This window comes from Pseudomonas nitroreducens (assembly GCF_014204515.1).
Lineage (GTDB): Bacteria > Pseudomonadota > Gammaproteobacteria > Pseudomonadales > Pseudomonadaceae > Pseudomonas > Pseudomonas nitritireducens_A.
In genome coordinates this window covers 1-49,081 of sequence record NZ_JACHLI010000043.1, presented here as the reverse complement: position 1 = coordinate 49,081, position 49,081 = coordinate 1, and the positions used below count along the sequence as shown (strand labels likewise).

Here is a 49,081-nt window from a genome sequence, read left to right as displayed (position 1 = left end):
AGGACTATGAAGCCCTGCTGCCCTGGATCCTCAACGCGACTGAGTAACTGCGCCTACTCGCATCGCAAGGACGTCGTCAATCAAGCGCTTACGCTCAATTGCACACTCAGAATGCTGCAGCTCATCGCGGTCTGCCCTTTGGTACCAGCGCTATTGTTCCTGGCCAACATCGCCTTGCTGATGTCCACCTACACCATCGACCTTCTGATGGGCTGGGGGCATCCCTTCGAGTGGGTGTTGGAGCTGCTGCTGAGTTTTGAGAACAACCTGCTGATCAGCTGTGGCATTTACCTAGTCTGGCTTGTTACCAGATTCACCCGGCGCACGGGTTTGTTTGCGCCAAGAGTTTAACGTTTCGAGCCGCGTCTACGTCGCGAATGGCAGCGATCAGCATCCTCAAGGCGAATGCCATGGGGATGAGCCCGATGACCCAGAACGGAACGACTCTGTAGGTGATCAGGGTAGTAGCCGAGCTGAATAGGCCGGCGCCGCCGAACAGCATCACCATCTTCCAGAGACCAAGGCCAATAGCCCCGCCGCCAAAAGCTACACCGATGGCGCCGATCACCAGGAAGATCAGTAGGCCCAGAAGCATTCCCATACCTCCGCCAGCAATCATCCCGCCAAAGCCCATGAACCGGAACTCGATGCGATTTCCCAGTGCTACCGCCAACATGATGCCGGAGAGCAGGAGCGCGCCGGAGAGTACAATTCGAATACCGCGCCACAACCTGGCGAATGCGTCAGCGAAGAACCAATTGAGCGCATAGCAGCTCACGGCGGTGGTAACGAGGAGGAGGATGAAAAGCTGCATGGCGACACGTCCTGGTGGCTATCTGGAATCAGATGGTAGCCGCCCCTGCTGGCGGCTAGCCAATGGACAGAATCTATCGCTGCTGCGATCAGGGCATTTACGAAATCAATCACTCCGCTTTCCTGGCCTGCAGCAGCGATGGTAAGTTGGATTGAGCTCAGATGAGCAACAACGAAGTCTCCCTCCAGGGAAGGAAAATCATGTCAAAGCAACTCGTAAAAGCTTCCAGGTTCCTATCCAACACTCTCCGTCACAACCCCCAAGACATTGGACTCGCCGTCGACGACTACGGCTGGGCGAGCATCGCCGAACTACTGGAAAAGGCGAGAGGTCATTCAGGTGTCGACATCGACGAGGCGCTCCTACACCAAGTCGTCGAGACCAGCGAGAAGAAGCGCTTCGCCATTTCGGATGATGGGCTGCGCATCCGCGCAAACCAGGGCCATAGCATCAAGATCAAGTTCGATGATCTGCCAGAGCAGGAACCGCCGGCCGCACTGCTGCACGGTACCGCAACCCGCTTCCTGGAAGCCATTATGGCCACCGGTCTGTCGAAGATGGATCGGCACCACGTCCATCTGAGCGAAACAGCCAATACAGCTGCCGACGTTGGCCGCAGATACGGAAAGCTCGTCATGCTGCAGATCGACGCCAAGGCTATGCACGAACAGGGGCACAAGTTCTTCCGCACAGAGAACGGCGTCTGGCTCGTAGACGCTGTGCCGGTTGAGTTCCTGAAGGTGATCGAGCCGGCCCCGGCCCACAATGCCGAGACAGACAAACCGGCCCAGCGCAATGTAAAGCCTACGGATGACGGCTTCACCCCCTGAACACCCAGCAATTTCTAAGCAAAGGAGTCACTGCGCCGTGCGGCGGGTATCAATCCCATGCGCGGCGATGCTAATTTGAAGGTTCAGGCAGGGCCTGCACGAATTCTTGAGGAAGTCTCCCGATGTCCAATGCGAACGATCCGAAACTGAAGCCTGTAATTGGCGGCAAAATGGCCGACGCCCAAGGCTTGCTTGCCGTCATCCGTTTCCTGCAAACCACGGATCATCCGGATCGCGATGACATTCTGATGGCAGTCAATGTTGCGCTGACTTCTCAAGCTTGGAGAGGCATCGGAAGCAGCTATGAAAACATGGTCAAAAAGGACGGTGGCTTCGTTAGAGTTCCTTCCGAGCGAGCTTATCTTAGCGAGTGCACTCGCGAGATCCGCACGATGACTGAAGATCAATCCTTCAAGATGGGTAACGACACTCCCGAGGCAATTGCCGATGCAGTGGCACTGTCCAAGAACAGTGATGGGCCCCTGAGCGAATTCGTCTATCTGGCTCACTGGGTGCGACTGAACAACCGCTTCAACGCCAACACCAGCAGGAAAGAACCCGTCAGCCCAGAGCTGGCTGGGTTCGTGAAAGACAGCCGCCGCCCGCGACTGGAGAATCTCGATGTGATCCAGGCTGTCCTGTGCAAGGACAACAAGGTAGACATGGGGCTTTATGGAAAACCTCCAGCTCCGCCGAAACCTGTAGAGCCGGTCACGTACAAGCCAAAGCTCAAACCTGTCATCGATGACAACAAGGCAAATCCGGAAGCACTGCTGGCCATTGTCCGGTCTCTGAAGGACACCCTGCCTGCTGCCAAGGAGCTCATCCTCATGGGGGTTCAGGTCTGCGGTTACTCGTCGAGACTTATGGGTTTGAGTGATCCATTCCTGGTGACGGCAAGGAAGGAGAGTATCGATGAAATTGGCGAGCTTCAGTACGACTCTGCCATCCTCGATAAGTACACGGTAGTTACAGCTCGAATCCTGGAAAAAAGTGAGGGCCCTATCGGTGAGCTGAAATACCTGGCCGCTTGGTGGGCTCTGGGCGTCAGAAGGTTTAATGCTGAAAGCTCCGGGCTAGAGATCCCAGCTGAAATTGGTGAGTTCTTGGACAAAGCACGACGTCCGCTGGTTTCCGGACTCGATGCCGTTCTTGCAAACCTGAAAATCCAGGGGATTGATACCTCCATCCCTGTACCGGCTGGCAGCGAAGGTAAGATCAAAGCTACCGCTGAACTGCCATCAGGCTTCGGCCCAACCCCAACCCAAGCAAACAAGCCCTGGCCAAATCTCAAGTCAAAAGAAGACCAAGCAGTTCGAGCTAAGAACAGTTACGCCAGCCCAGCGGTTGAGCCCTCACTTGCTTCCGCTCAGGCCCTGCTGGCAGCGGCTCGGTTCCTGATCAAAGAAGACGATCCTCAGAAAGCTCTGGGGCTACTGGGTATTCAACTTGCAGCTTGCTCCAGCGCATGGGGAGACACAAACCAGCCGTTGACCACCTCAATCAACAAGGACGGAGCCTGGGTGACTGCCCCCTCGGCAAAGGCTTACCTCGATGCGGCGATAGAGGAGACAACCGCTGTGATTGGGTACATGCGTATCCAGGAACCACCTTTCAGCGAGCTGACACTGGACGAAGTACTCAGGTTGTCCAGATCCTACGAGCCGATAGGAGATCTGATTTACCTCGGCGCATGGTTCGCGAAGAACGCGAGCACAACCTTCTCCGAAAACCCTGGAGATCTGGTTGATTTCCATAACATGCTCAACCGGCCGAAGATCAGGGGACTGGAAGAGCTCTTGCCCTACCTCCAGAAAAAAGGGGTCGATGCCACACTGCAGGTCAAAATCGCCGAACAAGAGAAGCGCGTGATGCCGACCGGGTTCGACGCCGGGCCTTCGATGTAAGGCAGGAACGAAAGAGGGGCCGAAAGGCCCCTTTTCTTTTACGGCGCAACTGCAGCCTCAGGCTGAGTAGCTTTCCTGTGCCGGGGCCTGGCTGGCACCAGGGCCTCGTTGAGCTCAGCAATGGCCACCGGCAGCCAGGCGTTCACACGGCTCATACAGGAAGCCAGGGACTCGCGGTGCTCGTGGTTGGTCACAAACCTGGGGAGGTCAGCGTGAGCGCGCTCGGCGCCGATGGACTCGACGTCGAACTGACCCTCGTTCAGATCGATCACCCGCCGGCCGAGCTTCACGTACACGTGCTGGCTGTTGCCCGCGATCCGACCACCAAATAGCGCTCTGGCGAGCAAGGCTGCGAACTTGCAGCTACCAGACCTATCCTTGGTGACCGGCTGATCTCTTTCGAGCTGGCGCTCGTTCCAGAGGCGCTGCACAACGCCCTGGGCGATGGCAATGTTGGCTGGTGTCGCCTCAAACCTGGCGGGGTGTACCGCCAGGACTTCGTCTTTGGTCATGTTGTTCGCGGCCCCCGTAGAACTGCTCCATCCACAGTACGCATGGAGCCGGGGGCGCTAACAGCATGCATCAGTCCAGTTTCGTTGCGGTCAACACTACGCGCAGCTTCTCAGCTCCACTGCCGTCGGTGGTAGCCAGAACTTGTACCGGCACTCCGGAGGTCAGCGAGATCACGCTACCGCCATCTGTCGTGTTCAGCAGCGGGACGACTCGGCCATCTATGCATTTCCCGCCATTCTCTTCCAGGCGGCTGGACTCGAAGTGGTACTCAAGCCAAATGCGGTCTTTGCCTACGTTGTTGGCTTCGAGACGGATCGCTGTGCCCAGCTGACCCTCGACGCGGAAATCACCGGTCGAGCACAGCTCACCCTTCAGCAAGACCTTGCGCATCGTGTCCTGGCTCTGACGAGAGCCATTGGCCATGACCCAGGCTTGATCAACGTCAAGCTTGCCATCGGTGTAGATCTGCAGGTGGACGTTGTAGCGCAGCTCGGGATCAAGCCAATTCTTCAGACTTTGGCGGGCAACAGCCGAGTGCGAGTCGGAGTCATTGCAGCCAGCAAGCAGAGTAGCGATAAGGGCCATGCCCAGGGCGAGGAAACGACGCATGAAGAAAGCTCCCATCAGAGGCTGTAGGCGAGGGTTTCGCGGTGGAGGATCGTGAGCAGCACGGCCAGGGCCTGCGTCGAGGCCTTGGCGGTACAAACTGAGTGGAATGCGCTTTCGGCGTTTCGACCCACACGAAGAGTGGCCATCCAGAGGTCATCATCCTGCTGGACGTCTACATCCCAGCGCAGGTTCGACTCAATCCCGCCAAGGCGGAACTTGGCCAGGGCCTCGGCTTCGAAACGGTTTACGGAAGGCGAGCCGTCGAAGCGATGACCCAGGACTTTGAAGATCTTTCGATCCAAGATCTGCGAGCCCTCTAGACCGCCCTTTTCGATTTCCGCCATGAGATCTCTGAGCGCCCACATCTCACCGGTATTGGGGATGCGCTTGAACTCGGAAGCCTCACGAATGGCCATCTCACGCCCCTGGCTGTGCATTCCAGTGCTCGACAGCTGAGTCGCAATAGCCGGCGAGCAGACCACGATCTCCCTGTCGTTGACACAGAGGGTCATAGCACGCATGAAACCACCGAGAATGCCCCCGACGGTCACCATCAGAGCAATGCTGCTCTGAACCTCAGCCGCTGGAGTTAGCAGCAGGAAGTCACGCAGGGCCTGGAAGTCAGAAATTCCGCTGCCGATCAGCGCGCCGAGGATGAAGTAGAAGCCGCCATTGATGGCGCCTTCCAGGATGGCAAAGAAAGTGGACAGAGTCGTTCGGACGAAGGGCATCGCGACACCTCAAGGACTGAGTGCCTGCCGCTACTCCGTGACTGACAGCAGAAGGGGGTTAGAGACTCCAATCCTACCAGGGTTGTGACGAAGCGCAAATTACCAATAAAAGTTGCGATGTATCTACAATGTATATACAGTTAGCTCAACGCCTTTAAACGGAAATTGTCATGAGCGTTTCGATCAGCCCTACGGGTGTACTCACCGGCCGGCAGCAGACCCTCCTGTACCTGCAGGCAGCCCTGATGTCCTTCGGCATGGTCACTCCCCTGGCGGTGCTCCTGGTGCTGGCGCCGGGCCAACTGGGTGCGTACCAAGTATTCATCATCTCCGGAGCCCTGGTTGGCTCGGCGTTGCTCATGCAGTGGCAGATCCAGGCGCGCGGCGCCGGCCCGCTGCCCTCGATGAGGCCCGACTACCCCTTCGGCATCTTCCTGGTCTTCCTGATCGCCTTCCTGGTGCTGAACTACACGCTGAGCTGGGCAACAGGCGCCTTTAACATGACGACAGGCGAGCCGGCGTCCAAGATTGCCTCGGAGAAGCTCGGCGCCTCGATGACCGAACAGGTGCTTTATTGCATAGGGGTGATCGTGCTGGCGCCGGTCAGCGAAGAGATCATTTTCCGACACTTCCTCTTCCAGGCATTTCTGCCTGAGCGCAGTCGCCTGCGGCTGGCATTAGCTGTCCTTCTGACGACTGCAGCCTTCGTGGCCATGCACGCGCAGTATGTCCATCCGATGACCTTCATCTCCATCGGGGCCCTCGCCCTGCTCTACATGCTGGCCAGACTGAAGACCAACGGGTTGTTGCTTCCGATCACCCTGCATGCCATGAATAACCTATTGGCCACCACCTCACAGTATCAAGCCCATGCCGCACTATGACGATCCTCGGGAGAAAGACAAGCGACAGCGCAGCGACGCCTACTTCAAGGCGTTGAGTGGCCCGTTCAATGTCTTGCTTCCAGACGGTGGCCATCTGTTGGGCGCGTTCTCCTACGAGAAGCGTTTCGAGGGCCACAACACGCGTGCGGTCATCTTCGAAGCCACCTCGGGTGATGGAAATACCCAGTACCGCTGGGTCTTCAACCCCGAATTCTTCACACCGGCAGTACGAGAGCAGTTCGAGCTGGGGATGAAGCACGACCCGAACTATCTCAAGCAGTTCGAGGTACCCAAGGAGCTTCCCCCGGTCGTCTCCATCGATGAACTGGAAGTGCTCTTCGTGAATGCCTGCCCGGACTTCACCATCCTGCAGACCGGAAACCTTGAGCCTGCACTGGCCAGCCTTGAGCTACCAATCAAGATCCAGCTGCATGCCAAGTTGATTGCCAGGATGAATACCGCTCTGGGCAAGCTCCCTCACCTCTCGTTGAGTAGCACTGGAATCCTTTCCACCAAAGCGAACTTCGGGAACATCCACCTGGCAAACCAGGCACTGATGGAGATGCTGCGTGACCTGGCGGCAGGGAAGAACCTGATCTCCGACCACTACGTGTTCCACGACCCAGAGAACCGCTCAATCCCGAAGAAGCCCACTCTGCCGGCGGCTATCAGCGAGGATGTCCTGAGCAGTAAAATCTCTGAGTTCAGGAGCGCTGCATCCGAGAGCACGGCCAAGGTTCTACTCAGCAAGATGGCCCCCGGCCGCGACAGCTACTCGTCAATGAAGCTGGAGCAGCTCAAGGCTCACGCAAATCCGGAGACGGTGATGCGCATGGAGGCCGAAAAGACCTTCACGGACGAGGAGCAGGCGGTATTCCTGCGCTGGTGTGCACGGGGCCTGACCTTTGATGAGGCTGCCTGGAAACTGGAACTGCTGGCTGAGAACAAAAACTACTTCAGCCCCAATCACGAACCTCGTTGATCGGCTGTCCGGAAGCTGGCAAACCAACGTCTGGTACAATCCTCTGGCCCGCAGGAGTAGGCCCAAACATGAGCGAACTGATCCCCACAAAACAGGTGTACGAGCCAGCCCACTCGCCGGCTAAAGAGCTGATCCTGGCCCAAGGTCAGGTGAACCTGGAGCGGATCAGGAACATCCCTGACGGGGAAGAGCCCTTCAAGGACTTCCTGCGCGCGGTTCAAGCCGACCTGCAGCCCCGTGCCAAGCTGCGCTACATGTGGGATGCCGCCGACCGGATCAACGAGATTGTCACGCCCCACTCCGCCTGCCGCAACGGCTGCAGCCACTGCTGCCATATCGCGGTGATCATCAGCCACACCGAGGCTGATGCCATCTCCCGCCACACCGGCCTCAAAGCGAAGAAGGTCAAGGGCCGCCCGGAAGAGAACAGCACCTCGATCCAGAAGTACTTCGGCAAGGCCTGCCCCTTCCTGAAGAAGGGCAAGTGCAGCATCTACGAGGTGCGTCCATTCGCCTGCCGGATGATGTTCAACCTCTCCGAGACTCCTTCGCTCTGCGACACCGCCGTCAAACCAGAGGACAGCGCCGTGGCAATCATGGATCTCTCGCAGCTTGAGCAAGCCCGTGTCTTCGCGTTCTACAACGACAGTTGGGGCGACATTCGTGAATTCTTCCCCGGTAAGTGACACACCCGCCCAGGGTTCTGCCGACGAAAAGGGTGTGAATCGGATTCACATCCTTTCCCTGGACAAGCCAAAGCAGGGAGATCCCTGCAATGGCTGTGGCATGTGCTGCCTGGTGCAGGTGTGCGCCCTGGGTGTGGAGCTCGGTGACTCCCAAGCGTGCAAGGCACTGCTGCACAGTTCTGATGGCAGCTATGCCTGCGGGCTGGTTCTGAACCCCTACCGGTTTGTCGCACCCGATATCGTCGAGGCTTTCCAGAAGATCGACAGCTTCTACCCTGGCGAGAACCGTGGTGAGCAGATGCTCAAGGACATGTACGCGAAAGAGCTTGGCGCTGGGCGCGGCTGTGATTCAGTTGAATTCGAAGAGCTGGATGAAGAAGACCAGTACTTCGTTCGTTTTCTACAGACCACCCCAGTCTGCTGAGCTAGGTCGGCCGGGGCCGTCCCGACTTCCTGAGCTCGGATCGACACTCCGCCCATTTCGGCGATACCACATCCTCCCGTAAGCTGAAGCTCTGGATATCGAGGGTGCGCAATGCTGGACAAGTGGTCAGAAGACATCTGGGCGGCAATCAGGCTGATCAATGGCCAGGAGACGTCTGCCGAAGTCATGGCGCAGCCGGCGCTGGCGCTTACCGCCAATAACGCCCTTTTCTCCCTGATGAAGAGCTACCTCTTCGACCAGGAGTTTGCTGGCGCCACCCTGAGCGTCCTGCAGGATGGTTCGGGTTATAGCTGGGTTACCTTGCCTGAGGCCGTCGACCCCGATATCCCCGACTTCGAGTATCGGGTGCCCACCCGCTTCAACGTCATGGAGCCCTGCTTCCAGGAACCGGAGTATCTGGAGGATGGCGAAGAGTACATCGAGCCCTGGCCCTTTGACCCCAAAGCAAGGTTCTCAGTCCTGCCGGCGCCGATGAAGGATGCAGACACCGCAGCTGTGCTCTCGCACCTGGCAGCAAGCTCTCCCTATTACGCCATGCTCCTGGAGGTTGACCGGGAACGCCAGGGGATGCACCTCTCCCAGCTGGCCAAGGTCGAGTACACGACCCTGGAAGGGGCCACACGCTGGGATGTGGAGCGTCTCAGCCACATGACTGATTCCCAAGGCGGGAACCTACAGGGAGTCCTCGGACATCAATACGTCTCCAGCGACGAACGCCCAGGCACCTACATCCTTGCCATCAACGCCCTGGGCCCGGTGGGCATCCTGTTGTTCTATGACTACGATCAGAAGGCGGCCGCTGACCGAGCAACCGGCAAGCTGGGCATCGACTTCGTTTCGGTTGCCCCGCGCTTCCGGCGCCGGGGTATATCCAGCGAACTAATGCGGCGCGCCTGCCAGCACAGCATCGACCGGCAGAAGTACCTGGTGCTGAGCTCGTCATCCGAGTTTGGGAAGGCCCACACGGAACGACACTTCATCGATACCATCGGCGGCGAGTTCCCGGAGCTGCCGTTCCTGACCTCCTCCGTCGACACCGAGCTCCACGTCGTCACCCTGCAGCCCGAGTACGCCCGGCTCACCACCTCCGGCAAATGGAAGGCCCTCAAGCGCGGCGCCAAGTTCATCGAAGACACCTTCGAGAAGCACCGACAGGCCGGCATGTCCGGCGACTCCCTCTACGGGGACGAGCGCCGGCAGTTGCTGGCAGCCGCCCTCCCTGAAGATTTGAGCCTGTCGCCCTAGGGCGACAGGCGGCCAACTGGTAGAATCGTCTTTTCGCCGAAATTGCACATGGAGCAGTAGTGTATGAGCCAAGACCTGATGCGTGAGCAGCTACGCGCCTACCTGGCGGCCAACCCGGACACCGCGAATGCCCATGTCCTGGTCGAGCTGATCGAGGACGGCGGCGACCTCTACGCCCGTGGCGACTCCAAATGCCACGTGACAGCCTCCGGCTGGATCTTGCGCCCCGACCTCAGCGAAACCCTGCTGATCGAGCATGCCAAGTACAAGGTTTTCACCCCGGCCGGCGGCCACGTAGATCCTGGCGAGACCGCGCTGGAGGCTTGCCTGCGCGAAGTCGCCGAAGAAACTGGTCTGCGCAACCTGATGGTGCTGTCGCAAGAAATCTTCGACATCGACATCCACCGCATTCCGGCAAGCGAGAAAAAACGCGAGCCCGAGCACTTTCATTGTGACGTTCGCATTGCGGCGATTGCTCCGTGGAGTGAACAGGTCGACCTCAACCTGGAGGAATGCCTGTCCTCGAAATGGATGAAGGTTGCCAGCCTGCTCACGTGCGGCGACCAATCCCTCGAACGCATGGCCAGGAAAACCGCCCGCTTCGCGTAATCGCCACAGAACACCACCACGACCAGCAAGGAGCTTTCGTGACCTCAACTACCGCAGCCGTGCGCCCTAACTGGACGTTCGACACCTTCATCATGCTGATCGCCATGGTCGGGCTTTGGGCCGTGGCTTTTTTCTTTGGGCCGGCGGCGCTGAGGGATCGCGGTATTTCGCTTGACGAAGAGCAGCTCAGGCTCCTTTTTCTGGCCTTGGCCATGACATTGGTATTGGCTGCTCATAAGGGAAAACTGATTCGTTTTACCCTCTACGAGCGAGCTCCTGGAGCTTCCTGGGTATGGATCGGCGCGCTGGTGTTCGCTTTCCTGCTGTGGCTGTTCTTCCTGGTGCTGGAGACAACTCTAAAAGTACCTCCAGAGCCCGCTATGCAGGACTACAAGAAGTCCGTTGCAGCAGGCGGAGCGGCATTGGCCATTGCGGTAGTGATGACCTGCCTTGTCACTCCAATCGTTGAAGAGCTGGTGTTCAGACTGCTCATGGTCGATGCCTTTCAGCCAGAAACTGGGCGACGCATGTTTATCCTGGTCGGCACACTGACCAGCCTTGCCTTCTCCGTTGCCCATTGCCAATACGTGAATTTGAGTTCCTACGCCTGGCTCTTCTGTGTCGGCTGGCTCTGCTACGCAGGAAGGTTCCTCTCCGGGGGGATCGCCCTGCCAATCCTTATCCATCTGACCGTGAACGCCATACCGAGCATCTCAATCTACGTGCGGTCGCTGGCCAACTGATGGGTACCGGCGCCCACAGGGGCGCCGAGTTTTTTCCGAATCATTTCCCCCACGACCATCTCGGCGACAGACATCCTAGGCCCATCACCAACCGGTGATGCCCACCAAACAAGGATGAAAGCCATGAGCAAGCACGACAACGACAACCGTTCCCGCCAACTCGATCCTGAACACGACGCCTACTGGCAGTCGCGCGGCTATGACGAACGCCCAGACGACTACCTGGATTATCTGATCTAGCAGCTCGACTCAGAAGCCGGCCAGGTCATCTGGCCGGCGCTATCCTGCTCTGTGCCGCCTGAGGACAGCGACCGGCCGAGAATGCGCCGCGCCAACCGGTACTCCTGCTCGTAGACAGCCACCACGTCGGCGATCATGGCATCAGGCATCCCGTTGTCACTCAACAGCTGACGCAAGTGCCCAGCAGCCCAGGCGAAGCGAAAGCGCTCCGAGTGATAATCCGCCCTGATTACCCCCGCACCAAAATAGACTCCCAATGACGCCAGGAGGCCATTCACAGAAGATTTCGATGGTCGGACTGGCCTCTCCTCCTCCCAGTTGCGCAGGAGCTTCTGGCGCCCCTTGATGCACGCATTGAGGGAGCTCCCCCACACAGAGCCCAGAAAAGAGGTTGCTGAGCGATACGGTGGACAGCCAGCATCTCGGCTTAGCACCTGCAGCTGGCGCTGTAGCGGTCGGCTCCAGGCGCCACTCTCGGCATCGAGCTCGGGGAGCAGCTCCAGGAACAGCACATCCTCCTCTTTCCCGGCGGCAACCATCTCTTCCCACCGAGCCAGGCTACGGTCGACCACCAGCCAGGCAATGAAGCGAACGGCTGTCGAAACACCGTCAGCCATCCTTGCAAAACCGATCTCTGGGCTGTCGCAGATGGCTGGGTCGTCAGAAGCCACCAAGGCATCCATTCGCCTTCTCGCGCCGCAGGCCCCTAGCTCCTCCACCAGAGGGTCTTGGGCTACGAGCTTAAGCCGGCTGAGTTGATCTTTTTTGTCACCAAATACCCGGACAGCAAGCTCATATTCCCGCTCGAGACGGTCAAGCCAGAACTTGCGGGTCGCTTCGTGCCTGAAGGGAAGGCCTAGAAGAAAGCCCCTCCACTCTGAATGCGGCCGCCATAGGATTGGCCGTTCAGCAGTATCTTGAGGGAGGTCGACCAGAGCGGTGTTGAACACATGGAGCGAAGCAAGACTTGTCGGGCGCGTTGGGTAAGTGACCTTACTTCCGAATATCCAGGTCTTGATGCTTTTCCAGGTCGGCATGCGCGGATACTTGTCGCGCATTTCATTGAAGGCCTTTTCCAGGCCTGTCTGTCCTGCGAACATCTCTGCCAGGTTACTCACCGGGATGAAGAAGATCATTCCGTTGTAGTGAGGTACTTCAGCCTGCGCCTGTTGTGCGCTGTCCATACCAGAATCCAATCCATGGGTGTCGGGAACTTGGTCAATGTGCAGCAATTAGGGCCCTTCGGGCAATGGGCGAGCTGGTGCGATCAGCTAGAGGGGTAGGTTGGAATGGCGACTATCGATGCAGTGTGGGTGCGCGAGAACATCAGGCTGGCCACGATGCCGGCGAGACCGGAGTGGCCGTCACCGGAGGAGCTCCTCTTCCCCGTAAACGTTGGATCCATCGGCCACAGGGAGTGGAGAATCAACCCCCTCATATCCAGCATTACGGCCTGGCTGAGAGGGCTTTGATCAATCAGATGGAGCCGCAGGCTACAGAGACGCCCTTAGGGTTATCTCCCGGCGTCCAGGTCACCTTCCCAGAGAGGTTCTCGGGAACCCTGTACGCCAACTTGGAGCGGTACTTAACCAACGGATTCAGCCCTGTCGGTGGCAAGACATAGTCCTGGCTGATCACCATCTCCACGGAGCTGAACTTGTAGGTCTTCCCATTCAACTTCACGTTGAGAGAGCCGGGATAGACCATGCGCGAGGTGGTTGCGACATTCTCGTATGTCGCATCGAGCACTAGGAACTTGGTGCCGTCCTGGTGCTGAGGCTCGGCCACTATCCCGAGAGAGCTAACCATCCGGCAGGAGTTCGCGGTGACCTTGATATCACCGACCTGGGCGCTGCTGCTGGTTGGGTTTTCGCGCTCACGCTTGGCAGCCGCTTCAGCCTGAGCCGCTCTGGCCTGCTGTTCAGCCTGTTTCTTCTCGAGCGACTTCACCTCGGCCTTATAGGCATCAGTGGCTTCGTATTGAGTCCCCTTGGCCACACGATCTTTTGCAGTCGCAATCAGAGCGTCCAGGATTGCCAATGCCTTTGCGCTCTGCTCGGATTGAGAGTCGTTCAGTCCCTTCAGGTAGCAAGCTGAAATGCCGGAAACACGGTCAGGGGTGTAGGAGCTTGAGGAAGCCATCAAGTCCTCGATTCGGTGCTTGAAGGCAGTTTCCGCATCATCTTGTTCCCACAGCACGACGTTGCGGTACTTCTCATCCAACAGCGTGTTGAGCTTGTCGAAGAAAGCTCTCTCTACTGGGTCATTGGTCTGTTTTCTGATCGGTTCCTGTTGGCCGGCTGAAAGACCGATCACGGTGTATTTCAGAGCAGCGTCGCGGAACCGGGAAATGGCCTGATCGCCTTTAGGCAGACCAGACACAATAGCTGCGCATTCGGCCTGACTAGGATCAGCGAAAGCCTGCTGGCTCACGATTCCGACCAGGACGCTTATCCCCAAAAGAAGGTGCTTCATTGGCTCTCCCCTGAGCTCTTGTAGGCCGCCAAGCTTGAATGAGCGGTGGCAGTACTGGCAAGACGCGATCATCCTCTTGCCGTGGTAGATACATTGTATATACTCCACCACCAGTTTCAGCAATATGGCTCAGAAGATGGAAACGAAGATCCAGCCCTGGGGCAACAGCATGGCCGTCCGCCTGCCGTCCTCTGTCGTCAATGACATGAAGCTCAAGCAAGGCGACGCCCTGCAGATCGACGTGCAAGATGGCGCAATCGTTCTCCGCCCGGTCAAGAAGGCCGGCCACCCCACCCTCGCCGAGATGGTAGGACAGAGCCACGAAAACGCCTATGAGGCGAGCGAAATTGTCAGCTGGCGGGGCGAGCAATAATGGACAAAAAGACTTTTCAGCAGGGTGACATCCTTGAGGTAGACCTCGTAGGCACCTCTGGCGCACGCGACCGCTTCCAGTGCATGGTGATCAGCCCGATCCTGTTCAACGACATGGGAATGGTTATCGTCGCCCTGGTCACCCGTGAAGTCCAGATGCAACGTCACGCCGGCTTTGCCGTGAACCTGGAGCCCTATGGCTTCAAGGGCGCTGTACTGACCAACAACCTGCGCACTCTCGATGTGGCCGGCGCCAATGCCGCCCTGTTGAAAGAACGCCACCCCGAAGCCACCGAGATGGTGGTTGCCCGTGTCCAGGCCATTTTTGCCGATCAAGATTCTGGTGTCGCTTGATGAACCCGCATTGTGTTGAAATCAAAACCGAGGGTGGTGCTGACCACATTTCGATGGTCGAAACCCTCATGGCTCTCTGCGCATGCCGTATCAAGGTGCGCCTGGGCGGGATCAAGTCCGACAAGCCGGTGATCATCCAGATGGAGCAGGCAACCGGCCAGATCAACGTCATTTTCTCGCCAGGGGTAATTGAGCGCCTGCAGTTTGCAGGGGATGCGCGCGGCCTGGTTGCAGCAGCGAAGGCCTATTTCATCGACCGCCAAGCCATTTGCGCAGGAGTGCCAGCATGAGACTGCTGCCAAAAGCTCGTAGCCTTGAAGAGCGTATGAATCCGGCCGAACCGAAGAAGGAACTGCTTCTAGGGGTAGTTGGTGCACTACTCGCGGCAGCAATTTGCATACTCGCAGCTGCAACCAAAACCCCAGGTTTTGCACTGTTCAGCATTATCGCCTTCTTCTACGGTACGAACCGCATTTACCCTGCCCTCGCGAAGGTTGAAGTCAATGGACTGGAGCCCACTGATCCGCTCGCTCTGGGGGCAGTTCCGTCTGAGTTTGATCCCAGGAACGAAAGGTTCTTCAAGTACGCCTTCTACACCCTTTTTGTTCTTCTCCTGATCTATTTCGGGCTGATGGGTGTTGCCTACGAGAAGTACGCTCCTTGGTATATCACTATCCCTGGCGGGCTGATTTTTGGTGCCGTTATCACCCACACTTCGTCCCAGATGATTCAGTCCTACCGGACGCTGTACCGGCGTGATTGGATAAGATCGGCTCTCAAGGCGCAGAACGATGAACTGGAAGCCAAGGTTCAGGCCATGATCGCCAATCGTCTGGACGCTGGTGCATGAGTTATCAGAAAGACATGAAAGCATACCGCCAGCGCCACTCGAGCTTTAGGCTGCTGGCCGGACTCGCCCTGATTCTGGCTGTGAATCCTGTGTTGCTGTGGTGGACGGTGAGGTCAGGAAACACGCTTCCTGCATCCCTCACCTTCTTCCTGCTCTCTGTTGGAGCGACGATGGCGCTTCCCGTCATGGCCGGGGCGGAAGCCAAAGGATTCCTGGGCATTCACCCCTTCAGCAACAAATGGGATTCGATTTACAGAGGGGCACACAAAACCCTCATCGTATTCATCTTCTCGTACACAGCCTTGGTCGGTTACCTGTACCACTTGCCCTGGAATTTGGGCGTCATCTACGCGACTGGCTTTGGCTATCTCATCTGTCGCTCCTTCAGGAGAATCCTCGAAGAGGCGCGGTCGCTGCACAGTGGCGATCTGCTGGAACACATGGCCGGATGAAAGGCCGAGTACCAGGCGAAGGAATGGAGCAACCCACCAATGCCAACAAGTGCGATGCTTAAGCAAGGAACCAAGCGCTGCCCAAGTTGCAGTGCTGACCTGCACTTTCTCAACCACGCGGGCATTCTTGTGGTTCAGGATGGAGCCTTGAATGCGCGGTGTCCCAGCTGCTCCAAGACCTACCAGGTAGCCCCCTCCGACCCGGCACTTCGCAGCAAGCCGAAAGAGAATCTCCTGGCCGCTTTGCGGGATGCCTCCTACTTCGCGAACCCGAACACCAGCTCGATCAAGCGCTATCACCTCTTCGGCGAGGACAAGCGACCACTCTGTGGTTCGAAGATGGTGCTCTGCTCCGAGGCCGGAATCGACCCCAGCCAGGTCTGTGAAGAGCTACGCTGCAAGAAACCAGGGTGCAAGTCCGCCTGGCCCGTGCTGTAAACGACATTCCAAGCAAGGACGAAACGAATGTTCCGCAGCTACTACGAGATCCTCGAGGTTGACCGGGACGCTACAGCAGCCGAGATCAATGCATGCTACCGCAGGCTGGCGAGCAGGCACCACCCCGACAAGAACCCCGGCAACGCTTATGCTGCGGCGCACATGCTGGATATCAATGAGGCCTATGAGTGGCTCAGCGATGTGGCAAAGCGCGCGCTCTATGACGCGCAGCTGGATGCGGCAACTCCCAAGGCTACCCCTCAAGAACCCGTACAGCCAACTCCTGCACCAGAGCCAATCTGGGAGAAGGAGTTGCGCAAGCGCGCAAGGGGGGAACGCTGGCGCCCATTCATGAAGGTTGTACCGACTCTCATCATCTTCACGATCATGGTGATGTCGTATTTCAGGGTCGGTGAACCGCAATACTCATCTGCACCTAAAGCAGTAGCTGCCGCACCATCGCCACAAACAAGGCTGGCGCCGGCACCAACACGGTCAATGATCGCCCAGTTGGAGCTCAAGGAGTTCTGCCTCCCGCAGGCAAAGTCACCCAGCGGACGTGCCTGGCCCAGCGTCGCTGGCTATCTGGGCAAGACACCTTCCCGGAGCAAAGGCGGATCGACCTTCACCATCGACAACACCAGCTCGTCGCACGGAATCTATGTGAAGCTGGAGGGCGGAAAGAGCCCAAACTCATACGCCAGGCGCGAGGTCTTTGTGCCGGGCGGGCGCCTGTATGGGGTCAGCGGCCTGGATGCCGGCGTCTACTACGTCCGCCACAAGGACGTAGCCTCCGGCTGTATTTACTCGGCTGGGCCAATACGTGTTGATGGCGTTGGCGGCTACGACGCGACCAAGGCTACGTTCGTCAAAACGACCGTCTTCTGAGAATGGGGTCTCGCGCGGAAGGACGGCTGCTGGCGCCGGCCTCCAGCACTCAAGCAGAACGGCCCATCGCACCAGCTTTCCCTTCATATGCCCTGCGGCTCGCAGCACCACCGACGAATTTTCTGCTGTCGCGCGAGGTGTGTACCGGCCGGTGAAGCGCACGGTACAGGAACATCATACCTCGCACTGCAGTGTCCCGTAAGACGGAGACACCCGCGTCTCCCCACCGGCATATCCAGGTCAGAGAACCGAGGACAAGAGCTGTAACAGAGTCAGCTTCGTCACCATGGCCAGGGCAATCAGAAACATTCCTGTGAACCCTGCCACCCCCATCCAGAACCACCAGGCATATAGCCTCCAGTGGCGCTTGGAAAGTTGACCGGCGCCGGCCACAACAGCCGACAAAACAAGCTGTTTTTGCAACCAAAGCACCGGCAGCCATAGAGTTCCCACCACTGCGAACACGCCAAGCGCATAGGGCAGCCACCCTGAGACGAACGAGTAGCCGGCCATCTTAGCCAGGACGGCCCCGGTGACTACCTGCAGTACTCCTGCTGCAGTGGTAATCCTGGCATCGAACCAGACCACCATCCGCCCTACTGCCTCGATTACAACAGGATTGCGTGTCCTGTGCGCCGAGACGAAGTACAAGTACGAGCCGAAGCCGAACCCGAAAAGGAAGACGGTGGAGATGATGTGGAGGTACTTGACGGTCAGGAACAGCATCTATCGCCCCTGGCGATCCCTGGTGAACACCGGCACTTCGCCGATGGCAGAGATGTACTCCTGCATGGTGATTTCACCCAAGCAAGCTCTTGCACCTGGTGCAGGGCGTTTGCCGGAAATGATCTGTTTGGTCAACGCAACAGAGCCCGACGACGGAATGTGTGGGCCATAGTCAGCCAGAGCGACTATCTCCCAGGTGTGCTGGTAAGGCTGACTGTGCAGATCTTTACCGCCCAGGGTGATGTACATCGCGCTCCTACCGTCGCCGAACCGGGCAAATCGCTTGCCCATGGTATGCAGGAAGTCTGCACACTGGCTGGCGCTTTTGACCAGCTTGAACCTGGCCAAGCAGGCAGCTAGGTAGTTGGCGAAAGTCCCGAGCTTCAAGCCGGCGCCGGCCCGGAAGCGAACTGTCTTCGCACCATATCGCGCCGGGAAGATGTCCATGTCTGGCACATCGACGTTAGCCAGGAGTCGCTGGCCCAGCCCGTCGATCTGATGGAACCTGAGATCCTGCCAGCCAAGAAGGGATTGTTCACGACCATCGATGAATTGCGTGATTTGCTTGCCTGCGTAGGCCAGGACGCCACGGATAGTGGATACGCCAGGCATCAGAGCCGAAGACGAGATACCATAATCGATCTCGTCGACCAGGGAGAATCGCTGGCTGAACTGGTCGATTACTGCGGCCGACAGCGTCGGTACCGAACTACACCCAGAGAGAATGGCCACGCCCGCAGCCTTCGCCTCCTCGTCTAGTACCGAGATTCCTTTGACAAAATGCCGGCAGTCAGAGAGGTCGCAGTAGTCGGAGCCGGCGCTGATAGCCGACCTGGCCACAGAATAGTCCTGGCCCTGGAAAGGCCCGGCCGTGTGGATCACCAGGCTCACATTTAGCTGGCGCAGAATCTTCGCAAACTCATCGGAGTGAACATGAACGTCACCGGCCCAGCAGCTGGCGGTTTCGCCATGGGTAAGCTCGCGCAGTTTGGAGCCGCTACGGCCTACGCACAGAATGTGGACGTCCGGCCCAAGGGCCTTGAGCTTGTTAAAAATGATGCGGCCGAAATTGCCATAGGCACCGACAAGGGCGATGGTGTGCATCTGGATCTACCGTACTGAATTTTCGGTGATTCTGGCACAGAAGCCCACAAGCGCCTATATAGGGAAATTGCAGAGATTTGGGGGCCTAAGCCCCCTTCGCTACCAGTACATCCAGTAGTCCCAGAGTGCGAACTTAAGCAGCGGCTGCAACATCACATCATGATCGACGCTACGCAGCGCCCGGTGAATTTCGGCCTTGTAAGCGCGCGCCTGTCTCTTGCGGTCGACTTCGCGTATGCACCTGGGTACGCCCCAATAGCCAACCTTCCACCGATACCGGTCGTTATGCTTGTCGCTATGGAAAAGGCGCACAGCCTGGTCAACGTGATCCTTGAAGCCTTGTTTGTTTTCAAAGCCCAACTCATCCTGGACAACGCCCATGCGCTGGTAGATGGCCAGGTTGCGGCTTGGCCGGCCGCGACGGTGTGTTCTCGACATGAGGTATCTCCGATGTGGTTACCACATCGGGATGTCCGGTCGTATTTGTCCATGGGATTTCCGGCTACCAGTAGTTGTAGGATTGGCCCTTATCGAGGGCAGTGAGCGCAATGTCGTAGTCACCTAGGGTAAGACCACGGTGGATCAGGGCCTTGTGTTGCCTGGACTGCCGTTTCACGTCCAGTAGGCGGCACCAGCTGGGTACGTTGCCAAGCAGGGCACAATGAAGGCCGTCGCGATGGTGTTGAAGAATGGTTAGGCGTGCGTACTCATCGTAGGAGAGATGGCCTTCATTCCCACGGCAGAGGTACTTCACCTCCGACTCCCATGAGTAATCTCCAAAGTAATACGTCTGGCGCTCTGGATACACCACGCCGATGTGCTGGTAGTAGTGAAGGTTATGGCCTGGCCGGCCCCTTCTGTAGGTTCTGGACATGTGAGTTCTCCGATTGAATGCACAATCGGGAGGCGCGGTCATGTCGGTATTTCGGGGTCATGTTCTCTTTCCTGAAGTCAGCATTCCAGATTGCCAGAACATCAGCATGATTGGAAGAGCCACGTTAAAAGAAGCCCCATTCCTTGGGGCTCGTGCCTGCTTGAGTTCTATCGGCGCGTTAGGAACGCTACAGTCCCTGGGCTCAATGTGAGCCAGCCAGTGCCGACGGTCTTCTCTACCTGGAATCTTTGGCACCGTATGCACTCACGGGCCTTGGCGTTCCAGTCTTTCTTCATCTCCCACCGATGAAGGTTCACCTTGCAAAGCACTTTCATGATCTTCCTGGTCTTGTCGCCTGGCGGCCTGGTGGGCAGGCTTTGCCAGCTGGATGGTTACTCCCCTCCTCTACAGAAGGGGGCGCGATTCGACCACAGGGTGTTAGACCGGGCAACCGGGTATGGGATGACTGGTCGGTTCTACTCAGATATCGAGCATGCCGGCCGCCACGACTGTGATCATCGAGGTCGGAACCTTCGCGGCGTGAGGCTCGAGGTCAGACGGGCTGAAGACATCGACGGCCACCCTCCACTGCGCCTTGGTTCGCAGGAGCGGGATCGCGGCATCAATGCCATGGTTCAGAAGAACTGACTTGAGGACGGCGTAGCGCGCTGGGTTGCTCGTTTTCACCCTGAGCCCTTTGAGGCCTTCCAGGGCCTCCTCAATCGGGATGTCGCAGCTCTCGCCATTGATCGAGAGTGGCCCTTCCGCCATCTCCATTAGTAGGGGGACGACTTCCTCAATCGAATGCCCTCTCCCAGGCTTCAGCTCAACAATGACGTCTGCTGCGGGCGGTAGGCGGCAACCAGCATGGAAGGCGTTGATGATGTCGGACTTATCAGCCCAGACCATTCTGATTCTGTGAGATCGCCTGAGGCGATATCCGACCCAGTTGAGCGCCTCGATTGTGGTTCGCTCACGCTCCAGGAGGCTAATGATCGGGTCGAGAACCTCAGCTGGAAGAAGGTTGCCGAGCTCTTCTGACCCTTCAAAGTCGAACATTGACTGAGCGAAGGTTGACACCGGCCAGGGGGTGTCAGTCAGTTCTGCGCAGAAGCCAGTATCCGCCTCCAACTCTCCAGTATGTGCCCAGGCAGCTTCATGCAAAGGGAATCCATGGTTCAGAGCATCCCTAGCTTGACGCAGAGCACCAGGATCAGCACTCATCATCTGGAAGCCCTTGAGGAACCCCATCGTCGTGCGACACAGCACGCGGCCGTTATGCTGCATACCCATGCGCTGGTTCTCAGGCACCAGCCAGTTGAGCAGCACTCTATCTCGGAGGGTGAGAGCCCTACCCTCCGGTGCGAGCGTAAGCGTGATGGTGGTGAGCAGCATGTCTTGCTTGCTGGCAGGGTCTAGATAGGCCTCGCTAGGCTTGTCACCAGCTGATTCTTCATCAGCTGTGAAAGCCTTCACGAGCACTCTCTTTGCCAGGTCACCACTTAGATTCTGTATCGGCAGGCAGAGCTCCCCACTGGTTGAGGCGCCGGGCCTGATCCTAAGGTTACCCAACACCTGGGGCCGGAGCGCGGTCAGGTCGTTCGGGAAGGCAGCCACCATGTCTGGAGTTGCCCAGCAGAGCGTCTCATCGAACCACTCAATGGGGAGCCCGGCTGAAGCTTCGTCCAAGGCAAGCAAGAGCTCAGGATCATGGATTGCACCGCTGTTCAGGAACGGTAGCCGGCACTCGTAGTAGCGAGCCAGGGTTACAAGCCTTGGGCGCTTGCGATGCTTGGTGCCAAATGCGGATAGAGCGCCAGCAGCACCAGCCCTCATCATGGCCCTGAAGAGGTTCCCTGCCTCCTCGCCAGACTTGAGGAGAGCCAGGAATCCGAGAGCGTCCTCCCCTTTGATCTCAAACTCTCCTGAGCCAAAGGACGAGCGATACAGCAGGACGGCATCTTCGCCTGGCTTGCTGAAGACCTCTACATGCAGGTCTGGGTAAACCACCAAGAGCTGCTCCGCCATGACGGCGCTCCCTCGCAGTATCGACTCGATAAGAGCGAGCGGAATCAGGTCGTCATCAAGCTGAACCAGGCGCTGGAAGATCTGTTGCGCGCCGCTGGCGTTCATGAAAAGGCCCTTACAGGCTGCTTTCCAACGGATTTTTGCTTGCTCCGACATGTGGTCTCCCCCTCTCTTGCTCAAGTTTACCTGGTGAGCAACGCTCGCCGGGCCCTGATTACTGGGCTCACGCCGGGGTTTCAGGGGGCTCCGGGCCCGGCCGCTTAGTGGATACCGATCTAAGGCTATTTGGCTGGTGGTGCCAGCGTTCATAGGCTTCTACCGGTCACGGACGAGGATCAGGTCTCTATATCGGTTGTTTCCGGCTCCGGAAAGTACCGGATACCGATCTAGAAAACACTTGGAGCCTGGTCGGAACACATAGGCTGGCTCTGCAATTGAGCTCGAATTGACGCTCACTCAATCTGGCCGGCGTCAGTCCGCCGGCTTATTGCGCTTGATCGAGAGGACTGGCCTGGTCGGTATGCGCGCCTCTTTTGGAGGCGGTGGATTGCCCTGCTCGTCCCGGCATTCGCACTCGCGGGCTGCAGAGGCGCTCCTGAGGGTTAGGCGCTTCTCTGTGTAGTCCTTGGTGAGGAGCTCTGATAGCTCGGCAAGTGCTTCTGCATCTGCCCATTTCGTTACGAGGTACAGACCATAGCCCCTGCAGTGGTCGCAGATTGCGAGAACTACCTCATCATCCTTGGATACGACCGGCTCCATGCCAGGCCCTTTACGTTCGGTCATCACGTGAGCTCGAAGATCAACACAGCGGCTTTGTACCACACTCCCAAGACCATTTCTCCACCCCCAGCCAACACTCCCCTTCCGGGCTAGATGTAGGCATACAGTTCCAAAGAAGTAAGTCGTGAAAGAAAGTTTGAAAAAAGTTTGAATAAGGTGTTGCATTCGTAAAAGAGCGAAGTTAATCTGAGCCTATCCATAACGCACCACCTGCGAGAAACTGCAATGACTACTTTCGAACGTATCGACTTCTCTGATGACCGGGCTGAACGCTCGGTGGAGTCCATTTAGTCTAGTTTCTCGCATGAGGGCTAGACGCCCTCAGTGAACAAAAACCGAGGGCAACCCCCTCGGTTTTTTATTGCTTACGAATTAGGAACGCCCCAATGAACAATGTAATGGTACAAGTGGAACGGAATGATCGCGACGAACGTCGCGAGGATGACCTCCGCCTGCCTGTCTAGTACCCGAAACACGGGGGCTAGACGCCCCCGAGCACAGAGAAACCGGGGGCTCCGAAAGGGCTCCCGGTTTTTTGTTAGGGGCAGGAAAAGTTAAAGGCCCGTTAGCCAAACGGTAAAGGCACCTGACTGTCTATCAGGCATGCAGGGGTTCGATTCCCCTACGGGCCGCCAAATATAATAGGTTCTCGTATTTATTTATTGCGTGAACTTTAGGGTAATTATTGCCTGGAATTTTTATATATGTAGAAAGTTTGCGCTCCTGTCGTCTAAGCGGACTAGGACAATCCCCTTTCACGGGATTAATGCGGGTTCAATCCCCGTCGGGAGCTCCAGTTATTTGGCCCGTTAGCCCAGTGGTCTAAGGCTCCGGCTTGTCTCGCCGGGAATCGTGGATTCGAATCCCACACGGGTCGCCAGTTTCATTGTTGATGTAGCTCAGCTGGAAAGAGCGCTGGTTTGCGGAACCAGGGGTCGGGGGTTCGAGTCCCTCCATCAACACCAAACACGCCTCCATACGTCAACTGGATAGACGACCGGCCTTCGAAGTCGGTGGTTGATGGGTTCGAATCCCTCTGGGGGCTCCAAACACAACGAAGGGCAGTAGGTTCGCCAGGAAATGTACTGCCGGAGAAAATTTAGGCGGTGAGCGGAAAGCCCAACCCAGAGCTCTCCACGGAAAAATCATGAATCGGAAAGCCGTCCGTGCATGGGTTTTCCGGCTTATTGTCGTCTCCTCCGCGAAGCGCCTAACGTCTTCCCGTATGGGGCAGACGAATCGACACCTCCCTCCTCCTCGACACCACACAACTGGATCTACCGATCCTGGTGAAATGGACTCACCAAAAGGCTAGCCAATATGCCGGCGTATCCTTTAGTTGTATGGACGCAGCGCTATTTTCCAGGAGGCTTACACAAACTTACAGAATCCAGCTTATCGATCCCAGAGTTCAGACCCTGAATGCCTGTCATACCTCACGATTTTGTTGGCAAATTGTCAATTTCACTTGCCCTTATCGTTGGCCGAATGTAGCCTAAATTCACCCTAAAGCTCATCGGAAAGCCAACATGTCCAAATCCCTCATCAGCACATTCCGCACCCTGGAAGAAGAAATTCGCGTCAGACAGGCTCAACTGGATGACCTGCGTGACGATCCAGCTCTCAAGAAGGAAATGGAGTTCGAGGAGAAGCTGCGCGCTCTGATGACTGGCTACAGCAAGTCCCTGAAAGACATCGTCGCGATCCTCGATCCAACGGCGAAAGTCCAGGCTGCAGCCTCCAACGACGGCCGCAAGACCCGCAACCGTAAGGTCAAGCAGTACAAGAACCCGGAAACTGGCGAAATCATCGAAACCAAGGGCGGCAACCACAAAACTCTGAAAGAGTGGAAAGCCAAGTGGGGCGGCGAAGCAGTTGAAAGCTGGGCGACCATCCTCGACTGATTCCACTGCAAATGAATGAGCCCGCCATTGGCGGGCTTTTCATTTTTGGCAGCTAGTCATCTACTCAGTGCCCTGCTTATCGGCACCGTTCAGATATGAACATCCAGGTAGCTAAATTGCTGCCAGGGTCGCTTTGCTGCCATCAGGCTAACCCCAGGATAGACGTGGCTTAACCTTGGGCCGATCTAGCTTTATATCGATCTCAAAACCTGCCGTTTCAGGAAAGTTAACCGCCTGATTATCACACTTAAAACCATACGAAATTGTCCGAGCGACGCCCGTTGGCTCCCCTTTTGAGAGATGCCATGTTGCATTGCAACCCTCGCTCCGATGGTAGAGATCGTGGCTCTATGCGACCCATCCCAGCACTTACCGGTACCCGAGGTCGCTGGCGGTCGGCATTCGTCTTCTGGAGGACGCCGGCACTCTACTCCACCAGGCCAAATCCTGCAATTTGTTGTTAAAAGAGCTTCAGCATCGTGCTAGCATCCTGCCGGTCAAAATCCCAGGCGCCAGCACAGGCGGCGTCACGCTCGGAATACGCACATGCCCCAAAGCTCAACTGCACAAGCGGCTCCTGCAGGTCTGCACTTCCTTGCCGGTAAGACCGACCTTGATCTGCTCCGTGAAATGGCCGGTGCACCTGTACATGTCCGCCTCCGCGACGGCCTGGAGCTCGTACTGCGTGGTGAGAACTTCATGGATCTCGAGGCCTCGGGCCTGCTCAACGGAAGCTTCCCCATTGAGGTTGGCGTATCGTCCGACGGGTATGAATATGAGTCACTGATAGCCCCGCAACCCGACTGGAAACTCTGGGACAAAGCCGCAGAAGCGATCCATGGGCGTGCTAGGCATGAACTGATCCTTCATGGGGTTCCATGCAAAGGCATCGTTCATGACCTCAACGGCATGTACGAAGGCAAGCTCATTTGGGTCAGCAGCTCCCACGACATCGCCTGGCTGCAGATGATATACAGCGCCAGCGAAGCCGAACCTACCTTCGGGGTAGCCAAGGTATACGACTTCATCCCAGTGCCTCTATGGCAGATCCTCAAGAACCGCCTGCCTGAGCCGGATCGCCACACCGCCTTGAGAGACGCTAGGGCGCTTCGCGCGGGGATCGATGGGCTGAGAAGCTATGTCGAAGCTCGGAACCTCAAGACCGAGTGAAAGCTTTCACTCTCATCCTCTTCCTGGCCATGGTACCGGCAACATCATTCGCTGGTATGAAGGAGGCCCTGGTAGCTTGGGATCGGCAAGCTTACGCCCAGGCCGGCGCCGAGCTGATCAACGTGCTTTCTCGAAGAGGGGCCCTGCGCCAGCACAGCATCAAGGAGATCAAAAGCCTCGATGCTGATTTACCAGTGCAGCTTGAAGGCACCGCTGCGGCCGTATTACTTGCGAAGATTTATGGAGAAGGCCTGGGCACCAGGAGAGACCAAGTCATTGCCTACGCGCTCCTGGGCGCCTTGGCTAGGCACTCGCCTCCAGGTGATCGAATTGCACTGTCCGCTCAGGTCGGTATTGCCACACGAATGACGCGCCTGCAGATTGCCCGTGGTGACAACCTGGCCAAGCTAATGGACGACCGCCCTGGGCCGGCGATAGATCTGTACATCAACGAGCAGATGCCTCGAATTTAAGTCTCGTGAACCACTGTGGACGTCACCCTGTACCGTGTTTAGAATCGCTTCCCACTCGTACCTGCCTGTAAGGCGGGCTTCTCCTCGAGAACCCGCACTACCAGCTTGGAATGCAAGGCCTACGCAGTCAGGGAGACACAGTGATGGCGGGACAAAAACATGGCAAGCTCCTCCGGGGTTTTCCGAATCCAGTGCGCGAGAAGTCCGCATGAAGGCGCCACTCACAGAGCAAGAGGCCAATGCTCTCTACGACATCCTGGTGGAGTGCTGCGCCGCACCGGAGTCGAGCCGATTCGCCTTTCTGCTGCATCACTCACATACCCGCCCACGGGGAGAGTGGAGGCTCACATCGCTGAGCTCCTACGTGTACCGGGCGCGCCGAAATGAGATCGAGCTTATTGGGGGCGACGGCTGCGAAGATACTGCGGCACGCATCCAGATGATCAACCAGCGCCTGCGGGTAGCTGCAGAGGTAATACGGGTCGGGCGCGGCAGCTAGCGCCAGCGAATCATGAACCTTTGGGTATAGCCTTTAGGGTGAAAATACCCCACTGGGAACAGGAAACCGAAGCGTGAGAAAACTCTACCTACACACAGACCCGCAGTGGATGCGCGCGAACGTGCACCCCATCGTGAACCTGGACTTCCCGACGTCCGAGCTTACCTCGACCTGGACAATGGGGTGGAACGGTCGCCTCCATCAGGTCGAACACCCGGCCGCAGCCATCAGCACCCTGTTCCATGTTCTCCGGCACCGGATGGAGAAAGGAATCACCACGGCGGTGAACGCTGCTCTCTTCGAAGATGACCCTTCCCTTTTGCTCGATCTGGCCGCTGAGTTCTGCTACTCAGTTGCGTTCGTGGCCACACCTGGCACCTTCCTGCCGGCATTCCTGGCCAACATTCCTTCATTGAAGGCCGAACGCTTCCTGCAGGCTATGTCAGAAGCCCCAGTTGACCTGACCTCCAGTTATCGCCGAATCATGATCATCGGCGACGTGCAGGGATGTGCTGCTCCCCTCGAGACCATCCTCGGCACCAGACTCGACCCGCACACCCTTTACATCTTGGTGGGCGACCTGTTTGATCGAGGCCCGTTGAATGGTCGCGTTCTTCAGATCATCCGCGAGCTACTGAAACTCCCAAACGCGATCCTAATATGCGGTAACCACGAACTCTTGCTGATGAAGTGGGCTGCCGGCAAAGCAACTTACAAGGAATTCGAGGAGCGGACTCTTCCTCAACTTCTGGCTGAAGGGTTTACCAAGGACGAAGCGCGCGAGATCGTGCTGAAGTCGCTCGACCTCTTCCAGTTCAGGTTCCACGGCAACAGCTGGCAAGTGTGTCATGGCGGTTTGCCTGGGTTTGCTGATCCTCAACTCGTAACAGGCGCCGACTGTTGGCGGGGGATCGGAAGTTACGAGGACGATATCGATTCCGTCTTCGAGAGGAACTGTCACGGGAAACAGTATCAGGCCCATGGGCACCGTAACGACATTTGCCGAGATCTGCTTCCCAATCAACGAAGCTTTTCCCTCGAGGAAGGCGTCGAGTATGGAGGCCCGTTGCGATATCTCGTCCTTGATGCTCACGGAATCCATACCGGCCTAGTGACCAACGAGGTGTATGTGCCAATGGCTCACCGGGAGCTCAAATGGCACAAGGTGATTCCCGACTGGATCAAGGGCCGAGCAGACCAGAATCAGGATCACCGCAACCCCATAGTCAACGAGCACCGTCGACCTCCAGTGGAGATTCCGGGATATCCTCCGGCGATTTACACCGTCAGTCAGTGCGGCACATATGGCACTCAGGCGGCCACAGGAGCGGTGGTTTGCATGGTTCACGCTCCTGGCCATGGCCCAGAGAACGTTGAGTCAAGCTTGAGTGCCGGGCTCGCCTACGATCCTTACACGCATGAACTGGTGGTCATGGGCCAGGCTGACCTGCATGCCTTCAAGCAAGGTCGAACAGCGACTGAGTTTCGGCGACTGACCCGGTTCCTGAGGGATAGGGAGCTTTGCGTCATCTACTCTCACCTGGGCGGAGATTCCCTGACCCTGACAGGTCTTCGCCGGCAGTCATTGAAGGTTGAGTACCTGGACGATGTGGCTGCCGAGGAGTTTAAGCAACTCGGCTACGTACCGCTTGAAATTCCCATCAGTTTCTAGACCGCTCGGTCAGACTCTCTGGTCACGAAAAATGCAGACGAACGGTCATACGGTGCCCGTTCGTTTTGTTGCACACGTAAATATTACATGCCATGATCCGCGCCCCCTCGAATATTGCGTAAATTGACTGCCAAACTGTGGACGGCTCTCGTGCAGCCGCCCCAAAGATCACCGAGAGGAAGCAATGGAAAGCCGTGGTTCTGGTCGAGTTAAGTGCTATTTGTCGGGTTTCGACATCTACGCGAGCGATGCTATGGAGCGAGGCTTCAAGCTCAAGCGTTTATGCCTAGCCCACAACATGCTGGCGCTGTATCCGGGCGACAACCGTGCGCCACTGGAGCTCCCTAGGCATGAGGCTGCACAGTGGCTGACGTTCAGGAACCTGAACCTGCTCCGGCAGGCCGATTGTGTACTCGCGAACCTCAACGATTTTCGAGGCGGGGAGCCGGCGCCGAACGTGTGCTTTGAAGTGGGAATGGCTGTCGCTCTTGGTAAACCGGTTTGGGGTTACTGCAGCGACCTGCGCGCAATTACCGACAAACTACCATCGGAGAATGGCCGGTGCGACAAGGGCTTCGAGCTCGAGAGCTTCAACCTTCCCCACAACAAGATGATCGCCTGCACCTGGAGCGGCGTCAGCCTGCGAGTGGATGATGCCGTGGCCAGCCTTGCAACCCACATGGTAAAGCGTGGAAAGCGCCCCGAACCAACGTTCAGAGCGCCTGCCGATCTCGATATGATGCTGCTGACCAGGGTTTCCTAGTAGTCGCGCTCGTCGAGGAATCTCGGATGAGCCTTTGCCAGAGGTAACGCCTTTAGAGTCTCTGCACTCACAACACCACCCGTAGCATTCGCCATGACCTTGGTGAAGACCTCAGGCTGCACGTTGGAGACTACCTCGAGAATGCGCTTGCCATCGTAGTTACCCCCGCCATAGACCGCCTCAGCGTCCTCGGGCAGGCTCTCACATAGGCGCTCCGAGAAGTCCATGAAGTCGAAGCTCTCCGGGACGATTGTCGAGTAGAGGTATTTCATGCTGAACCCTTTGCAAGGTGGTGGAGCCAGGAGTCTAGCTCCACATACCAGGCTGGGATAGATCAGTAGACGGCAGCCATGCGCATCGCAGTACGGAGGCCGTAGGCCGAGTCCTGCAGGCTCATGTGCAGACGGTTGGTGAAGTCCTTCACCACCGGAGCCACCTGCTCTTCACCGCCCAGGAAGCAGTAATGCTTCAGCGCCTCGTTGGCGCGGGCAATGTAGGGCAGCGGGATGTTATTGCGGCCGGAAACGTGCAGGAACGACTGGCGCGCGATACCCCCATCGGCGTAGCCAAGGGTCGCAGACACCATGGAGCCGAGGAGCAGCGCGGTCACAGCGCCACAGTCACCAGGCTTGGCCGGCGAGATGGACGCCGACGGTGCGGTGAAGATGGTGTAGGACATCTCGCGAGCCCGGTCTGGGTCGAAAGGGACGACGAGGCCGTAGTCGTACTGCAGTACGTCCCGAACGTCTTTGCTGTGCTGGATCAGCAGCTCTGTAGCGCTTTCGCGTTCGTCGTTGTAATAGGTAGAGCCCCACTCACGCCAGGCGCTGTCGCTATGGGCGAATTTGCTGAAGAACTCCTCCGAGCGGGTGAAATCTTGGGCAGCGGCCTCACAAGTGACCAGCGCCAGCAGCGCCATGATCGCTTTCATCTGTAACAGTCTCCATTCAACACGATGCGCGGCTTGGGGAGGGGCTCCAGCCACGTTTTAACGGCCGGCGATTCTCCTTCATCGAAGCAGCAATTGAAAGACAATTCCGCTCACCGGCCTGGAAATTTCTTCAATAAAGAGCTTGCGCCATTGCACTCCTTCCAGGTGCATGCCAGGATCGGCGAGTAATTTCACGAGAATTGCGGGCCACTCCGTGACCAAATGGTCATAACCGCCCGTGCGCGAACACAGGATGTCCTCATGAAAAGTCCCCTACCCAAGGTCTATCTGGCCGGTTTCGACGTTTTCCTCCCCAACTCACTGGCCAAAGGCGAGTATCTGAAGGAGCTCTGCACATTCCACGGCTTCCAGGGCCTCTACCCGATGGACAACCAGGTTCCGCCTCGCATGTCGAAGGCAGAGATGGCCGCCTGGATCTGCAAAGCGAACCAGGCAATGATCCACGAAGCTGACTACGTCCTGGCCAACCTCAACCCCTTCCGTGGCCATGAGCCCGATAGCGGCACCGCCTACGAGGTAGGCTACGCAAGCGCGCTCGGCAAACCAATCTGGGGCTACTCTCAGGATCACAGCCCGATGATTGAGCAGGTGCCCAACCGTGATGGCTTCGACGAAGAAGGGTTCGCCGTTGAGGACTTCGACCTCTCCCACAACCTGATGATCGCTACCTCCTGGGCCGGCCTGAGTACCAGCGTAGAAGTGGCGATTCAGGAGCTCCTGCAGTACCACCTGATGCACAAGACGCTGAAGGATCAGGACGCAGCGCCAGCAAAGGTTACCCGCGAGGCCAAGGAGCTGGCTCTTGACCCGCTATGAGTTTGCCTCGATGGCTTGGTTTGTTCTTTCAAGAACCATCTTTGCAGCGAGCATCGTCTGTGTACTGCTGTGGGCAAACTCCCTCGTGGCAGCATTGGCGACCGAGAATCTTTTCTACAAGATCTCGATCACTTTTGGCTTGTTAGCACTTGAGATGTTCACCTGCTTGTTCTTCATGATGCCCAAGTCCAGAAAGTAGTCAGGTCGCCCCTCCCTGCCAGGACTCAGCGCTCAGCGGTGGCCTGGCAGACTACCCTCCGCACCGGGCCATCAGGGCATCGAACTTGGCTGGGTCTTCGATTGAAAGATTCGTTGCGCTCATAGCGTCATCCAGGATCGCGCAGTCTCCGCCGGCAACCTTTGCCTTTGCAGGTGCTGCAGAGGATGTTGCGGGTGGCCTGGTCGACTCTAGGCGCTTCATGGCAGGCTCGCGCATGTCGCCGAAGGTACTGATCGCAGCACCCAGTCCGTTCATTTCCAGGAGCATCTGCTGGTGAATCCCAGCAAGGCCATTGAAGCTCTCGCTCTGGATGGCGTTGATCAGCGGGTTATCGCTAAGTAGCCCACTATCCACAGTTGATCGTTTAAAGCCCCAGTCATACAGCTCATCAGCAGCCTCGTACCCGAAGGGGGTCAGCTTCCCATTCTCGTTGAGAACCGTCTTACGTAGGCCCTGCCTGGAAGCTTCGGTAGCCTTGTCGATCACGTATTTGGCCACAAACGCGTCTGGATCACTGATGAAGTCGTGAATCTTTCTGGCAGTACTCAGCGCTTCGTCCGCAGACTTAGCCGTTTCGAGTGTGTCCCGGAGTCCCTGCTTATCCTTCGCATTCTTTCTGGCCTGTGCCATGCAATCAAACGAGTCATTGAACGCAGCCTTGAGAGCGCAATGTCTCTCTGCATTCTGGCAATGAGGCCAGGCCATGATTCCATGGTGAACACTCATCGTGAGTTCGTTGCATTCAGACCCCTGAGAGATATTTGCCCTGGTCGATGACATGCACTGCTGCTCCCGGTCATATTCGGCATGCAGAGCCGCCCAGGCGTCACTTGAATACTGTCTGCAGGTTGCTTCGGTGATGTTGTTGGGTCGCTCTGGGACAGACTCTTCGGCGAGAGTGAAAGAAGGGGCCAGCCCAAGTGCGCTAATCAACAAAAGCGCATTAGCCGCTCGGTACGATGGGGAACACTTTTCCATGGCTGCAGCCCCTAAATTTGGAGGTCGGTCAGGCTGAGACTTTGCCGGTGCGCTTGTAACACATCAGGTTCGCTGCTGTTGCTCGTGAAGCTATTGATCCGTACTTCATGACCACTGCTGCGCACAGAGCGGGGCCACGAATACCTGAGTCACATGGGTCGAGTCTAAGCTGTCCGGATTTCATGGCAGATTCGAACTGTTCATCACTTGTCCCGTAGGCGTCGACCTCACTTGCCGCTGTAAACGCGTTCTTGGATTCACGATCATTCGCCTGGGCTTGGAGAAGCGACTGCTGTATTGCCGTATCGATGGAAATGCCTTCTCGCTTGATACCGGCAAGTATGTCGCTCATTGTGGTGCCCAGCACGCCCGCACGGTACTGATCAACCTCAGCCTGATTCGTGATCGGCAATTTGTCGGCCAAGTAGGACAAGTCATCCGCGCAGGCACCTCCACTGGCTGAGCCACCTTTCGAGTACCTATCCGGGTTGAATGACGATGCCAGTTGCTCGCCAGATAGGGCTGCAGGCTCAGCCTGGGCGCTGCTGCTTACCGAAGAACCATATCCACTGTCACTCGATGAGCTTGCATAAGCATCCTGAACGTCCGCACCGGTCGACGAGCCGCTGGAAGTCAGCGAGTTGAAGGCGCTCATCGATTGCTGCATGACGCTTTGGCCCTGGGCAGCACTACCAGACGACTCTGCGGCAGCCATGCCCAGCAGGGCGCTGAAGACTGCACCTATGATCTGCATGCTTCCGTCATCTCCGCTACTGCTGCCGGCGGAGGAAGAGCTGTCTCCTGTGGAGGCGCAGGACGCGAGGACAAATGTGAACGAGAGGAGAAACAGATGTGTCCGTTTCATCGTGATCACCTGAATGTGTTGGCTTATTTGAACTGGTGATTTCGGCCAGGCGCCGGGATCTGGGCCGGCGCCTATTCAGGTTAGCTCTGCGTGTTACGGGGTGTTGCGGGATGGAGGCTGAATGATGCCCTAGTGATACACAATCCGTCGATTTATGTGACAGGAATCACATTTTATTGAGAGATTTTTTGAGCCTTATTCCTCCCAATTCCATCGAAATTGCTCTCTTAAATCAAACAATTCCAGGGTTATTCATCCATATGAATGATGACATGATTAGGGGCTGCTCAGTAGGCGTACATCGTGGCAATCAGGAGAATAGATCGATCTGATCCCCCGGCTGCTTTGCCGGGGCCTCATCATCTGGATCAGGCATTCCGCCCAGGTGTCTCTCGCGATACCAGGCCTCGGCAGCTTCAGGGGGCCCGAACTTTCCAGTCTCGCGCCTGCGCTTGCACATCAGCCCGGTTTGTCGCCAGGTGACCTCGATGGCGCCGGCCGCTACTGCCAGCGCACGCTTGGTCAGCGCGATGTCGTAGTGGCTGTCTTTCGCTGGCGGGGCCTGCCACCAGCGCCGGGAGACACCGATCTTGTCCGCCATCTGGTGGAGCTCCTCGTCGGTATCCGCCGTCATGTGGCACATGATCATCCTGCCAAAGGGGGCACGCATTGAGTCAACATAGACGGCCATCAGGATCTCCAGATCGGGGGCACGCATCAATTATCGCCTAAAGGGCTTGATCCCGGCGAGGGTGTTTTAACGTCTGTTGGCTCTGATAGTCTGGTCAAAAGGAGATTCTCATGAGCGAAGATCACGTCCACAACCTGGTATTTCATCTCACAGGAGAGCTGGCCTCCGACGTCTACTCACGGGACGCGGCGAACCACCGAATTCGCGAGATCGCCCGCTGTGGCATCAACATTCAACAGCATCTCATGAATGAGATGCTCTGCCTGAGCGAAAGCGACCAGGAGTTGAACAGGCGATTCACCGCTCGGGTGATCGATCACCTGGTGGAAATGGATCTCACCCTATCCACTCGACTCACCCTCTCCTACCTGCTTATCGGTATGGTTGATGGAGCCACCTACAAGCAACTGTTCGGAGCCGGCGGCCCGATGGCTTTTGACCCCCAGCATCTCGAAGACCTGCCCAACAGCTACGTTCCCTTCTTCGATGGCCCCCTTGTGACCAAAGACCCCTCCTCGGCCAAGGCATACCTGGAGATTTTTGAGGGGTCGACAATGATTGCCAACACAATCCGCCAGCGCTTCGTAGATCTGGAACCTTCGGTGGCCGGCGCCATCCTGGAGGTGCCGTGGATTGCGAGATCACTGAGCTACCAGGTGCTTAATGTCAGCCTGCAGCAGATAAGTAACCCGGTCGTGTACGCATTTGCCGTGGATAACCACCTGATTCAGCTGAACAGCAGCTCAGCAGTACTAGCACGCTATCCCAGTCGTGACGGGGCAATTCTTCGCAAGGTTGCGCGAACTATCGTTGACCTCCTGGATGCCGAGGGCCAGCTTCCGCTCGCGAAAACAGCGAGAGAGATGACTGACGCCGCAGTCTCGCAGATGAAAGCTCTCGGCCGCTCTGATGACGACGTGTCTCTGCTGAAGCTCGTCATGCTAGAGGAGACGGTCAAGGGGCCTAGCCGCTTGCGCGAAGTCTACGACTCCCCCTCTCCTTAACCCTGCGGGCAGTTCTTGCACCAGGGCCCTTCGATGGGCCCTTTTCATGCCCAGCGAAAACTTCATTGCGGACTTCCATTCCACTTGAGGATCAGTCAACCAGCCTGTTCTCTTCAAACTCCAGCTTCCCAGGCAAGGCTTTCTACTGCACAATTTCGAGCAAATTTGTGCACCTCTAAGGACGCCCATGAAGTCCGAGATTGAGCGTAAGTACCGGGTCACCGAAGCGTTCCGGCTTGAGCTGGAAGAGATGGTGAAGAACCCGCTGTGCAACATGAAGCGCATCAGCCAGGTTTACCTGTCCGACGACCCAGCCTTTACTGCGCGTATCCGTCGCAGCGGAAGCGACGGTGTGTTCACCGTGAAAGGGCTGGGCGATGCCGAGGGCGTCGAACGTCCGGAGCTTGAAACGGATCTGCCGCTGGAATTCGTTGAGTCTGTTGTGCAGCTGGCGCAGCAGGCCGGCCGGCAACCGGTCGACAAGATCCGTGTCCTCATCCCGTGGAAGGAGCACACCTTCGAGGTCGATCTGTTCCAGGGCGACAACTACCCTCTGGTCATGGCTGAGATCGAGTTCAGCGACCGCAACAATGCGAACCTGGACGAGAAGCCTACATGGCTGGGGGATGAAGTGACCGGGCAGGCCAAGTACTACAACTCCTACCTGGCCAAGAGGCCCTACTCCACCTGGGGTGTGCAAGGCTGGTTCCGCTGGAAGCTCAGGAAGCTGATAGCCCTGTTGAAGCGCTGATCTCTAGCGCCAGCCGCCCTGATGCATTGAGCATCAGGACGGTATCGGAATCGTGCTTTCAGACTCTGGGGCGGCCAGCTTGTAGCCCTCTGGCAGCTTAAAGCCAAGCTCCAGGAGGTTGGCCAGGACACCCGGCGGGATGACATCAAGCTCCACGGGCTGGACGGTGCAGCCAAAACCGAACCCCTTGCGGACGGTGTTGGCGACTTCCTCGGAGCTATACAGCCCGTAAACTTGACCGGTGCCTGCATCTTCACGGGCGTAGCCCCCGGCAACTCCTACCACGGCATACAACGTCATGCTCGATCTCCTGACTGGGCGCTGACTCGATCCTCGCACCAAACCTCGGCGCCAGCAATGGTTCTACTCCGAGACGTGATCTCGTAACTCATCTAGAATTCCAGACCCAGACACAGGAGGTGCTCATGGTAGTCACTCCCGCCCTGCGATTCCAGGCAGAGCTCAATGCACGGTCTTACGACCCGACTGCAGCATCGCGCCAAGCCATGATGTCCGTCATCAAGTGGCTGCGCATGAAGCAGAAGATGGCCATCCCGGATTGCGCGGTGGACGGCGCCGGCTTCGAGCTGCAGGACGCCTCCGGCAAGGAAGTGCATGTGGACTCGGCTTCGCACTGGGCAATGCGATACGACAACCCGGATGCCGTAGTCTACGGCCGCACCTGGCGCACTGAAGTCGTCCTGGACATGGACTCTGCCGCGCCGCGCATGTGCTTCGAGCTGTCGGTTCTCGACTCCGAGGAGCAACCTCCGCAGTGGTTCCCCTCCATCCCGGCACTAGCCTTTGACCTGATTCGCTCCCCCGGCATGAAGGATTACGGCCAGTTCCTCACCGATTCCGCCCTGGTGGCCTCAACCCGAGAGGACATGGCTGACCTGGTGGATCTGATCAACAATCCGGAGCGCACGCGCCCGGTGCTGGTTATCAGCGAAAGCCATGGAGATCGGGTTGGCCATGTTCTGGCAACCAAGGCTGGCGGGCGCCTGCCAGGCGTCGCACACGTCGCCTTCATCCCTCGAGAGGCCCAGCAGTACGAACGCGGGTTTCTGAAGCACCACATCCCGGAAGGGATGATCCGCAGCTTCTGGCCCGGCTTCGACCAGAACGTCAAGACCAACAACGTCCAATGGATTGACCGTGACTACCTCCGCAAGAAGTACGGCCCCCTGGATGACTTCATCACTGGGCAGAAGGCGATGTACAACCTGCTGTCGACGAAGGTGCCCTCCAGGCTGCCGAGTTACGCGCAGTTGACCGGCAAGGCGTCCTGAGATGGCGCCGCTGACCTCACCCCTGGATGGAGTCAGTGCCGGCGCTTACCGCAGCAGGGGCAGTACTTGCCCTTGCACTTGCATCGTTCGCTATCGTCATCAAAGCCCGCGAGTAGCCCGCAAATCATCACGACCACTATTGCAGGCCCACAGAAGGTCATGAACAGCTTAAGCGGCTCACACATCAGGAACACCACGGTCAGCCCGGCTACCAGAATTCCCAGGAAAACCAATTCTGGATGCACATGCTTAGCCAGGAATGCCCCAAGATCTCGGAACATGTCCTGCAAGAGGTAGGGCTTAGGGAGTCCTCGGTCGCGGGAGCAGCGGCCGGTTCTCCAGAGCTGCAAGAGCTCCTTATCAACTTCCCCCGGCTGGCTCAACGGAAGAACCTCCTCACCATCCTTCGCGTACCCTCAACGATCAGCATTGCCGCCCCGGCGAAGAGCCAGTCATTGACGGTGAGCTTGGGCATGTCCGTATAGGCCTGCGCACCTAACAATCCAACCCACGAGAGGAACAGCGCCGAGGCGCCCAAGCAAAGACGCTTCAGTCGTTGGAGAACCACCTGCAGACGCTCAGGGCTAAGGCCAAGGTCGCTACCGTCAGCGGACACTTTGGCGCGACGGAACCAGGCCCAGATGTCTCTGAATCCAGGCAAGGTGAAGAGAAGGACGCCAACAACAGAGGCCAGCAAGCAGGTCAGACCGTAGCTCTGGGCATACCCTCGGTTATCCGCAATCACCGTGGCCACACCTGTCGAGACAGTCGCGAACAGGAAGGCAGCGCCAACAGACGCGACCGGGTACAGCTTCACGACGTTGTTCAGGTAGGTATCGGCTTCGGCAGCCGAGGTTTTCTCCTCAGTCTTCGCCGGCTCAGCTGTCGGCTGGGTCTGATCCTGTTTGTCTTCAACATTCGGCACAGGGCATTCTCCTTTGCATTTGCTGTCACCCTTCAAGAGTTTATAGCCGTGCCAGGACGCCTGATCCTTCAGCACGTCCACGAAACGTTGCATGTCCACCTCATCCCCGAATGTTGGCCAGCTGCACTCGAGGAAGAAGTGCGCCACCATGAAGGCAAGCTCGTCCTCTGTTGAAGTGCACTCCAACCCCTCGGTGGCAAGAGCGATCCTGGATTTGGGGTAGAGCATCAGCATCTCCCCCACCTCAGCCGCGCTAAGGTCGATCTCGCTGATTTCCCGGATATAGGCAGCCGCCTCTTCCAACTGGCCGGCGGTGGGCTGGGCGTTGCGGTTCGCCATGAGGAAGGAATTCTTGTGGAACGAGATGTAGCGTGGGGCAACACCCAGCTCGCTGGTCGGCTTGGTGATGTACTTCGGGCTCAGAATGAACATCAGGCCTCCAGGGCCGGAACGATGGAGTGGTATGCGAATTATCCACAAATTGCAAAGCGGAACTACTACAATCGCTGCCCTTGCTGGGGCGACCGCGCGCCGCGTAACCTGAAGTCTGATCGATAGCCACCTGGCCCTGGAGCCTTCATGCCCATCACGAACAAACTTGAGCTGGCCAACGAGATCTACGACAGCCTTTGGGGCGTAAAGATCAAGCAACCGGCGCACTCGAATTTCATCAAGCGAGGTGCCATGAACCTGGCCAAGCTGGCCTACCTCTCGATGGCCATCGACCGCACCCCTGTTCGAGCCATGGATGAAGCCCAAAGAGTCATCTACGCCATCGCCAAGCAGTTTCCGAACGAGAATCAGGAGTTCCGCGTAGAGAGCATTGAGGAGCTCGAGGCGGCCCTGCACGACCTCAAGGACAAAACGGACACCATCTCCAGGATAGGCTACCGCTCAGCACATACCTGCCTGATCCAGATGAGTTCCTTCGTCAAAGACCCTGAAGTCCAGGAGAAGATTCTCAAGCTGCTAGCCGAGTACCCTGCCAGGGTCTGCGCCGACAGCGCGCCCTTCTACCAGAACCTGGGCCTCAACTGCACAATCGTGGTTGAGGATGACTTCGACTACCTGGCGATCCTGCGCCCTGTTGCGGCGCCACGCCCGCAGGCTGCGAAGGATGACGGCCACCCGGCTCCCTGAGAACCTACTCGAGACTGAGGCCCCGGCATGATGAATGACCGGGGCCTCTTTCGTTAAGATGACAGTAATTGGAGGGTCGTCTGATGGACAATAACAAGAAGAACACCGTGAGCGATGCTATAAAGGCTTTTTCATCCAGCAACACTCTTGGCACGAACGACAAGAGTGTGATCGAGGAAGCCATGAAGGCAGTAGATAGGCTCTACACACAAACGCCCCTCGCTAAAGCAGCAATCTCGATGCTAAGCCGCGCGAACATATATTTGGCTGATGCAAGTCCTGGCTCGCTGAAAGTTTATATCTTCGGCGGTTGCGCCATTCACCTTCTGACCAACGCCAGGGGTAGTGCTGATATCGATGCTGAGTTTATTGCATCTGCTAACGTAAAAAAGCGCGACATATTCGCTTTGTACGGCCGGGAAGAATCATTCGAGGATAAGGGCCGTGAAATGTCCCTGAGCATCGACGGCCAGTTCAACACTTCGCTTGGCGTTCTTCACGAGGATTACCTGGAGAGGGCGATTCCTATCGCCGGCACTGACTCCAACGCGGCACTGCAGATCTTCGTCGCCGCTCCGGTCGACGTTGCAATCAGCAAGCTTGGGCGATATGGTGACAGGGACATGGAGGATATCCAGACACTGTTCAAGATGAAGCGCATGACGGTCGAGGATTTCCGTCGGTTGGCCACCGAGGCCATCGACTATGCTGTAGGAGACAGAAGCACACTCCTCAGCAAGATGAACCATGCAATTGACACCTTCGAGCACGGCGAGCAGGAATATGAAAGTCCACAGCCCTAACGAACAATTTCGCGAACTTCTTGAAGAGCTTTCATCGAAGCCTTTCAAAGACATGTCGCCTGAGAAGTTCAAGGAGTTCGTTATTCTATTCTGGCACTCGAAGAAAGACTTCAGCCAAGACCTGAAACTTGAAGTTGATACCAAACTCAAGTCCAAGGAACAGAAAGTTCGTGCGCTGTATCTTCTCGACACTCTTCGTCGCAACTGGCTTATTTCTGATGAGCAGGACAAGAACATCAAAGAAGTTCTTGCATCCTACAAAGAACTTCGTCCAGCCAAGAAGTCTGAAAGTGCCGAGTTGAAGGTGAAAAACTATCGGCTGAGCACAATTGCCTTTGAGTGGGGCCTGGAAGAAGACGCCTGCGATCAGATGCAGAACGTGATTCAGTACCAGACCCGCCATTACGCCAACACTGGCATCGCCAATAAGTACGGCGACCCTACCCCCTGATCGCACATCATAAGGGCAGGGCTACCCTGCCCTTATGATCCTCATGTACGTTGAATCGAAGCCTCTTTGCCGGCGCCGGCCGGCCACCCTCTGCTCTGCAGCAAGGTCGTCCGGGTAAAGGGTGCTTCGCCAAAGTCCTCCCATGAGAACGCGATGATGCCCAATCCTCAGCACCTGCCCATGACCGACGACAATGTCATCGCCGTCCTGCGCATCCTTGAGCACCACGGAGACTACATCACCCAGTACGATGACCACGTCTTCAAGGGCGCGGCCACCGTGCTACTGGGTTTCGTCGAGCGCGCTGAGGGTGGCGAACATGGCCCAAGCGCATCCACCTGGCGCCGTGTGCACCAGGCCATGCAAACAATCGCGCAATACGACTTCGGCCGCTATTGCCCGGCGCCGTCGCAACTGGTGCAGCACAAGGAGCTCTACATCAGAAGGCGCACGGCCGACTCCGAATTCGCCCTGGTAGGTGTTCAGATGGAGCTGCAGATGGCCAAAGAGCGCGAGCTGGCCCTCGAACCTGCTGAGATCGTGGTGCTCGACCGCGCGCTCAACACCGGCACCAAGCGCGAAAGCGGCCTGGCTCCAGCGCCGTTCTGAAGATCATTCATCCCCTCTTCACACGCCTGCAATAAGTGTTAAATTGAGCTTCATCCATCAGCCCGACTCTGCCGATCCGGGCTGTTTTTTCGTCTGGCTGGCATAGAGCGCATTCATGTCCGCGAGTAACCCGTGCACCTCCTGCGGTGCCTGCTGTTCGCACTTTCGTGTGTCGTTCTTCTGGGGTGAGACCGCTTCTGCCGGCGGCACTGTTCCAGACGAGCTCGTTACCTCCATCTCCCCTCACCGTGTGGCCATGGCCGGCACAGACCAGAAGCCTGCCCGTTGCGTAGCGCTCAAGGGTGAAGTCGGCTCCTGTGTGGCCTGCACGATCTACGAGCAGCGTTCCGCGCCCTGCAGGGAGTTCGATGCTTCCTGGGAGCACGGTGAGCACAACGCCAGGTGCGATGCCGCCCGTGCGGCCCATGGCCTAGCTCCTATCCCCGCGCCAGCTGGACTTAAACCTCATTCAGGCGCCTGCGGCGAAGACTCGATCATCATCAGAGTGGCGAGCTCAGGCGACAGCAGTGGAGTACACGCATGATTCACGTCAACATGACCCTCCGTTTTCTCCAGTTCCGCCAAGAGATCCACGACAGGCATTTCGACACCAATGTCTACCAGCTGACCAAGGGTGAGCGACTGAACCAGTACGCCCTGCGTCAGATGCACCTCACTGCTCAACTGCACCGCGAGATCTGCTACGACAACAACATCAAGGACATGGTGGTCAGGGGTATCAGCACCTGCTTATCCATGGCCAACCTACTGCAGATCGATCTTGGCCTGAAGTTCCAAGGCAGCTACCCCGATTACGTCACGAAAGAGGCCTACGCCAACACCCTGCTCAGGGCCACAGGCCAACTGGCCCAGACTCTGACCAGAGTGGCCGAGATCAGCGGGACTGACCTTCGCCATTCTTTGCAGGATGCGCTGCTGGAGTCGCTGAACTCGTTCCTGGGCCTATGCCACTCCGCTGGGTTGTCATTCGAGACCCACTCGCTGGCCAGAGGCATCGAGGCCCACCACGAAAATGTGCAAAGCGAAGACATTCACTACGTCCAGAAGAAGGGTCTCTTCCATAACGATCTGATCGTTGCAGATAAAGCCCGTGCTGAAGCGGCGCGGCGTGACTTCGAAGAAGCTGAATCTAGGATCAAGTGACATGCGCAAGGTAACCCACAGCCACCTCGCCCTCTCCTACTTTCTCCAGGGCAGCCTAGCAGTTTGCCTTGGCGTACTCGCGGTGAAGGGCGCCATCGATGCTGATGGCTGGGAGGATTACCTTCTCCCTGGCCTGCTGGTCTTCTGCTGCGCGGTGATGGCCATCCAGGTGATCACCGCCGTGACCATCACGGAACAGTGCCGGCGCGGGCGCATTAGCCAGACCACGGCGCAACGCCTCCTCGGCGCCAGGCCGTACTGGAACTGACTGGAGCACTGGGCCGGCGGCCGGCTCCATCGATACGATGGGTAAAAAGGAGCCTGCCATGAAGCCTGCCGACGTCATCCCCTTTGACCTGGACTTTCTCAACGTGCGCGAGGACTACCAGGTCGATCCGGCAAACCGGTTCTACGTAGAGGACTACGTCCACGGCCGGTGCCATCTGTTTGCGCTGGCGCTGGCCAAGGCGACCCAGTACAAGATCGGCATCTTCGTCGACGAGGATTGCATCCCCGAGGACGGCGACACGCCCATCCGGGTGTTGGTGCACGCCTTCTGCTACGTCAAAGACGACCTGGTCATCGATGCGCGCGGTATCCGCTGCAAAGTCGACCTCGAGAACGAGTTCGAGGGAATGGCCATGGAGTTTGCGGAGCTCGAAGGCGAGGCAGCCGAAGCGCAGCTTCAACAGTGGATGGCCGAGGGAGGCTGCTGTAGCCTCCTGGAAGGCGAGGAGAAGGCTTTGGGCGCCTACGTGAGGGATATGCGGCGGAACGGCCTCCTGGCCGCTCCCAGGGGCGTTGCCGAGCTATCGCCTTCCATCGGCTAAGATCCTCTCCACCTCCACCCACGCCCTGATCCAGGGCTCAGAGATCGGAGCGATCCGCCTGTGCCCGTCGGGGAAAACGCTGACGAACCGATCCAGATCCTCTAAAACGGCACCCTGCAGGTTGGCCAGCTCGAAGTTGCAGCCATTCACCCAAGCGGCCGTGAGGTTGGCCGAGGCAAAGGAAGCCATCTGCAGCTCGCTGCACATCATGACCGCCCCGGTCAGGTCGCAATAGTCAAAGCGCGCTCTGGGCGCAACGATCTGCAGCAGATCGGCCTTCTTCAGATTGGTACCGCGAAGGTCGAGCTCAATGCAGGTCGAGCCCTGCAAGCAGAAGCGCTGCGCCTGGCAGCCTTTAAAGCTCCCGAAGCTGACGTCGACAAAGGAAAATCTCACGTCCTGCAGGTCTTCACCGTCGAGGCAGATGCCCCTAAGGTCAAGATACTGATTGTTGGTAGGCCAGGGTGCCGAGGTTGCCGGCAGTTGCTCGAGGAGCACGGGCCAATCTTCGCCGTCATCGCAGCCGGCGCGTTCACGAGCCAGGATGGCCTGAGAGATCTCAAGGCCGATGGGCGTTTGCCATCTCGCGCGCAGCTCAGCGATCTGTTCGAGTGTGTATTCGGGCAGGCCACGCAATCTCATCAGCATCCTCCAGCGCCAAAGGGCCTCAGGATGCTGGTCAGCCGTCAGTCCAGGCCGAATCCCGAGGACGGAGTGCGCGAGGGGTTACGGGCGTTCCACTCCGAACGGACATTGTCTGGCACGCTGGCGATGCGGGCAAGGTCGTCGATGGTCAGCCGGCGGCGGAAGCTCAGGTCGCGGCAAGCCACGCTGGGCTCGGAGTGACCGGGGTTGGCCGGGCACAGCCAGTTGAGGGCCTGGGCGGCGTTCTGGAAAGGATGGATGCCGGTGTAGCCCACGGTCAGGCCAACCTTCACGTTGGTGATCTGCAGCAGCTCCCTGGGGTGAATCGACTTGAGCAGAGTGATGAGCGGACTGGTGATCTCCTCACGTTGCGGAACCCGGCCGCTGGCGCGAAATTGCATCATCGCCCTGGGGTTCTTGAGGAGCTTGTTCAGATCGTGCGAGTTCACCGGCCCTACCTCTTATCGTCAGCCCTTACCTGGGCGCCGTTTCTCTCAAGATACCGTCCTGGCTGAGCCGGGGGCAAGCCGGCGGGCCCGGTGACCCGACCAAGCGCCAGCCAGGCGCCGGTTAGTGAAGCTCACGCACGGCGGTGACGACCCGGCGCAAGGCGCGGATGCCAAAGGTCATGGCGACGCCGGCCAATGCCCAATACAGACCACCCATTTGCGGATGGACGCTGCCCAGGCGGATTAGCACCACGACGCAGAAGGCGATCACCGTCAGTAGGGCTTGGGCCTGCAAAAGCTTCTTCATTCCTTGCTCCAGAAGCGAAAAAACCGGCTTTCGCCGGCTTTCTCCCCCTCCAACCAGATGGTCTTGCCAAACCGGTCATGAGGGTTAGTTGTTACGTCCATTGTGCCGAGTCTCCCCGGCGGTCGCAACGGTCAATACGTGAACCTCACGCCGTTACACGCTCTGGCTCCCTTGCCACACGCTCTACGATCCGTTGCATGCGCTCGAGCATCGTCGTGGCATAGCGGGTGTAGGCGTCACGCAGCGCGGCATGGGCCTGCTCCAATTGCTCCTGGGTGCAGTAGACCTCGAAGAACGGCTTCTGAGGGTGCCGGCTCACCTTGAGCAGGCTGTCCTTCTCCAGGGTGATCTTGAGAGCGCCATGGAGCTTGAGCTGGGTTCCCCAGTCCAGGGCCATGTATTCGCGCACCACATGTTGGACGAAATCGTTGTCCTTTTGCGGCTCAGCCGCAAGGCTCGCCTCGATACGGATAACCTTGGTGGTTGCTGTCACACTCTGAGCGATGGTCATGGCTGAACTCTCTTCGGGAGTGAGGAGTTTGGTCTGGGTTGACCCAGTAACTCTCAGCGTAGACGCCCTCTGCAACAGTGTCCGGCCGGCGAAAGGACGGTATGGCGGGGAGAAACGAAAAAGGCCGCGTCAGCGGCCTTTCTCGTACCAGGTACACCTGGCGAATGGGGTGGTCAGCAAGGAGTGGCGAGACGTTTTCTGATGTAGTCCCACCGGCATCTGACCGATGAACCGACACAAACGCGCGAGACGGTTATCCCAAATGATGTAGTCCCGTGCACATTCGGCTCAAACTTTAAAGCCTGGCTTCACCGACTGATCGGCGAGGCGAAAAAGGTGCCAGCAAGGAGGTGGCGAGGATTGCATTTAACGGATGTAGCCCCGCCGGGCATCTGGCGATTAGCTGACAAGAACTGGGGAGACGGTGATCGCCAATGATGTAGTCCAACCCAACATTCAGCCAAACTTTGAAGCTCTTGAGTGCTATTGGCCTCAGGCCAATCTCGCTCTTTGTTCATTCTATTTTATATATATTTCAGTGCCTTGCAAGCTATTTTTCATCTGATTTGTAAGAAGGCATCCTTGCCTCCTCACAAAGTTACAGCTCGACCTCGTGAACCACGTTTACCTGGCCGCCCACCCCAACTTCCTTATTGAGGAAGCGCGCCATGACGTTGAACACCTCATCCGAGAAACCACCGACCAGGAGGGTGTCCTCACGGCCGGTATCAGATGCCGAAAACTCGTTCGGCGTGATGTCCAGGTTGATCATGCGAGCCTGCTTGTTCTCCCGCTTGTACTGAGCCCAAAGGGTCGACAGCTGAGAGTGGTAGGTATCCCCCACCCAGGACTCGTTGTCGCTGATCATCACGAGATGGTCAGCTTTGATCTTCTCCTGCATCAGGTAGCGCACCACGCTTCCGCAGTTCGTACCGCCGTTGAGCATCGACCGGATGTCCTCGGCCATTACCATCACAGTCGCATCCCGGTTCACCTTGAATTCGCGGGCGCCGTTGTTGAACAGCACCAGGCGCGCTGTCGGGTTGTTCTTGATCATCGCAGCGCCAACCAGGGCCGCCACATCGACACAACGCACCTTTGTGGTCGCGCCGGCACGGTAGCCGCTCGCCGGGTTCGCCATAGAGCGGGAGATATCGACCGCGATCACGAGGTTACCCTCAACCTTCGGCACGTTCTCCAGTGACACCTGCAGCGCTTCACCCAGGGCCTGTTTGATCTCAACCGGAACCGAGTCGTCGATGTTCAACAGCGTGGTCATCAACTGGTACGGGAACACACGAGCCCGGAGGATCTCAGCTCGGTCGCTCAGACGCTCCGCGATCATCCCCACCACACCACGGTCGGCGTACAAACCATGGCGCCCGAAAGTGTTGAGGTTCATCCTCGTGGCTTCCCACTTCATGTTCATCGCGATGCGCTTCCAGTCCGAAGTCTTGAGCGGCAGAGCCGTCAGCTTCTGGAACGGTACACGCAGCGGGGCTTCGGCACGCTCACCCTTCACGAACTGCTCGTACTCACGGATGAACACCGGCAGCATCGCGACGTCGACCGGCTTACCCATCAGGTAGCCGTACAGCGCGTTGCGCTTCTCGTCTCTCGCCTTCGGGTGCGCCAGCTTCATCACGTCAACCAGGGACGGTTCGTTGCCGACCGAAGCATTCCACAGCGCGTAGTCGTCCATGCGCGCGATAGCCGCCTTCACCAGGCGCTTGGCCTTGGAGCCCAGCGACTTACGGCCGACCACACCCGAACGCATAATTTGCACGAAATTGCGCAGCATCTTGCCGTTGTCGATCACGCGGTCGAAGACAACGTCCACCAGGTCGGAGCCGCGAGCGGTCAGCATCGCAAGCAACATGGCCGGCATGTCCTTCATATGGCCCTGGGTACGAGAGTAGACCGCCAGCTTCGCCAGGAACTCGTCCGAAACGGCCTGGGCCAGCTCGATGACCTTGTTCAGCTGACCTTCACCGGTCTGATAGCACCCGTCGTTGAAGGTGCCAGTCACTGCGTACTGGGTGAGGGCCTGCTCGGCGGTTTTCGCATTGGAAGCGCCGCCAGCGTGGTTGCGAACGATCTCGCGGGAGAAGAGTGCCTTGTTAGCCATGATGCTTTTCCTTGTTCATTCTGATTTTTCAGACTCACAAGAGTTATTGCCAAGGTCGTGCCAACTTTTTCATTTCGGCCTGATAAATCTCTGCACCCCGCTATTTTACTGGGCTTCAGGAAGATGACATAGGAATTACCCAGAAATTGACCACCTGAAATCCCTCGATTACTATATACTCCAGTATATGAATCTATCTGAATGGATACAGGCGTGAAGACACGGATCATCTCTTTCCTTGGCTCCTCACTAGACGCTGGCTCCAAGGACAGTCGCAAGCAGCGCTGGCGCCCGAACGTCGGCCTGGGCGACGCCTCCGGCCATAAGGTCGACGAGCTCCTGCTGATCCACGAGCCCAAGCATAAGAACATCGCTGAGCAGGTGCGCGAGGACGCTTTGGAGATGGCCCGCGTCGCCGGCAACGATTTCCAAGTGATCCTCAAGGAGGTGGACTTCGCTCCTTTCGACCTCCTGTCGACCTATCTCATGATGGAAGACCTCCGTAAGGAGATCACCTTCGCCCCGGATGACACGCACCTGCTGAGCATCAGCACCGGCACGCACATCATGCAGATCTGCTGCTTCCTGATGGTCGAGTCCAAGCGCTGGCCGGGCTACCTGGTACAGTGCTCGCGCGGCGAGGGTGTCACCACAAACCTCAAGATCATCGACCTCGACCTCTCGCAACATGACCCGATCATGCAGCGCTACCGTCTGGATGCGATGAAGGGCGAGACCCTGCTCAAAGGCGGTATCCCTACCCTGAACGAGGCGTTCAACCGCACGGTCTCCAAACTACAGCGCGTAGCGGAGCGTTCCGACTCCCCTATCCTGTTCCTGGGCCCGACCGGTGCCGGTAAGACCCAGATGGCGCGCAGCGTCTTCGAGGTGAAGCGCAAGGCCAAGAACCTGGCCGGCCAGTTCGTCGAGGTCAACTGCGCTACCCTGCGCGGTGACACCGTCATGTCCACGCTCTTTGGCCACAAAAAGGGCGCGTTCACAGGCGCAACCGAGTCCCGTGAAGGCCTGCTCAAGAAGGCTGACAAGGGCCTGCTGTTCCTGGATGAGATAGGCGAGCTCGGGCTCGAAGAGCAGGCGATGCTGCTGCATGCCCTGGAGGACAAGTCCTTCTCGGCCATGGGCTCCGAGGACGTCGTGAAGAGTGACTTCCAGTTCATCGCCGGCACCAACCGCGACCTGGCCGCAGAAGTGGCTGCCGGCCGGTTCAGGGAAGACCTGCTGGCGCGCATCAACACCTGGACGTTCGAACTGCCGGGCCTGGCAGATCGCATCGAGGATCTGGAGCCGAACATCGACTTCGAGCTGGCCAAGCAGCAAGCAAAGCACAACGTCGCCTACCGCTTCGCAGGCCGTGCGCGTCAGGACTACCTGACATTCGCCAAGAGCAAGCAGGCGACCTGGGCCGGTAACTTCCGCGACCTCTCTGCCTCGATCCAGCGCATGGTCGTGATGGCCGAAGGTGGTGTGATCGGCACCGAGGTTGTCCAGGATGAGATCGAGACTCTGCACCGCCAGTGGGGGCCTTCCACAAAGATGATCCAGAGCGCCGGCAGCTCAATCAAAGGCTACCTTGGCCAGGTCGACACGACTCAGCTTACGCCGCTGGAGGTCGTGACCCTCGAGCACGTGCTCACGGTGTGTGCTGAAACCGACAGCTACGCCGAGCTGGGCCGGCGCCTCTACGGAGCCCAGGCAGGCAGTAACCCGTCACAACGGGCGCGCAAGTACCTGGTTGGCCTAGGCCTGGATATCAAGGAAGTCCACGCAGCCCTACGTCGTGCGTAGCCGCACTTGAGCCTGCAGAAGCTGCATGCCTACCCTGAAGCTCTAGAGGGGTGAAAATGAACATCACGCAGGCAGTGCTTCAGATCCGGGCCCACTACATCCAGAAAAAGCTGGCGGAGTCCTACTTCGACATCAACAACGGTTGCTGCGAAGAACTGGCAATCGATGCCCTGAAGCTTGTCACTCAAGATCGGAAGGACTTCATGGACTTGCAAGGCGAGCAGCTCATGGACAATGAGCTTGGGGTATGGGACTGGGCTCTGCTTGAGAGATACTGGCCCAACGTGAAAGCTCCCGAAGGGCTTTCACAACAAGAGGTCGATGCCATCGATTTCGGAGTGCACATCTTCATTGCCGACCACAGAAGATGCCGGTTCTACGATGCAGAATGTCCAGAAGGTACGGATAACCTCTTCGACCTCCCCCTCTACCGCCGTGGCATCATCGAAGCCCTTAGGCTGAAGGGGATCAGAACACCTGACGTCATCACCGACGACATCATCCCCGCACCACTGTGCCCCATTCCCAACCCGCCGGCTCCCAGCTATAACTCTGACGGCCCATCCCTTTGAAGCACAAGCCCCTCTTGATGAACTGACCCCCAGATGTTGGACACCAACTCTGAGGGGTCCACATGGCAAGGCATGATGGGAAGTTCAAGCTAGAGGTGGCGCGCCACTATGT

Annotated in this window: 62 protein-coding genes and 5 tRNA genes; 43 read left to right on the top strand and 24 right to left on the bottom strand. The window is 57.7% G+C overall.

Annotated features, from left to right (window positions below; translation table 11 throughout):
• The coding region (locus HNP46_RS32310; RefSeq protein ID WP_221455195.1) for a hypothetical protein at positions 1 to 351 on the top strand (351 nt) is incomplete at its 5' end.
• On the opposite strand, the gene HNP46_RS32305 is transcribed toward HNP46_RS32310, so the two are convergent.
• Positions 314 to 814, bottom strand: coding sequence for a hypothetical protein (locus tag HNP46_RS32305; RefSeq protein ID WP_184597350.1), 501 nt, complete (start codon positions 812 to 814; stop codon positions 314 to 316). The genes HNP46_RS32310 and HNP46_RS32305 overlap by 38 nt on opposite strands.
• A gap of 161 nt (positions 815 to 975) precedes the next feature.
• On the opposite strand from HNP46_RS32305, the gene HNP46_RS32300 reads away from it, so the two are divergent.
• Positions 976 to 1,644 carry an RNA 2'-phosphotransferase gene (locus tag HNP46_RS32300; RefSeq protein WP_409372480.1) on the top strand — a complete coding sequence of 223 codons (669 nt, stop codon included), beginning with the start codon at positions 976 to 978 and terminating at the stop codon, positions 1,642 to 1,644.
• A 122-nt stretch (positions 1,645 to 1,766) separates the two neighbouring features.
• A complete protein-coding gene (locus HNP46_RS32295; RefSeq protein WP_184597348.1) occupies positions 1,767 to 3,551 on the top strand; it encodes a hypothetical protein in 1,785 nt (594 codons plus the stop codon).
• 38 nt (positions 3,552 to 3,589) lie between these two features.
• Here the strand turns inward: HNP46_RS32295 and HNP46_RS32290 are convergent, their stop codons facing one another.
• The 3 genes from HNP46_RS32290 to HNP46_RS32280 all read right to left on the bottom strand — a co-directional run bounded on the left by HNP46_RS32290 (position 3,590) and on the right by HNP46_RS32280 (position 5,404).
• The gene (locus tag HNP46_RS32290; protein WP_184597346.1) at positions 3,590 to 4,063 is read right to left on the bottom strand and encodes a hypothetical protein; all 474 of its coding nucleotides are present in this window, start codon (positions 4,061 to 4,063) and stop codon (positions 3,590 to 3,592) included.
• A 70-nt stretch (positions 4,064 to 4,133) separates the two neighbouring features.
• Complete coding sequence (locus tag HNP46_RS32285; RefSeq protein ID WP_184597344.1) at positions 4,134 to 4,673, bottom strand: hypothetical protein; 540 nt, start codon at positions 4,671 to 4,673, stop codon at positions 4,134 to 4,136.
• 14 nt (positions 4,674 to 4,687) lie between these two features.
• A complete protein-coding gene (locus HNP46_RS32280; RefSeq protein ID WP_184597342.1) occupies positions 4,688 to 5,404 on the bottom strand; it encodes a hypothetical protein in 717 nt (238 codons plus the stop codon).
• Positions 5,405 to 5,574: 170 nt separating this feature from the next.
• Here HNP46_RS32280 and HNP46_RS32275 point away from each other — a divergent pair, with 170 nt between their 5' ends.
• The 7 genes from HNP46_RS32275 (at position 5,575) to HNP46_RS36105 (ending at position 10,998) form a co-directional block, all read left to right on the top strand.
• Complete coding sequence (locus tag HNP46_RS32275; RefSeq protein ID WP_184597340.1) at positions 5,575 to 6,288, top strand: CPBP family intramembrane glutamic endopeptidase; 714 nt, start codon at positions 5,575 to 5,577, stop codon at positions 6,286 to 6,288.
• The gene (locus HNP46_RS32270) at positions 6,275 to 7,270 is read left to right on the top strand and encodes a hypothetical protein (RefSeq protein ID WP_184597338.1); all 996 of its coding nucleotides are present in this window, start codon (positions 6,275 to 6,277) and stop codon (positions 7,268 to 7,270) included. The genes HNP46_RS32275 and HNP46_RS32270 overlap by 14 nt, the downstream gene beginning before the upstream one ends.
• A 68-nt stretch (positions 7,271 to 7,338) precedes the next feature.
• A complete protein-coding gene (locus tag HNP46_RS32265) occupies positions 7,339 to 7,956 on the top strand; it encodes a YkgJ family cysteine cluster protein (RefSeq protein WP_184597336.1) in 618 nt (205 codons plus the stop codon).
• Positions 7,957 to 7,990: 34 nt separating this feature from the next.
• The gene (locus HNP46_RS32260; RefSeq protein WP_184597334.1) at positions 7,991 to 8,380 is read left to right on the top strand and encodes a hypothetical protein; all 390 of its coding nucleotides are present in this window, start codon (positions 7,991 to 7,993) and stop codon (positions 8,378 to 8,380) included.
• 111 nt (positions 8,381 to 8,491) lie between these two features.
• Positions 8,492 to 9,646 carry a GNAT family N-acetyltransferase gene (locus HNP46_RS32255; RefSeq protein ID WP_184597331.1) on the top strand — a complete coding sequence of 385 codons (1,155 nt, stop codon included), beginning with the start codon at positions 8,492 to 8,494 and terminating at the stop codon, positions 9,644 to 9,646.
• Between the two features lie 63 nt (positions 9,647 to 9,709).
• Positions 9,710 to 10,255, top strand: a complete 546-nt coding sequence (locus tag HNP46_RS32250) for an NUDIX hydrolase (protein ID WP_184597329.1) — start codon at positions 9,710 to 9,712, stop codon at positions 10,253 to 10,255.
• Between the two features lie 38 nt (positions 10,256 to 10,293).
• Positions 10,294 to 10,998 (top strand): CPBP family intramembrane glutamic endopeptidase, encoded by a 705-nt coding sequence (locus HNP46_RS36105; protein ID WP_184597327.1) that lies wholly within the window; start codon positions 10,294 to 10,296, stop codon positions 10,996 to 10,998.
• A 236-nt stretch (positions 10,999 to 11,234) separates the two neighbouring features.
• Here HNP46_RS36105 and HNP46_RS32240 read toward each other — a convergent pair whose 3' ends face one another.
• Entirely contained in the window at positions 11,235 to 12,422 is a 1,188-nt protein-coding gene (locus tag HNP46_RS32240) for a hypothetical protein (RefSeq protein ID WP_184597325.1), read from the bottom strand.
• 105 nt (positions 12,423 to 12,527) lie between these two features.
• On the opposite strand from HNP46_RS32240, the gene HNP46_RS35700 reads away from it, so the two are divergent.
• On the top strand, positions 12,528 to 12,710 hold the full coding sequence (locus tag HNP46_RS35700; RefSeq protein ID WP_221455194.1) for a hypothetical protein: 183 nt from the start codon (positions 12,528 to 12,530) through the stop codon (positions 12,708 to 12,710).
• Positions 12,711 to 12,714: 4 nt separating this feature from the next.
• Here HNP46_RS35700 and HNP46_RS32235 read toward each other — a convergent pair whose 3' ends face one another.
• Entirely contained in the window at positions 12,715 to 13,713 is a 999-nt protein-coding gene (locus tag HNP46_RS32235; RefSeq protein WP_184597323.1) for a hypothetical protein, read from the bottom strand.
• 136 nt (positions 13,714 to 13,849) lie between these two features.
• Between HNP46_RS32235 and HNP46_RS32230 the strand changes: the two genes are divergently transcribed.
• The 7 genes from HNP46_RS32230 to HNP46_RS32200 all read left to right on the top strand — a co-directional run bounded on the left by HNP46_RS32230 (position 13,850) and on the right by HNP46_RS32200 (position 17,067).
• Positions 13,850 to 14,086, top strand: a complete 237-nt coding sequence (locus HNP46_RS32230) for an AbrB/MazE/SpoVT family DNA-binding domain-containing protein (protein WP_184597321.1) — start codon at positions 13,850 to 13,852, stop codon at positions 14,084 to 14,086.
• Entirely contained in the window at positions 14,086 to 14,439 is a 354-nt protein-coding gene (locus HNP46_RS32225; RefSeq protein WP_184597319.1) for a type II toxin-antitoxin system PemK/MazF family toxin, read from the top strand. The genes HNP46_RS32230 and HNP46_RS32225 overlap by 1 nt, the downstream gene beginning before the upstream one ends.
• Positions 14,439 to 14,729: a hypothetical protein gene (locus tag HNP46_RS32220; RefSeq protein ID WP_184597317.1), complete on the top strand. Its 291-nt coding sequence runs from the start codon at positions 14,439 to 14,441 to the stop codon at positions 14,727 to 14,729. The genes HNP46_RS32225 and HNP46_RS32220 overlap by 1 nt, the downstream gene beginning before the upstream one ends.
• Complete coding sequence (locus HNP46_RS32215; RefSeq protein WP_184597315.1) at positions 14,726 to 15,289, top strand: hypothetical protein; 564 nt, start codon at positions 14,726 to 14,728, stop codon at positions 15,287 to 15,289. Before HNP46_RS32220 ends, HNP46_RS32215 begins: the two co-directional genes overlap by 4 nt.
• Complete coding sequence (locus HNP46_RS32210; protein WP_184597313.1) at positions 15,286 to 15,741, top strand: hypothetical protein; 456 nt, start codon at positions 15,286 to 15,288, stop codon at positions 15,739 to 15,741. The genes HNP46_RS32215 and HNP46_RS32210 overlap by 4 nt, the downstream gene beginning before the upstream one ends.
• A 147-nt stretch (positions 15,742 to 15,888) precedes the next feature.
• The gene (locus HNP46_RS32205; protein WP_184597312.1) at positions 15,889 to 16,179 is read left to right on the top strand and encodes a hypothetical protein; all 291 of its coding nucleotides are present in this window, start codon (positions 15,889 to 15,891) and stop codon (positions 16,177 to 16,179) included.
• Between the two features lie 27 nt (positions 16,180 to 16,206).
• Positions 16,207 to 17,067, top strand: coding sequence for a J domain-containing protein (locus HNP46_RS32200; RefSeq protein ID WP_184597310.1), 861 nt, complete (start codon positions 16,207 to 16,209; stop codon positions 17,065 to 17,067).
• Positions 17,068 to 17,307: 240 nt separating this feature from the next.
• Here the strand turns inward: HNP46_RS32200 and HNP46_RS32195 are convergent, their stop codons facing one another.
• The 6 genes from HNP46_RS32195 to HNP46_RS32170 form a co-directional block, all read right to left on the bottom strand.
• A complete protein-coding gene (locus HNP46_RS32195; RefSeq protein WP_184597302.1) occupies positions 17,308 to 17,793 on the bottom strand; it encodes a DUF2269 family protein in 486 nt (161 codons plus the stop codon).
• Positions 17,794 to 18,897: a saccharopine dehydrogenase family protein gene (locus HNP46_RS32190; RefSeq protein WP_184597300.1), complete on the bottom strand. Its 1,104-nt coding sequence runs from the start codon at positions 18,895 to 18,897 to the stop codon at positions 17,794 to 17,796. It abuts the gene before it with no gap.
• 99 nt (positions 18,898 to 18,996) lie between these two features.
• Complete coding sequence (locus HNP46_RS32185) at positions 18,997 to 19,335, bottom strand: hypothetical protein (protein ID WP_184597292.1); 339 nt, start codon at positions 19,333 to 19,335, stop codon at positions 18,997 to 18,999.
• Between the two features lie 64 nt (positions 19,336 to 19,399).
• Positions 19,400 to 19,771 (bottom strand): hypothetical protein, encoded by a 372-nt coding sequence (locus HNP46_RS35695; RefSeq protein WP_221455193.1) that lies wholly within the window; start codon positions 19,769 to 19,771, stop codon positions 19,400 to 19,402.
• Positions 19,772 to 20,251: 480 nt separating this feature from the next.
• Positions 20,252 to 21,955, bottom strand: coding sequence for a hypothetical protein (locus tag HNP46_RS32175; protein WP_184597288.1), 1,704 nt, complete (start codon positions 21,953 to 21,955; stop codon positions 20,252 to 20,254).
• Between the two features lie 315 nt (positions 21,956 to 22,270).
• The gene (locus tag HNP46_RS32170; protein ID WP_184597269.1) at positions 22,271 to 22,582 is read right to left on the bottom strand and encodes a hypothetical protein; all 312 of its coding nucleotides are present in this window, start codon (positions 22,580 to 22,582) and stop codon (positions 22,271 to 22,273) included.
• A gap of 556 nt (positions 22,583 to 23,138) precedes the next feature.
• Between HNP46_RS32170 and HNP46_RS32165 the strand changes: the two genes are divergently transcribed.
• The 10 genes from HNP46_RS32165 to HNP46_RS32120 all read left to right on the top strand — a co-directional run bounded on the left by HNP46_RS32165 (position 23,139) and on the right by HNP46_RS32120 (position 29,060).
• A tRNA-Asp gene (locus tag HNP46_RS32165) sits at positions 23,139 to 23,214 on the top strand.
• Between the two features lie 84 nt (positions 23,215 to 23,298).
• A tRNA-Glu gene (locus HNP46_RS32160) sits at positions 23,299 to 23,375 on the top strand.
• A gap of 7 nt (positions 23,376 to 23,382) precedes the next feature.
• Positions 23,383 to 23,459: transfer RNA gene (locus HNP46_RS32155), tRNA-Asp, on the top strand.
• Between the two features lie 8 nt (positions 23,460 to 23,467).
• Positions 23,468 to 23,544 (top strand) — tRNA-Arg (locus HNP46_RS32150).
• A gap of 5 nt (positions 23,545 to 23,549) precedes the next feature.
• Positions 23,550 to 23,627, top strand: a tRNA-Arg gene (locus HNP46_RS32145).
• A 481-nt stretch (positions 23,628 to 24,108) separates the two neighbouring features.
• Positions 24,109 to 24,483, top strand: a complete 375-nt coding sequence (locus HNP46_RS32140) for a histone-like nucleoid-structuring protein, MvaT/MvaU family (protein WP_184597267.1) — start codon at positions 24,109 to 24,111, stop codon at positions 24,481 to 24,483.
• 546 nt (positions 24,484 to 25,029) lie between these two features.
• Positions 25,030 to 25,653: a hypothetical protein gene (locus tag HNP46_RS32135; RefSeq protein ID WP_184597265.1), complete on the top strand. Its 624-nt coding sequence runs from the start codon at positions 25,030 to 25,032 to the stop codon at positions 25,651 to 25,653.
• Positions 25,650 to 26,126 (top strand): hypothetical protein, encoded by a 477-nt coding sequence (locus HNP46_RS32130; RefSeq protein WP_184597264.1) that lies wholly within the window; start codon positions 25,650 to 25,652, stop codon positions 26,124 to 26,126. Before HNP46_RS32135 ends, HNP46_RS32130 begins: the two co-directional genes overlap by 4 nt.
• 572 nt (positions 26,127 to 26,698) lie before the next feature.
• Positions 26,699 to 28,297 (top strand): metallophosphoesterase, encoded by a 1,599-nt coding sequence (locus HNP46_RS32125; protein WP_184597262.1) that lies wholly within the window; start codon positions 26,699 to 26,701, stop codon positions 28,295 to 28,297.
• Positions 28,298 to 28,481: 184 nt separating this feature from the next.
• Positions 28,482 to 29,060: a nucleoside 2-deoxyribosyltransferase gene (locus tag HNP46_RS32120; RefSeq protein WP_184597260.1), complete on the top strand. Its 579-nt coding sequence runs from the start codon at positions 28,482 to 28,484 to the stop codon at positions 29,058 to 29,060.
• Here HNP46_RS32120 and HNP46_RS32115 read toward each other — a convergent pair.
• The gene (locus HNP46_RS32115) at positions 29,057 to 29,332 is read right to left on the bottom strand and encodes a hypothetical protein (protein WP_184597258.1); all 276 of its coding nucleotides are present in this window, start codon (positions 29,330 to 29,332) and stop codon (positions 29,057 to 29,059) included. The genes HNP46_RS32120 and HNP46_RS32115 overlap by 4 nt on opposite strands.
• A gap of 62 nt (positions 29,333 to 29,394) precedes the next feature.
• Positions 29,395 to 29,991 (bottom strand): hypothetical protein, encoded by a 597-nt coding sequence (locus HNP46_RS32110; RefSeq protein ID WP_184597257.1) that lies wholly within the window; start codon positions 29,989 to 29,991, stop codon positions 29,395 to 29,397.
• Positions 29,992 to 30,252: 261 nt separating this feature from the next.
• Between HNP46_RS32110 and HNP46_RS32105 the strand changes: the two genes are divergently transcribed.
• A complete protein-coding gene (locus HNP46_RS32105; RefSeq protein ID WP_184597255.1) occupies positions 30,253 to 30,828 on the top strand; it encodes a nucleoside 2-deoxyribosyltransferase in 576 nt (191 codons plus the stop codon).
• The gene (locus HNP46_RS32100) at positions 30,815 to 31,027 is read left to right on the top strand and encodes a hypothetical protein (protein WP_184597253.1); all 213 of its coding nucleotides are present in this window, start codon (positions 30,815 to 30,817) and stop codon (positions 31,025 to 31,027) included. The genes HNP46_RS32105 and HNP46_RS32100 overlap by 14 nt, the downstream gene beginning before the upstream one ends.
• Before the next feature lie 51 nt (positions 31,028 to 31,078).
• Here HNP46_RS32100 and HNP46_RS32095 read toward each other — a convergent pair whose 3' ends face one another.
• The 3 genes from HNP46_RS32095 to HNP46_RS32085 all read right to left on the bottom strand — a co-directional run bounded on the left by HNP46_RS32095 (position 31,079) and on the right by HNP46_RS32085 (position 33,609).
• Positions 31,079 to 31,678, bottom strand: coding sequence for a hypothetical protein (locus HNP46_RS32095; protein ID WP_184597251.1), 600 nt, complete (start codon positions 31,676 to 31,678; stop codon positions 31,079 to 31,081).
• 376 nt (positions 31,679 to 32,054) lie between these two features.
• Entirely contained in the window at positions 32,055 to 32,780 is a 726-nt protein-coding gene (locus HNP46_RS32090) for a hypothetical protein (protein ID WP_184597248.1), read from the bottom strand.
• 421 nt (positions 32,781 to 33,201) lie between these two features.
• Positions 33,202 to 33,609, bottom strand: a complete 408-nt coding sequence (locus HNP46_RS32085) for a DUF4031 domain-containing protein (protein WP_260403322.1) — start codon at positions 33,607 to 33,609, stop codon at positions 33,202 to 33,204.
• An 83-nt stretch (positions 33,610 to 33,692) separates the two neighbouring features.
• Between HNP46_RS32085 and HNP46_RS32080 the strand changes: the two genes are divergently transcribed.
• A complete protein-coding gene (locus HNP46_RS32080) occupies positions 33,693 to 34,586 on the top strand; it encodes a hypothetical protein (RefSeq protein ID WP_184597246.1) in 894 nt (297 codons plus the stop codon).
• A gap of 187 nt (positions 34,587 to 34,773) precedes the next feature.
• Positions 34,774 to 35,337, top strand: coding sequence for a CYTH domain-containing protein (locus tag HNP46_RS32075; protein ID WP_184597244.1), 564 nt, complete (start codon positions 34,774 to 34,776; stop codon positions 35,335 to 35,337).
• Between the two features lie 33 nt (positions 35,338 to 35,370).
• On the opposite strand, the gene HNP46_RS32070 is transcribed toward HNP46_RS32075, so the two are convergent.
• Positions 35,371 to 35,637, bottom strand: coding sequence for a hypothetical protein (locus HNP46_RS32070; RefSeq protein WP_184597236.1), 267 nt, complete (start codon positions 35,635 to 35,637; stop codon positions 35,371 to 35,373).
• A 125-nt stretch (positions 35,638 to 35,762) separates the two neighbouring features.
• On the opposite strand from HNP46_RS32070, the gene HNP46_RS32065 reads away from it, so the two are divergent.
• The gene (locus HNP46_RS32065; RefSeq protein ID WP_184597234.1) at positions 35,763 to 36,629 is read left to right on the top strand and encodes a hypothetical protein; all 867 of its coding nucleotides are present in this window, start codon (positions 35,763 to 35,765) and stop codon (positions 36,627 to 36,629) included.
• A 379-nt stretch (positions 36,630 to 37,008) separates the two neighbouring features.
• Here the strand turns inward: HNP46_RS32065 and HNP46_RS32060 are convergent, their stop codons facing one another.
• Positions 37,009 to 37,986, bottom strand: coding sequence for a hypothetical protein (locus HNP46_RS32060; RefSeq protein ID WP_184597232.1), 978 nt, complete (start codon positions 37,984 to 37,986; stop codon positions 37,009 to 37,011).
• Positions 37,987 to 38,133: 147 nt separating this feature from the next.
• Here HNP46_RS32060 and HNP46_RS32055 point away from each other — a divergent pair, with 147 nt between their 5' ends.
• The 8 genes from HNP46_RS32055 (at position 38,134) to HNP46_RS32020 (ending at position 42,551) form a co-directional block, all read left to right on the top strand.
• Complete coding sequence (locus tag HNP46_RS32055) at positions 38,134 to 38,694, top strand: hypothetical protein (RefSeq protein WP_184597229.1); 561 nt, start codon at positions 38,134 to 38,136, stop codon at positions 38,692 to 38,694.
• Positions 38,695 to 38,777: 83 nt separating this feature from the next.
• On the top strand, positions 38,778 to 39,497 hold the full coding sequence (locus HNP46_RS32050) for a DUF6036 family nucleotidyltransferase (RefSeq protein ID WP_184597228.1): 720 nt from the start codon (positions 38,778 to 38,780) through the stop codon (positions 39,495 to 39,497).
• On the top strand, positions 39,478 to 39,948 hold the full coding sequence (locus HNP46_RS32045) for a hypothetical protein (protein WP_184597226.1): 471 nt from the start codon (positions 39,478 to 39,480) through the stop codon (positions 39,946 to 39,948). The genes HNP46_RS32050 and HNP46_RS32045 overlap by 20 nt, the downstream gene beginning before the upstream one ends.
• A 153-nt stretch (positions 39,949 to 40,101) precedes the next feature.
• On the top strand, positions 40,102 to 40,557 hold the full coding sequence (locus HNP46_RS32040; RefSeq protein ID WP_184597224.1) for a hypothetical protein: 456 nt from the start codon (positions 40,102 to 40,104) through the stop codon (positions 40,555 to 40,557).
• Between the two features lie 115 nt (positions 40,558 to 40,672).
• The gene (locus HNP46_RS32035) at positions 40,673 to 41,101 is read left to right on the top strand and encodes a YkgJ family cysteine cluster protein (RefSeq protein WP_184597222.1); all 429 of its coding nucleotides are present in this window, start codon (positions 40,673 to 40,675) and stop codon (positions 41,099 to 41,101) included.
• Entirely contained in the window at positions 41,098 to 41,721 is a 624-nt protein-coding gene (locus HNP46_RS32030) for a hypothetical protein (RefSeq protein WP_184597220.1), read from the top strand. Before HNP46_RS32035 ends, HNP46_RS32030 begins: the two co-directional genes overlap by 4 nt.
• Position 41,722: 1 nt before the next feature.
• Positions 41,723 to 41,989, top strand: a complete 267-nt coding sequence (locus HNP46_RS32025; RefSeq protein ID WP_184597218.1) for a hypothetical protein — start codon at positions 41,723 to 41,725, stop codon at positions 41,987 to 41,989.
• 58 nt (positions 41,990 to 42,047) lie between these two features.
• Entirely contained in the window at positions 42,048 to 42,551 is a 504-nt protein-coding gene (locus HNP46_RS32020; RefSeq protein ID WP_184597216.1) for a hypothetical protein, read from the top strand.
• Here HNP46_RS32020 and HNP46_RS32015 read toward each other — a convergent pair.
• The 5 genes from HNP46_RS32015 to HNP46_RS31995 form a co-directional block, all read right to left on the bottom strand.
• The gene (locus HNP46_RS32015) at positions 42,531 to 43,193 is read right to left on the bottom strand and encodes a pentapeptide repeat-containing protein (protein WP_184597214.1); all 663 of its coding nucleotides are present in this window, start codon (positions 43,191 to 43,193) and stop codon (positions 42,531 to 42,533) included. The two genes, HNP46_RS32020 and HNP46_RS32015, sit on opposite strands and share 21 nt — an antisense overlap.
• Positions 43,194 to 43,237: 44 nt before the next feature.
• A complete protein-coding gene (locus HNP46_RS32010; RefSeq protein WP_311771857.1) occupies positions 43,238 to 43,645 on the bottom strand; it encodes a hypothetical protein in 408 nt (135 codons plus the stop codon).
• 121 nt (positions 43,646 to 43,766) lie between these two features.
• Entirely contained in the window at positions 43,767 to 43,952 is a 186-nt protein-coding gene (locus tag HNP46_RS32005; RefSeq protein ID WP_184597212.1) for a hypothetical protein, read from the bottom strand.
• 145 nt (positions 43,953 to 44,097) lie between these two features.
• A complete protein-coding gene (locus HNP46_RS32000) occupies positions 44,098 to 44,463 on the bottom strand; it encodes a hypothetical protein (protein WP_184597210.1) in 366 nt (121 codons plus the stop codon).
• A gap of 598 nt (positions 44,464 to 45,061) precedes the next feature.
• Positions 45,062 to 46,591, bottom strand: coding sequence for a vWA domain-containing protein (locus HNP46_RS31995; protein WP_184597208.1), 1,530 nt, complete (start codon positions 46,589 to 46,591; stop codon positions 45,062 to 45,064).
• Between the two features lie 213 nt (positions 46,592 to 46,804).
• Here HNP46_RS31995 and HNP46_RS31990 point away from each other — a divergent pair, with 213 nt between their 5' ends.
• Entirely contained in the window at positions 46,805 to 48,397 is a 1,593-nt protein-coding gene (locus HNP46_RS31990) for an RNA repair transcriptional activator RtcR family protein (RefSeq protein ID WP_311771856.1), read from the top strand.
• A gap of 56 nt (positions 48,398 to 48,453) precedes the next feature.
• On the top strand, positions 48,454 to 48,969 hold the full coding sequence (locus HNP46_RS31985; RefSeq protein ID WP_184597196.1) for a hypothetical protein: 516 nt from the start codon (positions 48,454 to 48,456) through the stop codon (positions 48,967 to 48,969).
• The last annotated feature ends 112 nt before the right edge of the window (positions 48,970 to 49,081 follow it).

What these genes read in the sequence shown, in the direction of transcription:
- HNP46_RS32305 (WP_184597350.1), bottom strand. Translation starts at nt 814, where the DNA reads ATGCAGCTTTTCATCCTCCTCCTCGTTACCACCGCCGTGAGCTGCTAT.
- HNP46_RS32300 (WP_409372480.1), top strand. Translation starts at nt 976, where the DNA reads ATGAGCAACAACGAAGTCTCCCTCCAGGGAAGGAAAATCATGTCAAAG.
- HNP46_RS32295 (WP_184597348.1), top strand. Translation starts at nt 1,767, where the DNA reads ATGTCCAATGCGAACGATCCGAAACTGAAGCCTGTAATTGGCGGCAAA.
- HNP46_RS32290 (WP_184597346.1), bottom strand. Translation starts at nt 4,063, where the DNA reads ATGACCAAAGACGAAGTCCTGGCGGTACACCCCGCCAGGTTTGAGGCG.
- HNP46_RS32285 (WP_184597344.1), bottom strand. Translation starts at nt 4,673, where the DNA reads ATGCGTCGTTTCCTCGCCCTGGGCATGGCCCTTATCGCTACTCTGCTT.
- HNP46_RS32280 (WP_184597342.1), bottom strand. Translation starts at nt 5,404, where the DNA reads ATGCCCTTCGTCCGAACGACTCTGTCCACTTTCTTTGCCATCCTGGAA.
- HNP46_RS32275 (WP_184597340.1), top strand. Translation starts at nt 5,575, where the DNA reads ATGAGCGTTTCGATCAGCCCTACGGGTGTACTCACCGGCCGGCAGCAG.
- HNP46_RS32270 (WP_184597338.1), top strand. Translation starts at nt 6,275, where the DNA reads ATGCCGCACTATGACGATCCTCGGGAGAAAGACAAGCGACAGCGCAGC.
- HNP46_RS32265 (WP_184597336.1), top strand. Translation starts at nt 7,339, where the DNA reads ATGAGCGAACTGATCCCCACAAAACAGGTGTACGAGCCAGCCCACTCG.
- HNP46_RS32255 (WP_184597331.1), top strand. Translation starts at nt 8,492, where the DNA reads ATGCTGGACAAGTGGTCAGAAGACATCTGGGCGGCAATCAGGCTGATC.
- HNP46_RS32250 (WP_184597329.1), top strand. Translation starts at nt 9,710, where the DNA reads ATGAGCCAAGACCTGATGCGTGAGCAGCTACGCGCCTACCTGGCGGCC.
- HNP46_RS32240 (WP_184597325.1), bottom strand. Translation starts at nt 12,422, where the DNA reads ATGGACAGCGCACAACAGGCGCAGGCTGAAGTACCTCACTACAACGGA.
- HNP46_RS35700 (WP_221455194.1), top strand. Translation starts at nt 12,528, where the DNA reads ATGGCGACTATCGATGCAGTGTGGGTGCGCGAGAACATCAGGCTGGCC.
- HNP46_RS32235 (WP_184597323.1), bottom strand. Translation starts at nt 13,713, where the DNA reads ATGAAGCACCTTCTTTTGGGGATAAGCGTCCTGGTCGGAATCGTGAGC.
- HNP46_RS32230 (WP_184597321.1), top strand. Translation starts at nt 13,850, where the DNA reads ATGGAAACGAAGATCCAGCCCTGGGGCAACAGCATGGCCGTCCGCCTG.
- HNP46_RS32225 (WP_184597319.1), top strand. Translation starts at nt 14,086, where the DNA reads ATGGACAAAAAGACTTTTCAGCAGGGTGACATCCTTGAGGTAGACCTC.
- HNP46_RS32220 (WP_184597317.1), top strand. Translation starts at nt 14,439, where the DNA reads ATGAACCCGCATTGTGTTGAAATCAAAACCGAGGGTGGTGCTGACCAC.
- HNP46_RS32215 (WP_184597315.1), top strand. Translation starts at nt 14,726, where the DNA reads ATGAGACTGCTGCCAAAAGCTCGTAGCCTTGAAGAGCGTATGAATCCG.
- HNP46_RS32210 (WP_184597313.1), top strand. Translation starts at nt 15,286, where the DNA reads ATGAGTTATCAGAAAGACATGAAAGCATACCGCCAGCGCCACTCGAGC.
- HNP46_RS32200 (WP_184597310.1), top strand. Translation starts at nt 16,207, where the DNA reads ATGTTCCGCAGCTACTACGAGATCCTCGAGGTTGACCGGGACGCTACA.
- HNP46_RS32195 (WP_184597302.1), bottom strand. Translation starts at nt 17,793, where the DNA reads ATGCTGTTCCTGACCGTCAAGTACCTCCACATCATCTCCACCGTCTTC.
- HNP46_RS32190 (WP_184597300.1), bottom strand. Translation starts at nt 18,897, where the DNA reads ATGCACACCATCGCCCTTGTCGGTGCCTATGGCAATTTCGGCCGCATC.
- HNP46_RS32185 (WP_184597292.1), bottom strand. Translation starts at nt 19,335, where the DNA reads ATGTCGAGAACACACCGTCGCGGCCGGCCAAGCCGCAACCTGGCCATC.
- HNP46_RS35695 (WP_221455193.1), bottom strand. Translation starts at nt 19,771, where the DNA reads ATGTCCAGAACCTACAGAAGGGGCCGGCCAGGCCATAACCTTCACTAC.
- HNP46_RS32175 (WP_184597288.1), bottom strand. Translation starts at nt 21,955, where the DNA reads ATGTCGGAGCAAGCAAAAATCCGTTGGAAAGCAGCCTGTAAGGGCCTT.
- HNP46_RS32170 (WP_184597269.1), bottom strand. Translation starts at nt 22,582, where the DNA reads ATGACCGAACGTAAAGGGCCTGGCATGGAGCCGGTCGTATCCAAGGAT.
- HNP46_RS32140 (WP_184597267.1), top strand. Translation starts at nt 24,109, where the DNA reads ATGTCCAAATCCCTCATCAGCACATTCCGCACCCTGGAAGAAGAAATT.
- HNP46_RS32135 (WP_184597265.1), top strand. Translation starts at nt 25,030, where the DNA reads ATGCCCCAAAGCTCAACTGCACAAGCGGCTCCTGCAGGTCTGCACTTC.
- HNP46_RS32120 (WP_184597260.1), top strand. Translation starts at nt 28,482, where the DNA reads ATGGAAAGCCGTGGTTCTGGTCGAGTTAAGTGCTATTTGTCGGGTTTC.
- HNP46_RS32115 (WP_184597258.1), bottom strand. Translation starts at nt 29,332, where the DNA reads ATGAAATACCTCTACTCGACAATCGTCCCGGAGAGCTTCGACTTCATG.
- HNP46_RS32110 (WP_184597257.1), bottom strand. Translation starts at nt 29,991, where the DNA reads ATGAAAGCGATCATGGCGCTGCTGGCGCTGGTCACTTGTGAGGCCGCT.
- HNP46_RS32105 (WP_184597255.1), top strand. Translation starts at nt 30,253, where the DNA reads ATGAAAAGTCCCCTACCCAAGGTCTATCTGGCCGGTTTCGACGTTTTC.
- HNP46_RS32095 (WP_184597251.1), bottom strand. Translation starts at nt 31,678, where the DNA reads ATGGCACAGGCCAGAAAGAATGCGAAGGATAAGCAGGGACTCCGGGAC.
- HNP46_RS32090 (WP_184597248.1), bottom strand. Translation starts at nt 32,780, where the DNA reads ATGCAGATCATAGGTGCAGTCTTCAGCGCCCTGCTGGGCATGGCTGCC.
- HNP46_RS32085 (WP_260403322.1), bottom strand. Translation starts at nt 33,609, where the DNA reads ATGCGTGCCCCCGATCTGGAGATCCTGATGGCCGTCTATGTTGACTCA.
- HNP46_RS32080 (WP_184597246.1), top strand. Translation starts at nt 33,693, where the DNA reads ATGAGCGAAGATCACGTCCACAACCTGGTATTTCATCTCACAGGAGAG.
- HNP46_RS32075 (WP_184597244.1), top strand. Translation starts at nt 34,774, where the DNA reads ATGAAGTCCGAGATTGAGCGTAAGTACCGGGTCACCGAAGCGTTCCGG.
- HNP46_RS32070 (WP_184597236.1), bottom strand. Translation starts at nt 35,637, where the DNA reads ATGACGTTGTATGCCGTGGTAGGAGTTGCCGGGGGCTACGCCCGTGAA.
- HNP46_RS32065 (WP_184597234.1), top strand. Translation starts at nt 35,763, where the DNA reads ATGGTAGTCACTCCCGCCCTGCGATTCCAGGCAGAGCTCAATGCACGG.
- HNP46_RS32060 (WP_184597232.1), bottom strand. Translation starts at nt 37,986, where the DNA reads ATGTTCATTCTGAGCCCGAAGTACATCACCAAGCCGACCAGCGAGCTG.
- HNP46_RS32055 (WP_184597229.1), top strand. Translation starts at nt 38,134, where the DNA reads ATGCCCATCACGAACAAACTTGAGCTGGCCAACGAGATCTACGACAGC.
- HNP46_RS32050 (WP_184597228.1), top strand. Translation starts at nt 38,778, where the DNA reads ATGGACAATAACAAGAAGAACACCGTGAGCGATGCTATAAAGGCTTTT.
- HNP46_RS32045 (WP_184597226.1), top strand. Translation starts at nt 39,478, where the DNA reads ATGAAAGTCCACAGCCCTAACGAACAATTTCGCGAACTTCTTGAAGAG.
- HNP46_RS32040 (WP_184597224.1), top strand. Translation starts at nt 40,102, where the DNA reads ATGATGCCCAATCCTCAGCACCTGCCCATGACCGACGACAATGTCATC.
- HNP46_RS32035 (WP_184597222.1), top strand. Translation starts at nt 40,673, where the DNA reads ATGTCCGCGAGTAACCCGTGCACCTCCTGCGGTGCCTGCTGTTCGCAC.
- HNP46_RS32030 (WP_184597220.1), top strand. Translation starts at nt 41,098, where the DNA reads ATGATTCACGTCAACATGACCCTCCGTTTTCTCCAGTTCCGCCAAGAG.
- HNP46_RS32025 (WP_184597218.1), top strand. Translation starts at nt 41,723, where the DNA reads ATGCGCAAGGTAACCCACAGCCACCTCGCCCTCTCCTACTTTCTCCAG.
- HNP46_RS32020 (WP_184597216.1), top strand. Translation starts at nt 42,048, where the DNA reads ATGAAGCCTGCCGACGTCATCCCCTTTGACCTGGACTTTCTCAACGTG.
- HNP46_RS32015 (WP_184597214.1), bottom strand. Translation starts at nt 43,193, where the DNA reads ATGAGATTGCGTGGCCTGCCCGAATACACACTCGAACAGATCGCTGAG.
- HNP46_RS32005 (WP_184597212.1), bottom strand. Translation starts at nt 43,952, where the DNA reads ATGAAGAAGCTTTTGCAGGCCCAAGCCCTACTGACGGTGATCGCCTTC.
- HNP46_RS32000 (WP_184597210.1), bottom strand. Translation starts at nt 44,463, where the DNA reads ATGACCATCGCTCAGAGTGTGACAGCAACCACCAAGGTTATCCGTATC.
- HNP46_RS31995 (WP_184597208.1), bottom strand. Translation starts at nt 46,591, where the DNA reads ATGGCTAACAAGGCACTCTTCTCCCGCGAGATCGTTCGCAACCACGCT.
- HNP46_RS31985 (WP_184597196.1), top strand. Translation starts at nt 48,454, where the DNA reads ATGAACATCACGCAGGCAGTGCTTCAGATCCGGGCCCACTACATCCAG.